Raw genomic sequence first — 57,315 nt, forward strand, 5'->3', positions numbered from 1 at the left:
GGCGCTGGAGCTGGCCGACGACGCGAGCGGCCGGGATCCGGTGGCGAAGGCGGCCGCGGGCGCGGCGCAGTGGAAGCAGCGGCACGCGGCGGCGCGGGAGTCGGACATGAGGGGCGACTACGAGCTCGCCCTGCCCCAGGTGATCGGGGGCAAGGGCCACGAGGACAGCAGCGGGGCCTCGTTCGACACGGTGGACGCCTCCCTGGAACAGGCCGTGGCCCATGAGCAGAAGCAGTTCACCCTGGCCGCGCGGGGCGGGCTCGGGGCGCTGGGCGGGCTGGCGACGGGAGCGGCGGCGCTCGCGGTCGTCGGCGCCGGCGCGGCCCTCCTCGGTATCGGTCGCAGGCTTTCGGAGTACAGGTGAGTGCGATGCGGATACGGCGGACACCGGCGGAGCGGGAGCGCCGGCTGCGGCGGGCGGCGGGACGGCTGCGCGGCTGGGGCGGGGTCAGTGCGATGGCCGCCGCCTGCGCGATGACGGCCGCGGCGGTGCTGCTGCCGCTGGCGCACTCCTCGCCGGGCACCGGGCACCACCCCGGGGTGGTGCGCGAGCCCGCGTCGGTGGCGGCGGCCCCGTTCACCCTCACCGACACCTGCCAGCACCCGGAGGCCAGTCTGCGGCCGTCCGCGCTGGACGGGCCGACGATCGAGCGGATCCGCAAGGCGGGCAAGCTGGTCGCGGGCGTGGACCAGAACAGCTTCAAGTGGGGCTACCGCAACCCCGACGGGCACCTCGACGGCTTCGACATAGACCTCGTCAAGGCCATAGCCAAGGACATCCTGGGCAACGAGGAGGCGGTCATCTACCGGGCCATCCCCACGAGCCAGCGCATCCCGGCGCTCCAGGAGGGCCGGGTCGACATCGTGGTGCGGACGATGACGATCAACTGCAAGCGGCTGGAGGACGTGGCGTTCTCGACCGCCTACTTCGAGGCGGGCCAGCAGGTCCTGGCGCCCAAGGGCTCCCCGATCACCGGCTACGACGCCTCGCTGAAGGGCCGCCGGATCTGCACGGCCGCGGGATCCACCGCGGAGGCGGCCCTGAAGTCCCAGGGCTACGGCTCGGTGCCGGTGTCGGTGCCGAACCAGCTGGACTGCCTGGTGCGGCTCCAGCTCGGCGAGGTCGACGGGATCATCACCGACAACGCGCTGGCCGCCGGGCAGGCGGCGCAGGATCCGTCGGTGCAGCTGGTCGGCGCGCCGTTCACCCGCGAGTTCTACGGTGTGGCGATGAACAAGGACGCCCCGGACCTGGTGCGCCGGGTCAACAAGGTGCTTGAGGACTACCGCGCGGGCGGTGACCAGAGCCGGTGGGCGACGTCCTACCGCAAGCACTTCGAGGACGTGCTGCCCAAGGCCGCGGTGCCGCCCGCGCCCGAATACCGGGAGGGCTGAGGCCGGTGGTGGGGGTACCGCATGTTCGCGGGGCAGGATCGGAGCCGTACGTGAGCCGGACGGGGCTGATGGACCGGGACGAGGTGGACCGGGCGCTGACCCGCCTGGGCGCCGAGCACGAGGCCGTGGAGACCTCGCTGCTCGCGCTGCAGGACCACGCGGGGCGCCGGCTGCTGGAGGGCGCGGCGCTGAGCGGGGTCACCAAGGAGCGCTGGGCCGCCGCCGACGCGGCCGTGACCCGGCTGTGGACGTACTTCGACGCCTACAGCGGGGCGCTGGCCGCCGCCCGGGAGATCCGCGAGCGGCGTCGCTGGCCGAGCCGTGAGGACCTGGCGGAGCTGACGGAGCGGCTGCGCGGGCCGGGTGTGACGATCGCGGGGGCCGGGGTGGAGGGTGCCGGGCTGGCGGAGCGGTTCTCGCTCGCCGAGCTGGTGGCCCGGATGAACGAGCTGTACGCCGCCTCGCTGGACGTGGTGGTCGCCGCCGACGCCGTGTGGTCGGCGCTGCCCGCGCGGATCGACCTGCTCGCCGCCGAGCTGCACCGGACGCGTTCACTGGCGCACTCGGTGGGGGTCCGGCCGGGCGAGCACCCGTCGGGGGACGACCTGGAGGAGATCACCGCCGAGCTGGCGCAGCTGCGGGAGGCGGTGATCGCCGATCCGCTGGCGTTCTGGGTGCCCGCCTCGGGGAGTTCCGCCCCGGGCGGCGGCCGGCCCGACACCGCCCGCTACGACCGGGCGGCCCGCGCGCTGGACGACGTACGCCGGGAGGTGGAGGCGGTCCTGACGGTGCGGCAGGACGCGGAGGCCCGGCTGATCGCCCTGCGGGACGTGCTCTCGCGGGCCGACCGGACCCTCTCCGAGGCGCGGACGGCGCGCGGGGAGGTGCTGGCGAAGATCGCGGCGTCGGAGGTGCCGGCCGTCAGCGGCCCGCCGACGGCCCTGCAGGAGCAGCTGGCCGCGGCGGCCGAGTACCGCAGGCGGTCGCAGTGGCACCGGCTGTCGCCGCTGCTGGACGCGTTGGAGGACCGGGCCGAGGAGGAACTCCGGCGGGCCCGCGAATCGTTGACTGCGGTGACGGCGCCGCTGGCGGTACGGGCCGAGCTGCGCGGGCGGCTGGACGCGTACCGGGCGAAGGTGGCCCGGCACGGCCTGGCGGAGGATCCGCTGCTGGTCGAGCGGTATGACACGGCCCGTCGGATGCTGTGGAGCGCACCGTGCGATCTGCGGGCGGCGGAAGGGGCGGTGCTGCGCTACCAGCGGGCGGCGGCCGAGGCGCTGGCCCCGCCGGAGGACCACCGGCCCGAGGGGCCCGGGGAGGAGGAAGCGTGAGCCTGATCGGATCGCCCTGCCTGCGCGCCGGCTGCCCGGGCGCGTACGAGGACATGGGCGGCGGCGAGGTGTACTGCGACACCTGTGGGCTGGCCCCGCTGGGTGCGGTCGCGGCGGGCGCGCAGGAGCTGGTGTCCCCGCCGACGGGGATGACGAGCGCCGCCCGGCACGGGGACTCCCGGGGGTCGGCGGGCTCGCGCGGCTCCGGGCGTTCCTCGGCGTCGGCGCGTTCGGCTTCCTCCCGGTCCTCGTCCTCGCGCCGCTCGGTGTCCGGGCGGCTGTCGCGTTCCCTGCCGGGTTCGGGGTCCAGCCGGTCGGTGTCGGTGCGCAGTTCGGGATCGGCGTCCGGGGCCTCGGGGCGCAGCCGGCTGGGCGCGGGGCTGGTCAGTGTGCCCGAGGTACCGCGGCCGGATCCCTCGGCGGCGGTGCTGGCGAACCCGGAGGTGCCGGAGCGCAAGCGGTTCTGCTCTCGTTCGGACTGCGGGGCTCCGGTGGGCCGGGCGCGCGGGGACCGGCCGGGGCGGACGGAGGGGTTCTGCACCAAGTGCGGGCACCCGTACTCCTTCGTGCCGAAGCTGCGCGCCGGGGACGTGGTGCACGGCCAGTACGAGGTGGCGGGCTGCCTGGCGCACGGCGGGCTGGGCTGGGTGTACCTCGCGGTGGACCGGGCGGTCTCGGACCGGTGGGTGGTGCTCAAGGGCCTGCTGGACACCGGGGACCAGGACGCCATGGAGGCGGCGATCTCCGAGCGGCGCTTCCTGGCGGAGATCGAGCACTCCAACATCGTGCGCATCTACAACTTCGTGGAGCACCTGGACCAGCGGACGGGTTCGCTGGACGGGTACATCGTCATGGAGTACGTGGGCGGCAAGTCGCTGAAGGAGATCGCCAACGAGCGGCGCCGGCCGGACGGGCGGCGTGATCCGCTGCCGGTGGAGCAGGCGTGCGCGTACGGCATCGAGGCGCTGGAGGCCCTGGGGCACCTGCACAGCCGCAACCTGCTGTACTGCGACTTCAAGGTGGACAACGCGATCCAGCAGCAGGACCAGCTGAAGCTGATCGACATGGGCGCGGTGCGGCGGATGGACGACGAGGAGTCGGCCATCTACGGCACGGTGGGCTACCAGGCTCCGGAGGTGGCGGAGCTGGGGCCGTCGGTGGCCTCCGACCTGTACACGGTGGCGCGGACGCTGGCGGTGCTGACGTTCGACTTCCAGGGCTACACGAACGTGTTCGTGGACTCGCTTCCGGACCCGGAGCACATCGAGGTGTTCCAGCGGTACGAGTCCTTCTACCGGCTGCTGGTGCGGGCCACCGATCCGGATCCGGGGCGGCGGTTCGCCTCCGCGCAGGAGATGGCGGACCAGCTGACGGGCGTGCTGCGGGAGGTCGTCGCGCTCCAGACGGGCCGGCCGCGGCCGCAGCTGTCGACCCTGTTCGGCCCGGAGCTGCGCGTTGCGGACACCCAGCTGTACGAGGACGCCCCGGACGCGGAGGTCTCCCGCCTGGGCACCCGCCCCCTCCCCCGGCGCGGCTTCGCCCTGGGGCGCCGCGGTACGGCTGCCGCCGGCGCGGGCGCGGAGTCCCCCGCGGGGGCGGCGGGCATCGCGGGGGCGGCGGGCCCGGGTACTGGCTCCCTTGCGCAGAGCCCCGGGGCGGCGGGGGCGGAAGCCTCTGCTCCGGGGAGCCCGTCCGGGCCCTCGGGCTCCGTACCGCGGCCCTTCGTGCCGGGGGCCCCATGGCAGCCGGGCGTGTCCGGGCCCGGCGTGGCGGGGGCGGGCTTCACCTCCGCCGCTGCGGGGTCGGAGGTGCCGGGGGCCGGGACGCCGGGATCCGGCGGCCGGAACTCCGGGCCGGGGAAGGCCGTTTCCGGATATGGCGGGCCGGGTCCCGGCGGGGCCGTCGGCGGTGGCACCGCGGGCGCGGCCGGGGTTTCCGTGCTCGGGACCAGCGCCACGCACGTGGGCCGCGCCGGGCTGCCCGGGCCCCGTCCCGCCCCGGTGGTCCCGGCGGCTCCGGCGACCGCCGCCGCCTCCCTCCCCCTCGCCGCCGCGGCCGCGGGGCTGGCTCCGCTCGACGTCCGTGACACCGCGCTGGCGCTGCCCGTGCCGCTGGTGGACCCGGCCGACCCGAACGCCGGGTTCCTGGCGGGCCTGCTCGCCTCCGCGCCCGCCGACCTGCTCGGGGCCCTGGGCGCGGCCGTCTCCGACTCCGCCGAACTGCGGCTGCGGGAGCTGCGGGCCCGACTGGAGCTGGGCGAACTGGCCGTGGCCGCGCGGGCCCTGGCCGAGCTGGAGGCCACGTACCCCGACGACTGGCGGGTGGTGTGGGCGCGCGGGATCGCCTCGCTGGCCACCGGGGACGACGAGATAGCGGCCCTGTCCTTCGACGCCGTCTACGACGCGTTCCCGGGCGAGCCCGCACCGAAGCTGGCACTCGCGCTGTGCGCGGAGATCCTGGGCCAGCTGGACAACGCCGCCGAGTACTACCGGCTCGTCTGGATCACCGATCCCGGTTTCGTGAGCGCGGCCTTCGGGCTGGCCCGGGTCCAACTGGCCTCCGGAGACCGGGCCGCGGCCGTCCGTACGCTGGAGTCCGTACCGGAGTCCTCGATCCACTACACGGCCGCACGGGTGGCGGCCGTACGGGCACGCCTGCGCGACCGGTCGCCGCAGGAGGAGCTCCTGGCGGACCTCGGGGCGGCGTCGGACCAGGTCGAGGCGTTGCGGCGGTTCGGACTCGACCCGGAACGCCAGGAGCGGCTGGCGACGGAGGTTCTGGGCGCGGCCCTGGACTGGGTACTGTCGGGTAGCCGGGGTGCCGACCCCGGCCGGAGCTCGTTGCTCGGCAGTCAACTGGACGAGCGGGGGCTGCGCTTCGGCCTGGAGCGCTCCTACCGCGTCCTCGCCCGGCTGGCACAGCGGGGCGAGGAGAGGATCGAACTGGTGGAGCGGGCCAACCGTTTCCGTCCCCGGACGTGGGTGTGAGTGATGTCGATGCATCGGCTGTCGGGCTGCCCCAGCTGCGCGGAGCCCCTGGAGGAGGGTGACCGTTTCTGCGGGGTGTGCGGATACGCCCTCTCCGCCCCGCCCGCTCCCCCGGACCGCACCCCGACCCTGCCGGACCCGGACCCGGGCGGCGGGTTCGTACCCGGCCCGGCGGCCGGAGAGTCCCCGGCGTGGGCGGGCGCGGCCGCCGCTTCGGGGCACCCAGGCCGCGGAGCGGATGCCGCGCGCCCGGCCGAAGCGGGCGCGTACGCCACGACCGCCGCCCCGGGCTTCGGGTCCGCCGTCGGGGTGCCGGCGCCCGGATGGGAGGGCACCCCTGTGCCCCCCGGTTCCGCGGTCGCCTCCGGTACCGCCCCCGCGTCCCCCGCCGACACCCCGTGGGGCGCGGTCCCGTACGGCAGCGCGGACGACGCCGACCACGGCCGGCCCCGGGGGGCGGCGCCCGAGGAGGCCCACGGCGCCGCGCCGCAGGAGAACCCGCACGATGCCCCGCTCGCCGCCGGCGCACCCGGGGCTGACGCCCCGTACGGCCGGGCCCCCTCGCCGGACCCGCAGGAGGACCCGCACGAGGACCCCCACGCCTGGGCCCCGCAGGGGAGCGGCGGCGGGCGGACCTGCGTCGCCTGCCGGTCCGGGTACGTGGACACCGACGGCTACTGCGAGCACTGCGGTCACGCCCAGCCGCGGGAGCGGGACCACGTGGAGGAGGAGCTGTGCAGCGTCGCCGCCGTCAGTGACCGGGGGCTGCGCCACCACCGCAACGAGGACTCCTTCGCGGTGGCGGCCACGGCCATGCCCGACGGCTCCGCCGCGACCGTCGCCATCGTCTGCGACGGCGTCTCCTCCGCCAGCCGCCCCGACGACGCTTCGGCCGCCGCCGCCGGCGCGGCCAGCGAGGCCCTGCTCGACGCCCTGCCCCGGGGCGCGCACCCGGCGGAGGCCATGCACGAGGCGATCCTCGCGGCGGGCGCCGCGGTGAGCGCCCTCGCCCCGCAGCCCCCCGGCGCCCAGAACGCCCCCGCCTGCACCCTGGTCGGGGCCGTCGTCAGCAGCGGCGTGCTGACCATCGGCTGGGTCGGCGACAGCCGGGCCTACTGGGTCCCCGACGACCGTGCGGCGGCGCCCCGCCGGCTCACCGAGGACGACTCCTGGGCCGCGCAGATGGTCGCGGCGGGTCTGATGGGCGAGGCCGAGGCCTACGCCGACGTCCGGGCACACGCCATCACCGGCTGGCTCGGGGCCGACGCGTACGACCTCGACCCGCACACCGCGAGCTTCAGACCCGACCACCCCGGCGTGGTCGTCGTCTGCACCGACGGCCTGTGGAACTACGCCGAGTCCGCCGTCGACATGGCCCGGATCCTGCCCCCCGACGCCGCCGAACGGCCCCTGCACTGCGCCCAGGTGCTGGTCGGCCACGCCCTCGACGGTGGCGGGCACGACAACATCACCGTCGCCGTGGTGCCGTTCACCGCCGCGCCGCCGGAACCCGGAGCGGAACCGGGGACGGCGGGCGTGGCGGAGGCCGGAGCGGAAGCGGGGACGGCGTCCCGGACCGAGCCGCCGCACCCCCTGGCCTGAACCGCCCCGGCCCGTCCGCCCAGCCCCGGCCCGTCCGCCCCGCCCGGGTCCGTCCGCTCCGCCCCGACAGCCCCCGAGGAGTCACCCCGATGGCGAACTTCGCCAAGCCGCGCGCCCCGCGCTTCAGCATGGAGGTGTACCAGAACGAGTTCCTGCCCGAGGGCGGTCGGGACGTCCACGCCATCGTGACGGTCACCTCCAGCGGCGGCGCCATCGCCACCGCCGGGCGGGCGCTCGGGCAGGACGCGGCCGTGGTGATCATGGTCGACTGCTCCGGCTCGATGGACCACCCGCCGCAGAAGATGCGCGGTGCCCGCGAGGCCACCGCCGCCGCGATCGACACCCTGCGCGACGGCACGGCCTTCGCCGTGATCGCCGGCACCCACGAGGCCCGCGAGGTCTATCCCGGCCAGGGCCTCCTCGCCACCGCCGACGCGACCACCCGGGCGCGGGCCAAGGAGGCCCTGCGCGGCCTGAGCGCGGGCGGCGGCACCGCCATCGGCACCTGGCTGCGGCTGGCGGACGGCTTGCTGCGCCGCTCCCCGGCCGCCATCCGGCACGGCATCCTGCTGACCGACGGCCGCAACGAGCACGAGGACCCGGCTGTGCTGCGCGCCACCCTCGAGGCCTGCGCCGGCCGCTTCACCTGCGACGCGCGCGGGGTGGGGACGGACTGGGAGGTCAAGGAGGTGACGGGGATCGCGAGCGCCCTGCTGGGCTCCGCCGACATCGTCGCCGATCCGGCCCGTCTCGCCGAGGACTTCACGCTCATGATGGAGAAGGTCATGGGCAAGGAGGTCGCGGACGTCGCGCTGCGCGTGTGGACCCCGGTCGGGGCGGAGATCCTTTACGTCAAGCAGGTCTCGCCGTCCGTCCAGGACCTCACCGGCCGCCGTACCGAGGCGGGGCCGCGGGCCGGGGACTATCCGACGGGCTCCTGGGGTGACGAGTCGCGCGACTACCACCTGTGCGTACGGGTGCCGGACGCCTCCGTCGGCCAGGAGATGCTGGCCGCCCGCGCCTCGCTCGTCCTGCCGGGGCCGGCCGGCGGGCCGGGCTCCCCGGTCGCCCAGGGGCTGGTCCGGGCGGTGTGGACGAACGACCTCGCCGCGTCGACCGCGATCAGCCCGCAGGTGGCGCACTACACGGGGCAGGCGGAGCTCGCGCAGGCTATCCAACAGGGCCTGCATGCCCGCAAAATGGGCGATGTCGACGGCGCCACGGCCAAACTCGGCCGTGCCGTGCAGTTGGCGAGCGCCTCCGGGAACGCGGACACCGCCAGACTGCTCTCCAAGGTGGTGGACGTCGTCGACGCGGCGGCGGGTACTGTGCGCCTGAAAGCCAAGGTCGCCGATGCCGACGAGATGACCCTTGAAACCCGTTCGACACAGACCGTCCGAGTGAAGAAGACCTGAGTAGACGCCTGCGGCGATGACGCAGGGAGAAGGGGGAAGCGCCGCGATGCCGACCTGTCCGAACGGGCACCAGTCCGCCTCCGACGACTGGTGCGAGGTCTGCGGCCACCGGATGGCTGCCCCGGCGGGCCCCCCTGCGGCCGCCTCCTACGCCTACCCTCCCACCACCGGTGAGCCCACCGCCCAGGCGGAGCTGTGCCCGCAGTGCAAGACCCCGCGCGAGGCCATGGCCCCGTTCTGCGAGGAGTGCCGGTACAACTTCCTGACGCGGACGGCGAACCCGTACGCCCCGCCGCCGTCCGCCCCCGACGCGGGTCCGGCCGGTACGGGTGCGCAGGCCCTGGCGGCCCCGGTGACCGGCGGGACCCCGCCGCCCCCGCCGCCGCCGCTCCCGCCCCAGCCGGTTTACTCCCAGGACCACTTCGAGTACCAGGGCTCCCGGCCCTCCCGGGTCAACCGCCCGGCCGAGCCGCTCCAGGACGACGACGACTGGCTGCTGCCGCCGCCCGCCGCCCCGGAGCCGCCCGCCCCGCCGGTCGCGGTGGCCCCGCCGCCGCCCCCGCCCGTGGCACCGGCGCCGGTCCAGCAGCCCGTCCAGCAGCCCGTCCAGCAGGAGCATCCGGTGGCGCCCGGCGCGGAATACCCCGCCGCGCCCGTTCCGGAGCAGTCCGGCGGCGGCTCCTGGACGGCGACGATCGCCCCGGACCGCTCGTACTTCATGGCGATGATGCAGCGCAGCGGGCCGGAGGCGGCCGGGCTCAACCTGCCCGCCTACTCCCCGGAGTTGCACCTTCCGCTCTCCGGAGGCCAGATCACCATCGGCCGCCGCCGCGCCTCGACGGGCGAGTCCCCGGACATCGACCTGTCGGTGCCGCCGGAGGACCCCGGCGTCTCGCACAGCCATGCGGTGCTCGTCCAGCAGCCCGACCTCAGCTGGGCGGTGGTGGACCAGAACTCCACCAACGGCACCACCGTCAACATGGGCGAGGAGCCGATCCAGCCCTACGTCCCGGTCCCCCTCGCCGACGGCGACCGGGTCCACCTGGGCGCCTGGACCACCATCACCATCCGGCGCGGCTGACCGGACACCCCTGGCCGGCGCCCTAGCCGACGCCCTAGCCGGCGCCCTCCCCCAGGGGCCACACGTAGGGCCCCTGGGGGTCGTCGAGCCAGGCCCACTGCCCCTCGGCGGTGACCGTGACCCCGAACCGCTCGCGGGCCGGGCGGCCCTCGCCGCGCCACAGGTCCAGCGCCTCCCGGGGGCGCAGCACGCCCGCGGTCAGGATCAGCAGGAACTGGAAGCGTTCGTTCTCCACCAGCTCGTACGGGACCCCGTGCAGCGGACCGCCCGCCCCGGGCAGCGGAGGCCCGGCCGTGGCCCCGCGCAGCGGGACGAAGTAGGCGGAGGTGTGCAGGAAGCGGCCCTCCGCGAAGTCGGCGTCGCGGACCGTGAGCGCGATCAGCCCGGTCGACAGCGGGGCCAGGATCCGCGCCCCGGGCCGGCACTGGCCGAGCCAGGCGTGCGGGATCAGCGGCAGGGTGCAGGTGACCAGGATCCGGTCGAAGGGGGCGCGGGAGGGGCAGCCGCGCGCCCCGTCCCCGGTGACGACGGTGGGCCGGTAGCCGAGCAGCGCCAGGTGCGCCCGTGCCGACTCGGTGATCTCCTCGTCCAGGTCCACCGTGGTGACGTGCTCCTCGCCGAGCCGGTGGCAGAGCAGGGCCGCGTTGTAGCCGGTGCCCGTGCCGATCTCCAGCACGTCGTCCCCGTCGCGCACCTGCAGCGCCTCCAGCATCTTCGCCATCAGGGAGGGCTGGCTGCTGGAGGAGACCAGCTCGCCGTCCCGCAGCCGGGTCGCGAGCGGGGCGTCGGTGTAGACCCCGCGCAGCCAGCGGGCCCGGTGCTCGGGGTCGGGGTCCTCGGCCCACAGCCGCTCGTGGCCGGCTCCACGGCCGGTCCAGAAGTACGGCACGAACAGGTGCCGGGGCACGGCCGCGAAGGCGGCCCGCCAGGCCGGGTCCTCCAGCACCCCGGCGGCGGTGAGCTCCCGCACCTGGGCGGCGTGCGCGATCTCCCGCAGATCGCGGACCGGCTCCTCCGGCCCCCGCGGGGTCCGTGCCGCGTGTGCTCCGCCCTTGCCGCCCGTGCCCATGTCTCCACTGTGCGGCGGGCGGCCGCCGCATGCGAGCCCTCCCGGATCCGGTGGCGGCGGGCGGTCCTAGGACCGGGGTCCTCCGTCCGGGTGTCTGAGACGATGGTCGGGTGAATGACGATCCGCAGAGCAACGTCCAGGAGACGACCTTCTTCGAGCAGGTGGGCGGCGAGGCGACCTTCCGCCGTCTGGTCCACCGCTTCTACCAGGGTGTCGCGGAAGACCCGCTGCTGCGTCCGATGTACCCGGAGGGGGACCTCGGGCCCGCCGAGGAGCGGTTCGCGCTGTTCCTGATGCAGTACTGGGGCGGCCCGGGCACCTACAGCGAGAACCGCGGGCACCCGCGCCTGCGCATGCGGCACGCCCCGTTCCAGGTGGACTCCGCCGCGCACGACGCGTGGCTGAAGCACATGCGGGAGGCCCTGGACGAGCTGGGCCTGGCGCCGGAGCACGAGGCGCAGCTGTGGCGGTACCTGACGTACGCGGCCGCCTCGATGATCAACACGGCCGGCTAGCCGGCATCCGCGTGTGCCCGCGGCCCGGGGCCGCGGGCACTAGAGGACGACAGGCCCTAGAGGACGACAGGCCCTAGAGCGGGCGTACCTGGAGGGCGCCGAGCCCGCCGCCCGGTCCGGGCCGGCGGGTCGCGACGGACCCGTACGGGGTGCTCAGCCGCAGCCAGCCGCCGGAGGCGAACAACGCCACCGGGGCGGGGGCCGCGGAGGCGCCGCCGGGCGCGGGGGCCGGGACGGTGGCGCGTACGGGCCGCAGGAAGCCCAGGGACTGGGCGGCGTGGGCGGCGCGCAGCGGGAGTTCGGTGTCGCCGAGCGTCCGCGACCAGATCTCGCGGCCGATGCGGTCGCGCTCGGAGCGGGTGCGGTGCTGCGGGGGCAGGGCCTCGTCCCGGGCCCGGAACTCGGCGACGGCCGCGGCCAGGGCCGCCCGTACCGCCTCGGGCCGGGGCAGTCCGGGTACGGGCCGCCAGCCGCCCTGGGGCGGCAGGACGCCCGTCCAGGGCGGGCCGGTGACGGCGCCCGGCACCCGGGCCCCGGCGCCTGCCTCGTCGACGGACTCCAGCAGCTCGCCCGCCGACACGGTCACGTCCAGCGGCGTCGCGAGGGGCGCGGCGAGCCGCACCGCGCGGACGGCGAGGACGTCGAAGGACGGCGGCCGTCCGAAGACGGCGAGCGCGCCGCCGCCCGCCCGCGCCTGCAGGCGGACCGCGGCGGCACGGTCGTAGTGCACCAGCCGGCCCAGGAAGGCGGCGAGGTCCGCCGCCTCCCCGGAGTCTGCGAAGTGCAGCTGCTCGGTCATGCCGCCAGGCGCCCTTCCGCACCCTTGGGGCGGCCGGCGACCCGGCTCGCGGGCTCCTCCAGGTACTCCTGGAGGAAGACCCGCTCCTCGTCCGTGATGCGGCGGGGCCGCCCCTCGGCGAGGTTGTAGGGCACGACGACCGTCTCGGCCCGGACGTAGACCGTCTCGGGTGCGTCCTCGGTCGCCTCGTCCTTGACCTCGTAGCGGATGGTCAGGGAGGCGGCCCCTATCCGGGTCACCCAGGATTCGATGAGCACCGGCTCGTGCCGGTGCACGAGCGGGAGCTTGTAGTCGATCTCGTGACGGGCCACGACGGAGCCGCCCGTGAAGGACTCGCTGCCCTCACCGGGCGCCAGGCGGAACATGAAGTCGATGCGCGCCTCCTCCAGGTAGCGGAGGAAGACCACGTTGTTGACGTGCCCGAAGGCATCCATGTCCGCCCAGCGCAGCGGGCACCGGTAGTGGTGTCTGGCCATGTGCGCGACCTAGCCCCGGGTGAGCTTCTTGTAGGTGGCACGGTGCGGACGCGTGGCGTCCGGGCCGAGCCGCTCGACCTTGTTCTTCTCGTAGGACTCGAAGTTGCCCTCGAACCAGAACCACTTCGAGTCGCCCTCGTACGCCAGGATGTGCGTGGCCACTCGGTCCAGGAACCAGCGGTCGTGGGAGACGACCACGGCCGCGCCGGGGAACTCGAGCAGCGCGTTCTCCAGGGAGCCCAGGGTCTCGACGTCGAGGTCGTTGGTGGGCTCGTCGAGGAGCAGCAGGTTGCCGCCCTGCTTGAGGGTGAGCGCGAGGTTCAGGCGGTTGCGCTCACCGCCGGAGAGCACACCGGCCGGCTTCTGCTGGTCCGGGCCCTTGAAGCCGAAGGCGCTGACGTACGCGCGGGACGGCATCTCGACGTTGCCGACGTTGATGTAGTCCAGCTCGTCCGACACGACCGCCCAGAGGGTCTTCTTGGGGTCGATGTTGGCGCGGCCCTGGTCGACGTAGGAGATCTTGACGGTGTCGCCGACCTTGATGTCGCCGGAGTCCGGGGTCTCCAGGCCCTGGATCATCTTGAACAGCGTGGTCTTGCCCGCGCCGTTCGGACCGATGACGCCGACGATGCCGTTGCGCGGCAGCGTGAAGGACAGGTCGTCGATGAGGACCTTGTCACCGAAGGCCTTGGAGAGGTTGTTGACCTCGACGACGATCGAGCCCAGGCGCGGGCCCGGCGGGATCTGGATCTCCTCGAAGTCCAGCTTCCGCATCTTGTCGGCCTCGGCCGCCATCTCCTCGTAGCGGGCGAGACGGGCCTTGGACTTGGCCTGGCGGCCCTTGGCGTTGGAGCGGACCCACTCCAGCTCTTCCTTGAGGCGCTTGGCGCGCTTCTCGTCCTTCTTGCCCTCGACCTTGAGGCGCTCGGACTTCTTCTCCAGGTAGGTGGAGTAGTTGCCCTCGTACGGGTGGGCGCGGCCGCGGTCGAGCTCGAGGATCCACTCGGCGACGTTGTCGAGGAAGTAGCGGTCGTGGGTGACGGCCACGACGGCGCCCTTGTACTGGGCCAGGTGCTGCTCCAGCCAGTTCACGGACTCGGCGTCGAGGTGGTTGGTGGGCTCGTCGAGGAGCAGCAGGTCGGGGGCCTCCAGCAGCAGCTTGCAGAGGGCCACGCGGCGCTTCTCACCACCGGAGAGGTTGGTGACCGGCCAGTCGCCGGGCGGGCAGCCCAGGGCGTCCATGGCCTGCTCCAGCTGGGCGTCGAGGTCCCACGCGTTGGCGTGGTCCAGGTCGTCCTGGAGCTTGCCCATCTCCTCCATCAGCTCGTCGGTGTAGTTCGTCGCCATTTCCTCGGCGATCGCGTTGAACCGGTTGAGCTTCTGCTTGATCTCGCCGACGCCGTCCTCGACGTTCTCCAGGACCGTCTTGGACTCGTCGAGCTTGGGCTCCTGCATGAGGATGCCGACGGAGTAGCCGGGCGACAGGAAGGCGTCGCCGTTGGACGGCTGCTCGATGCCCGCCATGATCTTCAGGACGGTCGACTTGCCGGCGCCGTTCGGGCCGACCACGCCGATCTTCGCCCCCGGCAGGAAGTTCAGGAACACGTCGTCGAGGATCACCTTGTCGCCGTGGGCCTTGCGCGTCTTGCGCATGGTGTAGATGAACTCAGCCAAGAGAAACCGTCCGGCAGATCGATGGGTGGGCAGATACACCCCATACTGCCGTACGTCCATCCCTCGGGGGAAACGCATATGGTCAGGGCCCTGATCTGCGGCTCACCGCCGGGGCGGCCCGTTCCGGTCCCGTCCGCACCCTCGGAGGCGGCAGCAGCACGGGAGAGCCGGTCCGACGAGATACGGCCCGGGCCGCGCCGGGCGGCGCGGGCCGGGGCCGGCCCGGGCGGTCAGCGGGGGCGGTAGACGGCGAGGGCGTCGGGGAGGGCGTCGAGGACGAGGGCGGGCGGGGCCTGGGCGTATTCGCCGTCGTAGGCGAAGGGGGTGCCCGGCGGGATGTCCTCGATGTGCAGGCGGCGTACGCGGATGGCCACGTGCGCCGGGGAACGGGTCAGCGGCCCGGCGAGGGCGGCGGCCAGCAGGCGGGGGCCGGGGCGGCCGCCGCCGTGGACCAGTCGCAGGTCGAGCAGGCCCTCGCCGAGACCGTCGCGGCGGCGGGGCGTGGGTCCGGAGCCCTGGTAGGTGCCGTTGCCGGCGAAGAGCAGCCAGGCGCTGCGGGGCCGCCCGGCCAGCGTCAGCCGTACGGGCCGCTCGGCGCGCAGCACCCGCCAGGCGGCCGCGACCGCGGCCGGCCCGCCGCCGATCCTGGGCGCCCAGCGCAGCCGGTGGCGCAGCAGCTCGGGGTAGACCCCGAAGCTGAAGGTGTTCAGGAAGTACCCGCCTTCCCCGCCCCCGGAGACCGCCGCCCCCGACGAGCCGGCCCCCGACGCCGGGACCCCACCGGAACCCCGGCCGGAGACCGGGGCCACGGCCGGGCCCGACACCGCGGCCGGGATGGCACCGGACCCCGAACCCGACGCCGCCCCGGCTTCCGACGCCGCCCCGGCACCGGAGGCCGGGGCCACGGCCGGACCCGACACCGAGGCCGGGATGGCACCGGACCCTGAACCCGACGCCGGCCCGGCACCGGGGGCCGGGGCCACGGCCGGGCCCGAGGCCGGGGGCGGGGTGGTGTCGGGGGTGGTCGCCCCGGGGCCGGTGGGGCGGGGCCGGGTGGGCGGCGGCGTACCGGTGGGGGTGAAGCGGCCCACGGCCACGCGGACGGCCTGGCCCCCGGCCACCGCCCGGCAGGTGTCCTCCGGGCCGGTGAGGCCGAGGTCGAGGGCGAAGTGGTTCAGGGTGCCCCCAGGGAACACCGCCAGCGGCACCCCGGCCCGCAGCGCGGCGGTCGCGGCGGCGTTGACCGTGCCGTCGCCCCCGCAGACCCCGAGCACGGCCGACCGGGCCGCGGCGGCCGACAGCTCCGCCGCGAGCTCCTCGCCCCCGCACTCCACGATCTCCGCCTTCGGCAGCCGGTCCCGCAGGGCGTCGAGCGCTGCGGCTCCGGCCGTGCCCGCGCCGGTGTTCACCACCACCGTGAGCCCGGCCCCGTCCGGCAGCGCGGGCACACCGGCCGCCGGCCGTTCGTCGCCCGGGACGGCCCGCGCCTGCTGCACGCCCCGCGCGAGCTCGCGCACGGCGAACCCCGCCGCCACCCCGAGCAGGGCCCCCGCCGCCACGTCCGACGGGTAGTGCACCCCGGTGTAGACCCGGGAGAACGCCACCGACGCGGCCAGGGGCGCCACCGCGGCCCCCCACACCGGGGACTCCAGCGCCAGCCCCGCCGTGAAGGCGAAGGCCGAGGCCGAGTGCCCGGACGGGAAGGAGGTGGTCCACGGCGCCACGGCCGGCCGCCGCACCAGCGGCACCCCCTCCATCAGCGGCCGCGGCCTGCGGACGGACCACTTGCCGACGGAGTTGACGGTCGCGGAGGCCAGCGCGAGCGAGGCGGCCGCCCGCAGCGCGGCCCGGCGGGTGCGCGGCGCCCCGAGGGCGGTGAGCGCCGCCGCGATCCCGCCCCACAGCACCCCGTGGTTGGCGGCCCGCCCCAGCGCGGGCAGGGCCCGCTCGGCCGCGGGCCAGTGCCGGCGCGCCACGGCGTCGAACAGCCGCCGGTCCCATTGCGCGGCGGTGCCCCGCCAGGTCAGTCGCTGATCATGGTCTGCCATTTCCCGCGCTTACCCGGGGTCCGCCGTCGTGAAGCACCCCGCCCCTCGTTCAGCCCTCCATTTCCCCTTCCTCTCCTTCCAGCGGCCGCTTGCGCAGCAGCAGGACGACCATGCCGCCCAGCACCACCAGGCCCACCGCCAGCGAGGCGATCACCGGGGTGGCCGCGGAGCTGCCGCTGACGGCCAGCCGCTCCTCGTCCGGCGACTGCGCCTGCGGACCGGCGGTGCCGGTCGGGATCACCTCGGCGCTGCCGGCCAGGGTGCCCACCTTCCCGGCCGGGCCGGCCGGCGGCTGCGGCCAGACCGCCGTGGCGGTGGCGGTCGCCGCGGACTCGCTGGAGCCGGCCACGACCTGCGCCTCGTCCGGGATCCCGCTGGTGAAGACCCGCCCGACGGGCACCTTGGTCGAGCCCTGCACGGTGACCGAGGCCGTCCCGTCGGGGGTGCCGGAGGGCACCTCGAAGTAGAGGCGGGCGCCGTCGGCCGCGGAGGTCACCGGCTGCCCGTCGGCGTCGACCACCCGGACCCCCATGGCCACGGCCGCCGCGTCCGGGGTGACGGACACGCTCTGCGCCCCGGTGCGGACCGTGACGGGGCCGAGCCGGCTGCCGGTGGGCCCCGCCACCGGACCGGAGACGCGGCCGGGATCGAGCCCCAGCGAGGCCGGTGGCTCCGGCAGCCGGCCCGCCTCCCGCTGGAGGTAGTCGGCCAGCATCTCGGCCGCCTGGTCGGTGGCCTCGACCTGGGCTCCGTCCGCCAGCCGCCAGATCGCCACCTGGGTCCCGGCGGCCGCGCTCTCCGCCGTCAGCGCTCCGGCCCCGGCCGCCTTCGCCAGCCCGGCCAGGTCGTTGAGTTGCGGGTAGGAGTGCTCCAGCACCCAGCGGATCCGGCCGCCCGCCTCGGCGTTGGCGGCGAGGGGGCTGCCGCCCCAGCCGCTCTCGGTGTAGTGGGCCTGCGGCTGCGCGTTGCCCGCGACGCCGACCCCGTACGTCTGGAGCATTCCGCCGCCGTCGACCCGCATCTCGTACAGACCGGCCCGGATCTGCCGGACCGAGCCGTCCCGTGCGTGCAGGACCGCCTGGCCGTACGTCTTCAGCCCGTCGAGCACGGCGCTCGCACCGCCGGCCGCCGCACTGGCCGCCGCCTGCTCGGAGTCGGCCGAGGCACGGGCGCCCGGGGCGGCGGTGAGGGCGGCGGCCAGCAGGGCCACCGCCAGCGGGCGTCGCGCGGCACCCCGCACCGCGCTCCCCACGGCGGCGGAAGCAGCCCCGCCGCCGGCAGCAGGCGGCCCGTCACCCACGCCCGTACCCGCGAGGGGTTCGGGAACCGGACGGCGGCCGGAAAGCGGACGGGGAACGGGAACAGGGCCCGCGGAAGCGGCGGAAGCAGCGGACACGCCCGTAAGCGGAACCACCGGCGAGGCGCCCGCGGCGGAGGCCGGTCCGTCCGTGGACGTGGCGCGGGACTCGGAGGACCCGCAGGACGCGGGAACAGCAATCGACACAGTCTTCCCCTTCGGCCCAAAGACCCAGGCACCCGTGAGTACCGGGGAATCCTAGCCTCATCGAACACTTAGACCACCCCCGCCTCCTGAGGGTCCATCAGGGGAGTATCCGTCTTGACCACCCTGCGGAAGGCCGCAGTTCCGCGGTTCAGGTCGTGTCCGACGGCGATCGCGTCGATGTCCGCCGAAAACCAGCGGGTCCCTTCGCCGTCCGGCGGCCCTTCCCGGACCCTCAACCGCCCGTGCACCACGAGGGGTTCCCCCACCGAGACGGAACTCGCCAGGTTCACCGCCAGCACCCGTCGCGCCCACACGGTGTAGAAGCTGGTGGTCCCGTCCGTCCAGGCCTCGGTCCGCCGGTCGAAGTACCGCGGGGTCACCGCGAAACGGAACCTCGCCGACGGTCCGGTCACCGTCTCCTTGAAGTCGATCTGCGTCGCCACGTGCCCCACCAGCGTCACCAGGGTGTCGTTCATCCCGGCCGCCCTCCCCGCATTCCGTACGGCTCGCGCGGACCGTCCGCACGAGGTACGACCATGCTGGCCCGGCCCCCCGGCCGGCTGCTGCGGCCTGTGGACTAGTGGCGGGTTGTGGACAACCTCGTCCCCCCTGCGGAGACGGCCGCGTACTGCTCCCGGACCTCCCGGTAGCGCAGCAGCTCGGCCGCCACCGGCTCCAGCACCCGGGCCCGTCCGCAGCCGGCCGCCGCCTGACGCAGCCTCCGCTCGGCGTCCTGCCCGTACCTGCGCGCAGGTCCGCGGGCCGCCATCGAACAGGCCCACTCCACCAGCGGCCCACCGACGATGCCCGCCACCATGAACAGCACGGGCGGCAGCAGCTTCGGCTCCAGGACCCCGGCGATCTGCCCGACCAGCCACAGCCCGCCGAAGATCTGCACCAGCGTCATCGCGGCCTGCGCCAGTACCGCAGCCGGCCACCAGGCGGGCCGCGGCGGCTTCGCCCCGGGCGCCGGAACGGCCGCGCCGAGGGTCACGGCCAGCTCGTCCAGGGCCTCCGGCAGCAGGGCGGCCCCGCGCACCGCGGTCTCCCGTACGGCCTGCGCCCAGGGCTCGGGCAGCCCGACGGCCGCCTCGTCCGCGACGGTCCGCACGGCCTGCTCCACCCGCTGCCGGGCGGTCACCTCCTCCTCGGCGGGCATGGCCGCGGCGGGCGTCGTGGAGCGGCCGATCACCGCCAGGGCGGACAGGCCGGCCAGCGAACGGGGGGCGCGCCGGCTCTCGTACCAGCGCCACAGCCGCAGCCAGGGCGTGCCGCAGGCCTTACCGGCGTTGCGCCGCCAGGCCCGTTCGGCGGCGAGGCCGGCCGCGTACGCCCCGACGGCCTCGGCCAGCCGGTCCTCGAACTCGGCGCGCGCCGCCTCGCCGATCTCGGGCCCGGAGGGTCCGTTGTGCCTGTCGGCCACGTACAGCGGGCGCAGGCGAGTGGCGGCCCGGTCGACGTCGGCGGCGATCCGCCGGGTCGCGGCGCCCTTCTCCTGGGTGAACTGTCCCAGCAGCTCGCGCAGTTCCCCGACCCCTTCACCCGTCAGGGCGGACAGCCCGAGGACGGTGGCGCCGGGCTCGCCGTGCTCGCCGAGCGCGATGCCGTCCTCGTCGAGAAGCCTGCGCAGGTCGTCCAGGACCAGGTCGGCCGCCTCTCCGGGGAGCCGGTCCACCTGGTTCAGGACGACGAACGTCACCTCCGCGTGCCCGGCCAGCGGTCTCAGGTACCGCTCGTGCAGGACGGCGTCCGCGTACTTCTCCGGGTCGACCACCCAGATCACGGCGTCGACCAGGGCCAGCACCCGGTCGACGTGTTCGCGGTGCACGCCGAGCGCCGAGTCCAGGTCGGGCAGGTCGACGAGGACCATCCCGCGCAGCGCCTCGGCTTCGGGGGTCTCGCGGGGGCGGCGGCGCAGCCGTCCGGGGATCTCCAGCCGGTCCAGCAGTCCCGCGGCTCCGTCCGACCAGCTGCAGGCGATCGGCGCGGCGGTGGTCGGACGGCGCAGCCCGGTCTCGGAGATCTGCACTCCTGCGAGTGCGTTGAAGAGCGTGGACTTGCCGCTTCCGGTGGCTCCGGCGACGGCGACGACGGTGTGCTGGGCGGACAGGCCCCGGCGTGCGGCCGCCTCGTCGAGGACCCGGCCGGCTTCGGCGAGGGTCTTTCCGTCGAGGCGGGTGCGGGAGAGTCCGACCAGCTGGCGCAGCGCGTCGAGGCGGCTGCGCAGGGCCTGGGCCTCGGGGCTGAGCGGGGGCGCGGGGGCCTTGCCGCCGTCGCTCCCGGCGCCGGAGACGGCGCGGACGAGGGCTTCTTCGCCCGCGTCCGCCTCCTCGTCCAGCCCCTCGGCGGCGAGTTCGTCCTCGGCTCCGCCTGAACGGGCCCTTCCGAAACCCCCCTTGCGGGTGGTCCGGGAGCGCGAGCGGGCGATGAACCCGTCGTCCCAGCGGTCGGCCGCCCGTTCGGCGGCGCGGTCGCCGGTACGGCCGTCCGTGCGCTCGGGGTCGGCGCCGGTGCCGGCGGAGCGGTCGCGGGCACCCGCCCGGTCGCGGTCACCGGCCCGGTCGCGCAGGCGCACCCCGTCCCCGGCCTGGTCGCGGACGTGGTCACGGTCTCCGGCCCGATCGCGGTCACGGTCGGTCAAGGCGGTCACCCCCTCACCTCTCCTTCTGCAGTACGGACAGCGCCGCGATCAGCTCGGCCTGTGGTTCCGGGGTCACTTCGAGCGCCTGGAGCGGGGCGAGGCGGCGGTCCCGTTCGGCGCGCAGGACCTGGTCGAGGTGGTCGCTGACCAGTTCCCCGCCCCGGTCGCGCAGGCGTACGGCGGCCTGGACACCGATCCGTTCGGCCAGCTTCTCCCCTGCCGGGCGGGCCCGTTTGCCGCCGAGGAGGGCGGCGACGAGCAGGGCGGCGATGCCGTCGGGGTCGGGTTCGGGCTGCTTGTCGAGCTTGGCGACCTCCTCCTCGGCGAGTTCCTCCAGTACGCGCCGCCAGCGCCGTACGGCCATGCCGATACGTTCCGCCGCCTCCCGGTCGGGTCCGGGCAGCGGGAGCGCCCCGGCGGCCGGTTCGCGGCGCCACACCTCGGCGATGCGCTCGTCGGCGGCGGCGACGGCGCACTGGAGCAGCGCGGCGAGGGATTCGGCGAGGGAGTCGAGGAGTTCGTCGGCGCTGGTGTCGAGGGGGTAACCGCGCCAGCGGGTGAGGGCGTCCCCGGCGAGGACCGCGCCGCTGTCGAGGCGGCCCTGCACCCGCTTGCCCTCCCTCTTGTACGCCTCCTCGACGGCCGAGGTCAGCCGGACGGCGGCGGCGTGCTGGGCGGCGACGGCGGAGGCCAGCTCGGGCATGCGGCGCCGGAGGGAGTCGAGCGCGCCGAGTGCGGTGCGGCCGACGGCGTACTGCCGGGCGGCCGGGTCCTGGACGTGGTGGCCGAGCCAGGCGAGCAGCGGGGCGACGGCGCTGGCGGGCAGCAGTCCGCCGCCGCCGGCCGACTCGGGCAGCTCCGGCACCGTGAACCGTGGTACGTCGCCCAGCCCGGCCCGGGTGAGCAGCGCCCCGTACTGGCGTGAGACGTCGGCGAGCACCTGGTGCGGGACGCGGTCCAGGACGATGATCAGGGTGGCGTTGTACTGCTTGGCGGTGCGCAGCAGGTGCCAGGGGATGGCGTCGGCGTACCGCGATGCGGTGGTGACCATGACCCAGACGTCGGCGGCGCAGATCAGCTGGGCGGCGAGGGTCCGGTTCTCGACGACGAGGGAGTCGATGTCCGGGGCGTCGAGGAGGGCGAGGCCGCGCGGGAGGGTGGAGACGGTCTCGATCCGCAGTTCGCGGGTCGGGGCGCCGCGGCGCGTTCCGGGCGGGCGGCCCTTGCGGGTGGGGAGCGGGTCCTCCTCGTCCTGGGGTGCCCATACGCGCATGAGGTCGGGCAGGACCCGCATTCCGGCGAACCAGTGGTGGTCGTCCGGGTGGCAGACGAGCACCGGGGTGCGGGTGGTGGGGCGCAGCACTCCGGCTTCGCTGACCTTGCGGCCGACGAGGGAGTTGACGAGGGTGGACTTACCGGCTCCGGTGGATCCGCCGATGACGGCGAGCATCGGCGCCTCGGGCGCCTTGAGCCGGGGTACGAGGTAGTCGTCGAGCTGCGCGAGCAGCTCGGCTCTGGTCTGGCGGGCGCGCGGGGCGCCGGGCAGGGGCAGCGGCAGACGCACGGACGCGACCCGGTCGCGCAGGGCGGACAGGGCATCGAGCAGCTGAGGCCGAACATCCAAGGTCACCACATGCGAAGAATGCCCAATTTAGGACCATTTTTGAAGCTTATACGCCCTCTGCGCGCCGACCGCGACTCCTGTGGGACATCATGGACACGGAGGACGAGTGGGACGCAGGCATAACGAGTGCACAACACCGAGGCCGCCGCGGCGCAAAAGCGGTGCGAGAATCGCACCTGCCTGCGATTATCGGGACCGCTTCACCGAACCTCCACAACGTGGCACGCGAGGGAAGCAACCGGGACAAGGCAACCGGAGCCCTATCCTTGACCCGGCACGACCGCAGTCCCACCCCCACCAAGGGGCTCCAGGCCACCACGGTCACCACCGGCCCCCGTAGCTCAGTGGATAGAGCAGGCGCCTTCTAAGCGCTTGGCCGCAGGTTCGAGTCCTGCCGGGGGCACTCTTCTTCGCTCTTCGCCGAGGAGCCCTGCCCGGCGTCCCGGCGGGACGCCGTCCACGGCTGGCGAAAAATCACCCGACCGGATCCTTGCAGGCGCAAAACGGCCGTCGCCCGGATGGGCGGCTCAGGGCGCCGTCGACTGCGCCGGGCCGGTTTCCCCGGTGGCTCCGAAGGCCCTGACCGCCTGGTAGTAGGTCCAGGCCGTGCCGTCGCAGGAGGCCTTTCTCGCACCCGAGTACCGCGCGCAGACCCGTTCGAGGTCCGCGTGGAAGGCGGCGTCCAGCCGGGACTTGTTGGCCTGGAACGCTCCCGCCACGCGGTAGTTGCGGTAGCCGAAGTCGTGGCGGGCGCACGCGGCGCGGAAGGGGAAGCCGAAGGGGTTGTCCGGGGAGGTCGTGCAGTAGTCCGTCGACCAGTCGAACCCGTACGCGGCCCAGTCGGCCGGGTGCGCGCGCGCCCCGAGCCAGGCGTCCTGGCTGGCCGCGGCGGTCTGCGTCCAGCGGCTCAGTACCTGCGGCTTGTCCGCCGGGACCGCCGGGACCGCGGAAGCGGGGGAGGCGAGGAGGAGCAGGGCGGCCGTGACAGCCGGTGCGACAGCGGGGAAGGGGCGCGCGGGGAGGGGAAGGGGGCGGCGGCGCATGGGCGTTCCTGCGGGGGCGCGGCGGCGGGCGACGGCCGCTTCGGTGGTGAGGGCCTTCGCCGCACCGGGAGTTGACCGGGGCTGCCCCTATAACGCGGCCCGGCCCCGGGCGTTCCTGCCCGCGGCGGGTTGACCGCGCCCGGGACCACTCTCAGGTATGAGTCCGTGTGCGACTTCCGGCAGAGCCGAAGTTGATACCGGGGAGGGACGCGCGCACTGCCTCCGCCGCGAACACTTGTCGGTATGAACCGCCGTCCGCTCGTCATCGCCGCAGCCATCGTGGGAGCCCTCGCCACCGCGGCCTTCGCGCTGCCCAACCTCCCGCCCAACCCGCTCACCAACGCCCTCAACGACCGGTTCTTCAAGGAGAAGGGCCGGCACTTCGCGACCGCCGGCGCCGCCGAGGCGCACACCCGGGGGGACCGGACCCTGGCGCTGCCCAGCTGGATGCCGAGGGACGCCACCGACATACGGATCCAGGCCCGCGCCGACGGCAAGGCCCGGCTCATCCGGTTCACCCTCGGAAAGACGCCCCTCGACGGACCGCAGTGCCCGGCGGAGCCCCCGAAGCAGGCGGGCGGCCCCCGGCTGGGCGCCCGCTGGTGGCCGCGCGACATCCGGTCCGAGGAGCGGCCCGAGTGCCGCGACCGCTACCAGTACCAGGTGTCGGTGCGCGGCAAGAAGGTCTACGCCTGGACCGACGGAACGCCCTCTCCGGGGTCCCGAATACCGGAGGGCACACCGGCCGGCCCCGGCTCCGGGGCCGTCCCGGCCGTGCGCCGCTGACGGATCAGTCCCGTACGAGCGCCTCGGCCGCGGCCCGCGCGAAGCCCTCGGGATTGTCCAGCATGATGTTGTGCCCGCAGTCGGGGACGGGGACGACGGCGACCCCGGCGGCCTCCAGGGCCTCGGCCCCGGCGGGGGCACCGTCCGCCTCCGGGTGGAGGAAGCTGCGCGGGACCTTCAGCTCCAGCAGCAGCTCGCGCATGGTCGGCGTCGTACCGGCGGCGAGGTGCACGGCGCTGCGGTACAGCCCGGTGCGGGCCGCCATCCGCATGGTCGACCACCAGTGGGCGCCGACCCGGTCGCGGACCTCGGCCCAGCCGCCGGCCAGGAACTCCTCCTCCGTGTAGGAGGCGATCCCGCTGCTGCCGGCCGTGCCCGGAGTGGGCGGGAGGGGGTCGAGGTTGGCGTCGGCCAGGACGAGGCGGGAGACCAGCCCCGGGTGCCGGGCGGCCAGCACGATGGCCACCGCGCCGCCCATGCTGTGGGCGATCACCTCGGCCGCGCCGACGCCGGCGGCGGTGAGCGCCTGCGCCACGGTGTCGGCGTGCGCTTCGAGGGTGTACGGGAAGGCCTCGGGCCGGTCGCTGTGCCCGTGCCCGAGGAAGTCGAGCAGCAGCGAGCGCCGCCCGGCCAGTCTCGGGTGGACGGCACTCGCCGCGAAGTAGGCGGGGGCGGTGGCGCCGAGGCCGTGCAGGTAGACGCGGGCCGGCTCCTCTCCCGGGAGTTCGACCCAGCGGATCCGGTCGCCTTCCGGCGTCACGACGGCACTGCGCACGGTGTGTTTCCCCCCAGTTGTCCACGGTGATATCGAGCACGAGGTTAACCGGGACACCGACCACCCCCACTACTCTCGTGAGGTGATCGAGGAACTGAACCAACTCGGCGGTACGGCACCGCGGACCGGGGGCCTCCCGACGGGTTCCCGGGTGGCGGTGTGGTCGCTGGACACCACGCGCGGGGTGATCGGCGGCCACGAGGCCGAAGAGGCCGAGGCGTTGCTGGACGCCGACGAGCGGAAGCGGGCGGGCCGTCTGGTGCGGTCCGGCGACCGGCGCACCTACCTGGCCTCGCACCTGGGGCTGCGGGTGCTGCTCGGCGCGTACCTGGGGAGGGCCCCCGAGGAGGTCCGCTTCGTCCGTGAGGACTGCCTGAACTGCGGCGGCCCGCACGGCCGGCCCGCGGTGGCCGGGGGCGGGGTCCACTTCTCCCTGTCCCACAGCCACGGCCTGGCGTACTTCGCCTTCGCAGCGGTGCCGGTGGGCGTGGACGTGGAGGGGCTGCCCAACGCGGGGGCGGTGGCCGACGTCCTGAGCAGCCTGCACCCGGCGGAGGCGGCCGAGATCACCGCCCTGCCGGAGGAAGAGCGGCGGGCGGCGCTGGCCCGGGTGTGGTCCCGCAAGGAGGCCTGCCTCAAGGCCACCGGGGCGGGCCTCGCCAACGGCCTGGTCGAGCCGTACGTCGGCGCGGCTCCCACCCCCGCCCGAGTGCCGGGCTGGACCCTGAGGGACCTCACGGCACCCCCCGCCTACGCCGCCGCACTGGCCCTGCGCACGCCCTGACGGACGCAGGGCCTGACCGGCGGCCTGGCAGACGCACGGCCTGACGGGTAGTAGGCCCGCCGCCGGCGTCCGCCCAGCCGGACGGACGACCGGACGGGCGGGTACAGGCGCAGCCTCCGGCATGCGGATCCCGGGGGCGGAATCCCGCCCGGCCTGGCTCCGCCCGGCGGGCGGCCCCACGATGGCGGGGCCCGGGGCGGGGGGCGCGGGGGTGGCGGCGCGCCCGGGTTGGGGGTGTGTCGTGCGGCCAGTCGGCGCACCCTCCGCGCGGCTGCGGCGGGGCGGGCCGAGCATCGGGCGCATGACCGTGATGACCGCGCTCCTCCCGGCCGCAGCCCTGCTGGCGGCGGCCACCGTGCTGCCCCCGCAGCCCGCCGCACACGCCGCCGGCGCCGATACGCCCACCGCGCCCTACGTCGTCGTCCTCAAGGACGCCGCCACCCGCGCCCCGGCCCGTGCCCTGGCCGCCGAGGCGACGGAGGCCGGTGACCGGGTGGACGCGGTCTACGACACCGCGCTCAGCGGGTTCGCCGTGACCACCACCGCGGCCCGGGCCGCCGCGCTGGCCGCCGACCCCCGGGTGGCCTCCGTCGAGCCGGACACGGTGTACCGGATCTCCGACTCCGCCGCCGGCACCCCCGGGAGCCAGCCGCAGGCGCCCTGGCACCTCGACCGGCTCGACCAGCGCGCGCTGCCCCTCGACGGCTCGTACGCCTACCCCACCACCGGCGCGGGCATCACGGTCTACGTGGTCGACACCGGGATCAACACCCTCCACCAGGAGTTCGGCGGCCGCGCCCGCACCGGCTACAACGCGCTGTGGATGGAGGGCTCCGCCGACTGCAACGGCCACGGCACGCACGTCGCGGCCACCGTCGGCGGGGCCACCTACGGGGTCGCGAAGGGGGTCTCCCTGGTCGGGGTGAAGGTGGCCGACTGCCGGGGCGACGCGCGGCTGTCGCACATCCTGCGCGGCCTCGACTGGATGGTGAAGGACGTCGTCCGCGGCGGCTTCCCGCTGCGTCCCGCCGTCGCCAACATGAGCCTGGGCGGCTCCCGTAGCCACTCCATGGACGCCGCCGTCATCCGCGCCGCCGCCTACGGGATCACCGTCACCGTGGCCGCCGGCAACGAGGGCCGCGACGCCTGCAACGGCTCCCCCTCCGGCGTGCCGCAGGCCCTCACCGTCGCCGCCACCGACGCGGCCGACCACCACCCGTCCTTCTCCAACCACGGCCCCTGCGTGGACCTCTCGGCGCCGGGCGTGGCCGTCGTCTCCGCCTGGAAGGGGTCCACGACGGCCCTCGCCCGGGCCACCGGCACCTCCATGGCCGCCCCGCACGTCGCGGGCGCCGCCGCCCTGCTCCTGGCCGGCGGCACGGTGCACTCCCCCGAGCAGGTCCGTGCGGCCCTGGTCCGCGACGCCGCCCCGGGCCTGATCACGGACCTGCCCGCCGGCACCCCGAACCTGCTCCTCCAGGTACCGAAGGGGCCCTGAGCCCGGGCCGCCGGTCACCGACCGGTCGGTATCCGATGTCCCGTCCGACCGGGTCTGATGGGACATCAATGTCTGTGTGCTTCGCACCCGGGCAATCCATTGACTTCTCTGCACCGCGACGCGTCAATGACGGCCATCCGCACCGGCTCGGCCTCCCCCACACAGCGGGTGGGGGGAGGGTTCGTCATGACGAAGGAGTCGCGACCCAGTGAGTTCGAGAACGCTCAAACGAAGAGTGCTGGCCGGGGCGGGCGCCCTGTCCCTGGCCCTGACGGGCAGCGTCGTGGCCCTGACCGGGCCGGCGCAGGCCGCGACCAAGACCACTCCCGTCCCCGTGAAGTGCGTCGCCCCCGCCCCGCAGCCGGGCGCGAACGGCAGCCAGGACTACACGATCACGGTGCCGGACACCGCCAAGGCGGGCGAGACCGTACCGATCACCATCGACCCGGGCGAGACCCCCGTCATCCCGATGTTCACCATCGACACGGTGAACACCATCAAGGCGAAGCTGCTCGTCGGCGGGGTCGCCCAGACGGTCACCAGCCCGGCCGTCCCCAGCCACCAGGAAGCGAACAAGAAGTCCGACCCGCCCGCCTTCTCCGGCACGGTCAAGATCCCGGACGGCAGCGAGGGCACCACCGTCCAGATCACCATCGACCAGGTGGTCACCGACGCCGACCTCGGCGGCACGGTCTACACCACCACCTGCACCCCCGACCCGCGCCCCAGCGGCTCCGTCGGCTCGATCGCCGTCGAAGCCCTCCCCAAGGACCCGGTCACCACCAGGCTGACGCCCAACAGCGGCAAGGCGGGTACGGCCGTCGTCGCCACCGGCGCCAACTTCCCGGCCGGCCCGGTCACCTGCTCCGCCCTCCTCGCGGGCGCCGCCACCGGTGACACCGGCACCGGCACCGCCGACGCCTCCGGCGCCGCCACCTGCAACATCACCGTCACGAAGAAGGCCGACGCCATCAAGATCGACGGCTCGGTCCCGCCGGCCAAGCCCTTCGTGTTCGTCGAGGAGCAGGCCGGCGTCAAGAACCCGGTGGACGTCGAGGTGCTGCCCGGGCCGCTGGCCCTCGGCCCGAAGGACGGCCAGCCCGCCGTCAGCTTCGGCTCGGTGACCATCAACGGCAAGGCCCAGTCGGTGTTCGGCGCGTTCAACGCCGCGACCGTCCAGGACTTCCGCGGCGGCACCCTCGGCTGGGACGTGACGGCGACCCGTACACCGTTCCTGAACGAGACGACGGGCCATGCCATGGCCAAGGCGCAGCTCGGCATCCAGCCGTCCTGCACGGTGACCAACCCCGACAGCCCCAGCACCTGCTCCGCGGGCGCGCCGGGCGCGATCACGGAGACCCCGATGAAGGTCGCCTCGCAGGCGGCCGGCGGTGACGAGCTGACCGGCGGCGAGTTCGCCGTGGGCGGCGCGGCGATGCTCCAGCTGCCGCCGTTCATGTTCGCCGACACCTACCGGTCGGTCGTGACCTTCTCGATCGCCTGACCGTCCCGCCCGGCCCGACCCCGGTGGTGCGGCGCCCCGGCGCCGCACCACCCTCCCGCTTTCCCGCCGCGACCCTGGAGAAGACCGCCCATGCGCCTGCGCCCGACCGTCCTGCGCACCCTCCTGTCCGGCCTGTGCGCGCTGCTGCTGCTCCCCGCCGTCCCCGCCGCGGCCGCGGACAACGGCACCTGGGGCGTGTTCCCGACGCCCCCGGCCGGGGCGGCGATGACCGACCGGGCGTACTTCTTCCACCAGGGCGCCGCCGGGGCCTCGGTCAGCGACAGCGTGACGCTCCTGAACTCCTCCGACAAGGAGCTCACCTTCCGGGTCTTCGCCACCGACGCCGTGAACACCCCCTCGGGCGGGGCCTTCGCCCTGCTCCCCGCCGAGACCCGGCCCAAGGACGTCGGGACGTGGATCGCGCTGCCGCCCGAGACGGCGGGCACCGTCACCGTCCCGCCCAAGGGCCGCAAGGACATCCCCTTCACCGTCAAGGTCCCCCAGGACGCCTCCCCGGGCGACCACGTGGGCGGGATCGTCGCGCTGAACACGGCCGTCGAGGGGATCACGAAGGAGGGCAAGGTCCAGGTCGGGGTGCGTCGCCAGGTGGGCGCCCGGCTCTACCTGAGGGTGCCCGGCCCGCTGACCCCGGCCCTGAGCGTGGAGGACGTCAGGGTCCGCCGCGGGGCCCCGCTGCTGCCCTGGACGAAGGACGCCCGCGCCACCATCACCTACACCCTGGTCAACCGGGGCAACGTGGTGGTCGAGCCGAAGGTGGCGGTGTCCGCGCGCGGCCTGTTCGGGCGCCGGCTGCTGGACCGGGCCGCCCGCGGACCCCAGCCGGCCCTGCTGCCCGGCCAGCGGATCACCTTGACGGAACCCTGGCCGGACTCCCCCCAGTTGGACCGGGTGGCCGTCAAGGTCACGGCGAGCGCCGCCGCCTACCCGGACGTGCGCTCCGAGGCCGGTACGGACTTCCTGGCCGTGCCCTGGCCCGCGGCGGGCGCGCTCCTCCTGTCGGCCGGGACCGGCATCGCCCTCCTGGTGCTGCGCCGGCGCCGCCGGACCGCCCTCCCCGGCCCGGCCCCCGCCCCGGACCTGGCGGCGGCACGCTGACCGCGGACGGCCGGAACCCCCGGCCGGTGAGGGTTGGCCGGGGGGCCTGTCTCGGTGTCTCGACCCAGGACCGCCTGTCGCGCAACGACGATCTAGGCGTGATAGATGGTGGGCTGATCGACCACCTGCTCCGGTGTGAGGCCTTCCACGGTCATGTTCCCGGTCCAGAGGTAATCGCGGTTGGCGTATGTCGCGTCGAAGCTGACGCGCTTCCCACCCGGTTCCAGCTTCCACCCCTGCCGGTCGAACTGGGCGATGCGGTCACTGCCACAGACGAACGCTCGGGTGGCCTGTGTCAGGATCCACTCCGCAAGCTCGGCGTCCTTGGCGGTCGGTTTGCCGCAGGTTCGGGCCATCTGCCACAGGCGCGGCCACTCGACCCCGGGCGTCAGCGGCCCGACGACGGCCACGTCTCCGATCTGCCGCGCGTCAAGGTGGTGGGTGGCGTACCCGAAGACCACCCCGAACATGGTGAACACGGTGACCCTGCCGGTTGCGGTGAGGCCCTCGTCATTGCTGCTCATTGATGGAACCCTTGGGTCTGTGACGGTCCGGGCGCCTTAGCCACGCCCGGACCGCTCCGTTCACGGGTGGGTCAGCAGCCGTCACCGTCACCGCAGCAGGCCGGCGGGTTGCACTCCTTCGCGGCACCCCACAGCCGGTCGTCCACGAAGAACCCGGCGGCCCGGACGCGTTCCACGACGGAGCCGATCAGGGGACGGGTGCGGACGGTGGCCTTGGGCTCGTGGCCGAGGAAGAACCCGAACTGTTCGTCACACCAGGCGGCGTACGCCTGCGTGTGAAGGACGAACGAGTGCCAGCCGGGGTCCACCACGTCCGACGGGGTCATGTCGAACTGGCGGGTGTCGCCCATGACCTTGAGGAAGGCAAGGGCCTGGTCCACGATCCGACGGGCCATGGACACCTCGTGTCCGTACTCCTCGGCGCAGAACTCGGAGACCTTCTCGAACAGCTCGGGACTGACGAGGTCCCGGCCGCGCCGTAAGGCGACGGGGGATTCGAGCAGGGTCGTCATTGGTGCCTCCAATCAGGTTGGTTCAGGCTGCGGGCGGAGGCGGGAACTGGCCTCCGCCTTCTCCGGGCTTGTCGCCGGGGTCGGTCATTGCTTCACCTCCCCTCGCTTGCGCGGTTGGGGGCCCGCCCCCGCAGGGGCGGGAGTCAGTGGGAAGCGACGGGGTGCCGGAGCGCTTCGGCGATCTGCTCGACCACGTCGGCGGGGAGCCTGCCGAGGTCCACGTAGGCCCTGCCGGTGTGCGTCACAGAGGGCCGCACGCTGCACCACACGGACTCGGAGAGGCCGAGTGCGGCCAAGGCTGCCCGTATGGACTCGGTGGCGTCTGTGGCCCGGTCGCGGGCCTCTCGCCAGGTCTGCATCTCCATCAGCCGTGCCCGGTGTCGTGCATCCGCAGGAGGATGTTGCAGTCGGCCACGGTGGTGGCGTCCTGCTCCATCCCCGCGGCCCTGCGGAGCCTATCCAGACGCGCGCACTCGGGACACCCGGCTACCGGGCTCGGGCGGGGCTCCATCCGCAACGGGAGCGTGACCGGGTCTTCCTGCCACCTCTTGCGTTCCGCCATCGTCACGCTGTGCCCCTCCCAGTTGCTTCCGAGGTCGATGAATTGACCGTAGGGAGCGGGCTGGTTACCGGGCCACGTTGTTGCACGCTGTTGCACGGCTTCACCCGAGTGCGGTTACCGCTTCCCTGATGAGGGCTCGGGCTGGGGCGCCGTGGACCGCTGTCTTGGCCAGGTCGGAGAAGGCCCGTAGGTAGGTCTTGATCTCGCCGGGCGTGGTCAGGTTGATCTCTGCCGTCAGCGTCTCGACGGCCACCTGTTGATCATCGAAGGCGTAGAAGGCTTCCAAGGGCCACACGGTCCGACGCGCCGTCTTGGGGATGATCCCGAGGGACACGTTCGGCCGGCTCATCACGGCCAGAAGCGCTTCCAGCTGCTCCGCCATCGCTTCGGGCCCACACACCAGGTAGTAGAGAACTGTCTCTTCGAGGAGCAGCGCGAAGCGGTGGTCCCCTTCTCTGATCACCCGGGAGCGGTTGAGTCGGGCTTGTACGGCGTCGGCCACGTCGTCGGGGGTGCCCTGGAATCGCGTGATGCCCTTCAAGAGCCCTGTGGCGTATCCGGCGGTCTGGAGCATCCCCGGCACGACGTTCGACGCGTAGACGCGAAAGGAGCGGGTCCGCTGGTAGAGCGGCACGGTCCTCTCGTGGACGCGGCGCATCCCGTCGCGGTGGATCTGCTTCCACTCGACGTACATCGACTCGGCGTTCCGGGACGCGGCGATTATGTCCGCAGCCTGATCTTCGGCTCCGCAGGCCGCGCACCATGCGCGGATGTCCGCGTCCGAGGGCGGCGTGATGCCCCTCGCGATGCGGGACGACTTCGCGCGGTGCCAACCGCACCGGACGGCCAACTCATGCCCCGAAAGCCCAGCATCTTTCATCAGCCCCTGGAGGCGGACGGCGACGGCCTTGCGCGCGGCCTGGGCACTGGAGAACGGAGACGTGGGCATGAGCTGACCGGACCAGGGATCACACGGTGTACTTCTCGTGCGGGATGGCGCGCTCCCACACTGCTTCGAACGCTGCCGTGCACTGTGCCGCAATGGCAGGGTCCTCGGTCTGATCCGTGTGGACCCACCGGCCGAGGCCGTCGAAGACGTTGAACTGGACTAGCCGCCCGTCGAAAAGCCAGTAGTCGTTGCCGGGCAACAGCAGGTCGGATGCCTGGCGACGCGGGAGCCAACGGATCTGCTCCCCGGCGGCGATGTTGGTGAACGTGAACGAGTGCTCGTACGCGATGTAGTCACTGACCGGCTCAGAGATGATCCGGGCCCTACGGATCAGCACACCCTTGGCCGTGACCTCCTGCACGAGGTCGAGCCACGGCCGCCACCAGGAAGCGCGGTAGTCCGGGTTGAGCCGGTGGCCCCGCTTCCACGCTGCGAAGCCTTCGATCTCGTTGTCTACGCCGTACCCATCGCGCATCTCCAGATGAACGGCCGACTCCTGTACCGACCTGATGAGGTCGGAGAAGTCAGTCAGACTCTGCGACACGGATGGCCTCCTTGAGGAGCGGGATCATCCTGGGTTCAAGGATGATCAAGGCTTCGCCGTCAGCCTGGGGCGAGTCAGCCGAGGTCTGGCTGAGCATGGCTGTGTCCGCCCGTGCCCCCTGGACGAGGATGCGTCGGTCGTCGTCCACCCACACGGCCGGACATCCGTGATCGCCGGACTCTGGATCTTTACCAACGAACCGTAAGGCCATGGTGTCCCTCCTTGTCGAGCGCGTTGCGCCTGGTTGCACAGCTCACTCTGGGGGATGGGCCCGGTCAAGGGGGCCGGAACGGCAGGAACCCCCGGCCGGTGAGGGTGGGCCGGGGGTCGCTGCGGTACGGGGGCGGTGGGGCGGGTGGGTCAGTGGTTGCGGGGGAAGCCCAGGTCGACGCCCGAGGGGTCCTCGGCCGGGTCGGGCCAGCGGGTGGTGACGACCTTGCCGCGCGTGTAGAAGTGGACGCCGTCGTTGCCGTAGATGTGGTGGTCGCCGAAGAGCGAGTCCTTCCAGCCGCCGAAGGAGTGGTAGCCCACCGGCACCGGGATCGGCACGTTGACGCCGACCATGCCCGCCTGGATCTCCAGCTGGAAGCGGCGTGCCGCGCCGCCGTCCCGGGTGAAGATCGCGGTGCCGTTGCCGAACGGCGAGGCGTTGATGAGGGCCACGCCCTCCTCGTAGGTCTCGGCGCGCAGCACGCACAGCACCGGGCCGAAGATCTCGTCGCGGTAGGCGTCGGAGTCGGTCTTGACGCGGTCGAGGAGCGACAGGCCGATCCAGTGGCCGTTCTCGTGGCCCTCGACCGTGTAGCCGGTGCCGTCGAGGACGACCTCCGCGCCCTGGTCGGCGGCGCCCTTGACGTAGGAGGCGACCTTGTCGCGGTGGGCGGCGGTGATCAGCGGGCCCATCTCCGACGCCGGGTCGGTGCCGGGGCCGATCTTGATCTTCTCGGCGCGCTCGCGGATCTTCTCCACGAGGGTGTCGCCGATGGCGCCGACGGCGACGACCGCCGAGATGGCCATGCAGCGCTCGCCGGCGGAGCCGTAGGCGGCGGAGACGGCCGCGTCGGCGGCGGCGTCGAGGTCGGCGTCCGGCAGCACCAGCATGTGGTTCTTGGCGCCGCCCAGGGCCTGGACGCGCTTGCCGTTGGCGGAGGCGGTGGTGTGGATGTGGCGGGCGATGGGCGTGGAGCCGACGAAGGAGACGGCGGCGATGTCCGGGTGCGAGAGCAGGGCGTCGACGGCGACCTTGTCACCGTGGACGACGTTCAGCACGCCCGCCGGGAGACCGGCCTCGGTGGCCAGCTCGGCCAGCTTGTTGGCGGCCGACGGGTCCTTCTCGCTCGGCTTGAGGATGAAGGTGTTGCCGCAGGCGACGGCCAGCGGGAACATCCACATCGGCACCATGGCCGGGAAGTTGAACGGGGTGATGCCCGCGACCACGCCCAGCGGCTGGCGGATGGCGGCCACGTCCACGCGGTTGGAGACGGACGTGGACAGCTCGCCCTTGAGCTGCGTGGTGATCCCGCAGGCCAGCTCCACGATCTCCAGGCCGCGCGCGACCTCGCCCAGCGCGTCGGAGTGCACCTTGCCGTGCTCGGCGACGATCAGCTCGGCGATCGCGTCGCGGTTGGCGTCCAGCAGGGCGCGGTAGGCGAACAGCACCTTGGTGCGGGCGGCCAGCGAGGACTGGCCCCAGGACAGGAAGGCCTCCTTGGCGACCTGTACCGCCGCGTCGACCTCGGCGGCCGAGGCGAGGGCGACCTGCGTGGTGACCTCGCCGGTGGCCGGGTCGGTGACCGGGCCGTAGTTGCCCGACGCGCCCTCGACGGTCTTGCCACCGATCCAGTGGTTGACGGTCTTCATGCTTGCTCCTTCACAGATGGCGACGTCGCTGCGCGGCTTGCCGGTCGTACTCTTCGCGGGCCTGGGCCGCCGACGCACGGGTCGCGGTCTCGGCCACGGGAACATCCCACCACGCCTGTGCCGGGGGTGGGCCCGACACAGTGTCGGGTGTTCGGGTCTGTGCGTAGACACATGTGGGACGGTCCGACCCGCGCGCCTCGGCCAGGGCTTTTCGCAGGTCACCGATGGTGTGGGTGCGGATCACGGCCATCCCGAGGGAGGCGGCGTTGGCCGCGAGGTCCACCGGAAGGGGGTCTCCGGTGTATCCGCCGTCCGGCCCCCGGAAGCGGTAGGCCGTGCCGAAGCCCTCGCCGCCGACCGCGCCCGAGAGCCCGCCGATCGAGGCGTAGCCGTGGTTGTCGAGGACGACCACCTTGAGCGGGACGCCCTCCTGGACGGCGGTGACGAGCTCGGTCGGGTTCATCAGGTACGAGCCGTCCCCGACGAGCGCCCACACCGGCCGGTCCGGGGCCGCCAGGGCCACCCCGAGGGCGCCCGGGATCTCGTAGCCCATGCAGGAGTATCCGTACTCCACGTGGTACTGGTACGCGGAACGGGCCCGCCAGAGCCGGTGCAGGTCGCCGGGGAGCGAGCCGGCCGCGTTGACGATCACGTCGGTGTCGTCCACGACGGCGTCCAGGGCGCCGAGCACCTGCGCCTGGGTGGGGACGGCGTCCTCGTCGGGGGCGTGGAAGGCCTGGTCGACCAGGGCCTCCCAGTAACCCTTCGCCTGCCGGTACGTCCTCTCGTACGCCGGGTCCACGCGGTGTCCGGTCAGCTCCGCCCGCAGGGCGTCCAGGCCCTCGCGGGCGTCCGCGACCAGCGGGAGGGCGGCCAGCTTGTGGGCGTCGTACGGGTCGGGGTTGAGGCCGAGGAAACGGACGCCCGGGTCCTGGAAGAGGGTGGAGGAGGCGGTGGTGAAGTCCGTCAGCCGGGTCCCGGCCGCGATGACCAGGTCGGCGGCGCGCGCCAGGTCGTCGGCGGTGGCGGTGCCGGTGTGGCCGACGGCGCCCACCTCGGCCGGGTGGTCGTGGCGCAGGGCCCCCTTGCCGGCCTGGGTGGCGGCGACGGGGATGCCGGTGGCCTCGGCGAAGGCCCGCAGCGCCTCCTCGGCCCCGCTGTGCCGGATGCCGCCGCCGGCGATCAGCAGGGGCCGCCGGGCCGCCCGTACCGCCTCGGCGGCGGCCCGCAGCTCGCCGGTGTCGGGCCGGGGGCGGCGCACGTGCCACACCCGCTCGGCGAAGAACTCCTCGGGCCAGTCGTACGCCTCCGCCTGGACGTCCTGCGGCAGCGCGAGGGTGACGGCTCCGGTCTGCACGGGGTCGGTGAGTACCCGCATCGCCTGGAGGGCGGCGGGGACCAGGGCCTCGGGGCGGGTGATCCGGTCGAAGTACCGGGAGACCGGCCGCAGGGTGTCGTTGACGGAGAGGTCGCCCGCGTAGGGGACCTCCAGCTGCTGGAGCACCGGGTCGGCGGGCCGGGTGGCGAAGGTGTCCCCGGGCAGCAGGAGCACGGGGATCCGGTTGACGGTGGCGAGGGCGGCTCCGGTGACGAGGTTGGTGGCGCCGGGTCCGATGGAGGTGGTCACGGCGTGCGCCGACAGCCGGCCGCACTGGCGGGCGTAGCCGACGGCGGCGTGCACCATGGCCTGTTCGTTGCGCCCCTGGAGGAAGGGCATCGCCGCCGGCCCGCTCTCCAGCAGGGCCTGGCCGACACCGGCGACGTTGCCGTGCCCGAAGATCCCCCAGGTGGCGGCGATCAGCCGCCGGCGGCGGCCGTCGCGCTCGGTGTACTGGCGGCTCAGGAAGCGCACGAGCGCCTGGGCGGTGGTCAGCCGGACGCTGCGCGGCGCGGTCACGGGGTCTCCTCGGGGCGGGGTGCGGGCCGGTTCAGCGGAAGCCGGGGATCGACCTCCTGCCCCGTCCACGCCCCGCGAATCCACGCGTGGTCGGGATGGTCGCGGATCAGCCACTCCCGCGTCGTGTCCGGGCCGGCCATCACGTTCAGGTAGTACATGTCGTGGCCGGGCGCCGCGATGGACGGGCCGTGCCAGCCGTCGGGGACGAGGACCACGTCACCCGAGCGGACCTCGGCGAGCACGTCGGTCTTCCCGGCGGGCGAGGGCGTCACGCGCTGGTAGCCGACGCCGGGGGTGCCGTCGTGCGGGGCGATCTCGTAGAAGTAGATCTCCTCCAGGCGGGATTCCTCGCCCGGGTGGTGCTCGTCGTGCTTGTGGGGCGGGTACGAGGACCAGTTGCCGCCGGGGGTGAGCACCTCGACGGCGATGAGCCGGTCGCAGTCGAAGGCGCCGGCGGCGGCGAAGTTGTGCACCTGGCGGGAGCACTGGCCGGCGCCCCGGAGCTCGACGGGTACGGCATCGGCGGGGCCGTACCGGGGGCTCAGCCGCCGCTCGCACCGCGCACCGACGAGCGCGAACCGGCCGCCTCCGGCGGTGGCGATGTCGGCGTGCCCGTCCCGGGGCAGGTAGACGAAGTCGGTCGGCCCGTCGAACACCGAGGCGCGCCCGCGCAGCCGGAAGCTCCCTGCGGGGCCTTCCCCCACCCCGCCCCTTCCCGAGACCGCAGGCTCCGCCCCCGGCCCGGCCGGGCAGCGGACCTCGCAGGCGCCGCTCAGCGGGAGGACGATCCACTCGGCGTCGCCGCAGGCGTGCGCGTACACCTCCCCCGGCACCAGCTCCAGCACCACCAGCCGCGTGAACTCCATCCCCGTCTCAGACAGCACCGGCACGGTCCAGCACCTCCTCCACCTCGTGCGGAAACGGCATCGCCGTCGAACACGCCAGCCGCGAGGCCACGATCGCCCCCGCCGCGTTCGCGTACCGCAGCACCCGCTCCAGCTCCCAGCCCGCCAGCAGCCCGTGGCACAGGGCCCCGCCGAACGCGTCGCCGGCGCCCAGCCCGTTGACCACCGTCACCGGCACCGGCGCCACCTCCACCGCCGTCCCGTCGCGGTGGACGGCCAGCACCCCCTCCGGGCCCCGTTTGACCACCGCCAGCTCCACCCCCGCCGCGAGCAGCGCCCGCGCGGCCGCGTACGGCTCGCTCTCGCCGGTGGCGACCTCGCACTCCTCCGCGTTCCCGACGGCCACCGTCGCCAGCGCGAGCGCCCGCTCGTACCAGGGCCGCGGCGGGCCGTCGTGCCACAGCATCGGCCTCCAGTCGAGGTCGAAGACGGTCGTCCCGGACTTCGAGCGGGCCTCCAGCGCGGCAAGGGTCGCGGCGCGGCTCGGCTCGGCGCTCAGTCCCGTGCCGGTCATCCAGAACACCCGTGCGTCGCGCACCGCTTCCAGGTCGATCTCGTCCGGCTCGATCTCCAGGTCGGGCGCCTTCGGGAGCCGGTAGAAGTACAGCGGGAAGCGGTCCGGCGGGAAGACCTCGCAGAAGGTGATCGGCGTCGGGTAGTGCGCCACCTCGCCCACCCACCGGTCGTCGACCCCGAACTGCCGCAGTTCGCCGCGCAGGTACGCCCCGAAGGGGTCCGCGCCGGTCCGGCTGATCATGGCCGTGCGCCGCCCGAGGCGGGCGGCGGCGACGGCGACGTTCGCCGGGGAGCCGCCGAGGAACTTGCCGAAGGTGTCGGCCTCGGCGAGCGGTACGCCGGTCTTCAGGGGGTAGAGATCCACCCCGATCCGCCCCATCGTGATGAGGTCGTACGCGGGCCCGTCCCCGGTCCCGCCCCCTGCGTCCCCCGTGGTCACGTCGGGTACTCCTCCCACTCGCACTCGTCCTCCCTTTCGCCTCGGACCTCGCACCCTAAGGTGGCCGTCATGACCTCCTCCCCGCCCGCGTTGACCCGTATCCGTGTCGGTTCGGCTCCGGACTCCTGGGGTGTCTGGTTCCCGGAGGACCCCCTCCAGGTTCCCTGGGACCGGTTCCTCGACGAGGTGTCCGACGCCGGGTACGAGTGGATCGAGCTGGGCCCCTACGGCTACCTGCCCACCGATCCGGCCCGGCTCGCCGAGGAGACCGCCAGGCGGGGCCTGCGGGTGTCCGCCGGCACGGTCTTCACCGGACTCCATCACGGCCGCGCCGTCTGGGAGGAGACCTGGGCGCACGTGTCGCGGATCGCCGCGCTCACCCGGGACATGGGCGCGCAGCACCTCGTGGTGATCCCCTCGTTCTGGCGCGACGACAAGACCGGCGGGATGCTGGAGGATCCGGTGCTGACGCCTGCTCAATGGCGTGAACTGACCTCCCAGACCGAGCGCCTGGGCCGGGAGGTGCGGGAGCGGTACGGGCTGCGGATCGTGGTCCACCCGCATGCGGACACCCATGTGGACACCCCGGAGAACGTGGCGCGGTTCCTGGACGCGACCGATCCGGAGCTGGTGTCCCTGTGCCTGGACACCGGGCACTACGCGTACTGCGGCGGGGACAGCGTCCAGGCGATCGAGGCCTTCGGCGAGCGGATCGGCTACCTCCACCTCAAGCAGGTGGACCCCCGCATCCTGGCCGAAGTGGTGGCGGACGGGGTCCCGTTCGGGCCGGCGGTGGAGCGCGGGGTGATGTGCGAGCCGCCGTCGGGGGTGCCCGCGCTGGAGCCCGTGCTGGCGGCGGCGCAGCGGCTCGGGGTGGAGCTCTTCGCGATCGTGGAGCAGGACATGTACCCGTGCCCGCCGGACCGCCCGCTGCCGATCGCCCGGCGCACCCGCGCCTACCTGCGCTCCTGCGGCGCCCGCTGACCCTGGAGGAAGAGGAACGATGGACACGCTCGGCATCGCCGTCATTGGCACCGGGAGGATGGGCTCCGACCACGTCCGGCGGATCGGCGACACGGTCGGCGGGGCGCGGGTGGTGGCCGTCGCCGATCCGGACGGGGAACGGGTCAAGGCGGTCGCGGCACGGGCGGGGGGCGCGGCGGCGTTCACGGATCCGGCGGCGGCGATCGCGGCCCCCGGGGTGGACGCCGTGCTGATCGCCTCGCCCGGACCCGCCCACGAGGAAGCGATTCTGCACGCCCTGGAGCGGGAGTTGCCGGTGCTCTGCGAGAAGCCGCTGACCCCGGATCCGCAGGGGGCGCTGCGGGTGCTGGAGGCGGAGCGGCGCCTGGGCCGGCGGCTGGTGCAGGTGGGGTTCATGCGGCGGTTCGACGCCGAGTACGAGCGGCTCAAGGAGCTTCTGGACGCGGGCGGGATCGGGCGGCCGATCTTCCTGCACTGCCGGCACCGCAACGCCTCCTCCCCGTCTTCCTTCACCAGCGACATGCTGATCAGCGACTCCGTGGTGCACGAGGTGGACGCGGCCCGCTGGCTGCTGGGCCAGGAGGTCACGGCCGTGACCGTGCTGTCGCCGGGGCCGTCCTCGGCCGCGCCCGAGGGGCTGCGCGACCCGCGCCTGGTGCTGCTGGAGACCTCGGGCGGGGCGATCGTGGACGTGGAGATCTTCGTCAACTGCGGGTTCGGCTACCAGGTGCGGTGCGAGGCGGTCGGGGAGTCCGGCAGCGCGTCCATCGGCGACGGCCACGCGATGGTGGTCCAGTCGGGCGGCCGGTGGGGCGGGGAGATCGCCCAGGACTACACCGTCCGGTTCGCCGACGCCTACGACCGCCAGGTGCGGCGGTGGGTGGCCGCGGCGGCGCGGGGGCGGGTGGACGGCCCGGACGCCTGGGACGGGTACGCGGCCGCGGCCGTCTCGGAGGCGGGGCTGGCTGCCGCGCGCAGCGGCGTACGGACCGAGGTGCGGCTGGTGGAGCGGCCGGAGCTCTACCGCTGAGCCACGGCCGGCGCCCCGGATTCACCGGGTGACTCCTGTGCCGCGTCGGTCACAGGAGTCGCGCCCGTGTCACACATATCCGGATTACGCGGGTTTTCCGTCACAGCCGGCCCACAGCCCCTCCCCCGCCCTCACCGGGCGTCGTTCTCCGGGCACAAAGCGAGTGATCGTCAGTGTCCGCGCGCCGGCTCCCCCGACGGCCTCCCGGCCGGCCCCGGGGCGTGGACGAGGAGGTGTCGTCGATGAGCGACCGGCAGCTGTGGTCCTACAAGGAGATCGCCGCCCATATCCGGGTGCAGCCCGACACCGTGCGCTCCTACCGGAAGCACGGCCTGCTCCCCACCCCCGACCACGTGGAGGGCGGCAAGCCGTACTGGTACGCCGACACGATCCGGGCCTGGGTGGCCCGCCGCCCCGGCAGCCGGGGACGGCGCGAGGAGTGATGCCACCGGCGGCATCCGTCCGCCGTCACAACGCCACCCGTCCGGCACACACTGGAGAGGTGCCGGATGATGAGTCAATACCCCCTAGGGGTATACTCTCTGATAGAGAGAGACACCCCCTGATAGGAGAACGACATGACCGCCGTGACGGAAACCGTGTACAAGGTCGCCGGGATGACCTGCGGGCACTGCGAGGGCGCCGTGACCGCCGAGCTGACCGCCCTGCCGGGCGTCACCTCCGTCAAGGCCGTCGCCGCCACCGGTGAGGTCACCGTGGTGTCCGCCGCCCCGCTCGCCGAGGCCGACGTGCGCGCCGCCGTGGACGAGGCCGGTTACGAGCTCGCCGGCCAGGTCTGAGGCCCCGCCCTCAGCCCCCTTCCTTCCGCAGTACCCCGCCGGGCCGCACCCGCCGGCGTCCGACCGGACCGTGCGGCCCCGGCCCTTCCCCCGGAGCGGGACATGAGCAGCAGCACAGTGCACGAGGGGCCCATAGCCGAGGTCGAACTGACCATCGGCGGAATGACCTGCGCCTCCTGCGCGGCCCGCATCGAGAAGAAGCTGAACCGGATGGACGGCGTCAGCGCCACGGTGAACTACGCCACCGAGAAGGCGCGCGTCTCCTACGGCGGGGGCGTGCGGGTGGCCGACCTGATCCAGACGGTGGTCAGGACCGGGTACACGGCCGAGGAACCCCCGCCGCCGGAGCCCGCCCGCGAGGAGTCGGGGCCGCAGGGACACGGGCCCGGGCCGGAGGCGGGCTCCGATCCCGTGCTCGACGCGCTGCGGCAGCGGCTGCTCGTGTCCGCCGCCCTGGCCCTGCCCGTCGTCCTGCTCTCGATGGTGCCCGCCCTGCAGTTCGACAACTGGCAGTGGCTCTGCCTGACGCTGGCCTCCCCCGTCGCGGTCTGGGGCGCCCTGCCCTTCCACCGGGCCGCCTGGGCCAACGCCCGCCACGGCGCCGCGACCATGGACACCCTGGTGTCGGTCGGCACGCTGGCCGCCTACGCCTGGTCCCTGTGGGCCCTGTTCTTCGGGCACGCCGGCATGACCGGCATGCGGCACGGCTTCGACCTGACCGCCGGCCGCGCCGACGGCTCCTCGGCGCTCTACCTGGAGGTCGCGGCGGGCGTCGTCACCTTCATCCTGCTCGGCCGCTACCTGGAGGCCCGTTCCAAGCGGAAGGCGGGCGCGGCCCTGCGGGCCATGCTGGAGCTGGGCGCCAAGGACGTGACCGTGCTGCGGGGCGGCCGGGAGGTCCGGATCCCGGTGGACTCCCTCGTCACCGGCGACCGGTTCGTCGTGCGGCCCGGGGAGAAGATCGCCACGGACGGCAGGGTGGTCGAGGGATCCTCCGCCGTGGACGCCTCGATGCTGACCGGCGAGTCCCTGCCGGTGGACGTCACCGCCGGGGATCCCGTCACCGGCGCCACCGTCAACGCCTCCGGCCGGCTCGTCGTGGAGGCCACCCGGGTCGGGGCCGACACCCAGCTCGCCCGGATGGCCGCCATGGTGGAGGAGGCGCAGAACGGCAAGGCCGAGGTGCAGCGGCTCGCCGACCGGATCTCCGGGGTCTTCGTGCCCGTCGTGCTGCTCCTCGCGCTCGGCACCTGGGTGGCCTGGCTGCTGATCACCGACGACGCCACCGCCGCCTTCACCGCCGCCGTGGCCGTCCTGATCATCGCCTGCCCCTGCGCCCTGGGCCTGGCCACCCCGACCGCCCTGATGGTCGGCACCGGCCGGGGCGCCCAGCTCGGCATCCTGATCAAGGGCCCGGAGGTGCTGGAGTCCACCCGCAGGGTCGACACCGTCGTCCTCGACAAGACCGGCACGGTGACCACGGGGCGGATGGCCCTCTGCGGGGTGCACCCCGCGGACGGGGTGGACGAGAAGGAGCTGTTGCGGCTCGCCGGAGCCCTGGAACACGCCTCCGAGCACCCCATCGCCCGGGCCGTCGCCGCCGCGGCCGCCGAGGCGGCCGGCGCGGCGGGCGCTCTGCCGGTCCCCGAGTCCTTCGAGAACCTGGCCGGGCTGGGCGTCCGGGGCGTGGTCGAGGGCCGCTCCGTCCTGGTGGGGCGCGAACGGCTGCTGGCCGAACGGGGCATCGCCCTGCCCGCCGGCCTCGCCGGGGCGGCGGCGGCCGCCGAGGCCCGCGGCAGCACCGCGGTGCTGGTCGCCTGGGACGGCGGGGCCCGCGGGCTGCTGACCGTCGCCGACGCCGTGAAGCCGACCAGCGCCGAGGCCGTGGCCCGGCTGCGGGCGCTCGGCCTGACCCCGGTCCTGCTGACCGGGGACAACCGGGCGGTGGCCGAGACGGTGGCCCGCGAGGTGGGCATCGACGAGGTGATCGCCGAGGTCATGCCGCAGGACAAGGTGGACGTGGTGCGCCGGCTCCAGGCCGAGGGCCGCACCGTCGCCATGGTCGGCGACGGCGTCAACGACGCCGCCGCCCTCGCCCGGGCCGACCTGGGCCTGGCCATGGGCACCGGCACCGACGCCGCCATCGAGGCCGGCGACCTGACCCTGGTACGGGGCGACCTGCGGGTGGCGGCCGACGCCATCCGGCTCTCGCGCCGGACGCTGGCCACCATCAAGGGCAACCTGTTCTGGGCCTTCGGCTACAACGTGGCGGCGCTGCCGCTGGCGGCGGCGGGCCTGCTCAACCCGATGATCGCGGGGGCCGCGATGGCCTTCTCCTCGGTCTTCGTGGTGACCAACAGCCTGCGGCTGCGCTCGTTCCGCTAGGAGCCCGCGGAAAGACCTCTGGGAGGACCTCCGGAAGGATCTCCTCCCCTCGGCCTCCACACATCCTTCACTGGAGACGCAGATCACAGTGATGGCAACGTAACCATCCGGGGTCGTCCCGGGTCTAATGGGGCGATGCCAGAAACATCTTGGGGGATGTTTCACGGAGGTCTTGGGGGACGTCCGCGGCATTCGCCGGCCGGGACGCGTGCCCTCGGGAAGCTTTGAGCGGCCCTCCCGACCCGAACGGGTCCCGGCAACACACCGACGCCCCGGCGCGGGTCCCGTGGGGGGAATCCGCTGCCGGGGAAAGGGAAGCGCCCCGTCCGTCGACCCGTGGGGGGATCGACGGCGGGGCGCTTTTCGCGTACTCGGGCCCTGGGGGCTCAGGTTCAGCGGGCCTCGACCGGGACGAAGTCGCGCAGGACCTCGCCGGTGTAGATCTGGCGCGGGCGGCCGATGCGGGAGCCGGGCTCCTTGATCATCTCGTGCCACTGGGCGATCCAGCCGGGCAGGCGGCCGAGGGCGAACAGCACGGTGAACATCTCGGTCGGGAAGCCCATGGCCCGGTAGATCAGACCGGTGTAGAAGTCCACGTTCGGGTAGAGGTTGCGCGAGACGAAGTACTCGTCGGCGAGCGCGTGCTCCTCCAGCTTGAGCGCGATGTCCAGCAGCTCGTCGCTCTTGCCGAGCGCCGAGAGGACGTCGTGCGCCGCGGCCTTGATGATCTTCGCCCGGGGGTCGAAGCTCTTGTAGACGCGGTGCCCGAAGCCCATCAGGCGGACGCCGTCCTCCTTGTTCTTCACCTTGCGGATGAAGGCGTCGACGTCGCCGCCGTCCTTCTTGATGCCTTCCAGCATCTCCAGGACGGACTGGTTGGCGCCGCCGTGCAGCGGACCCCACAGGGCCGAGATGCCGGCGGAGATCGAGGCGAACATGTTCGCCTGCGAGGAGCCGACCAGGCGCACGGTGGAGGTCGAGCAGTTCTGCTCGTGGTCCGCGTGCAGGATCAGGAGCTTGTCGAGCGCGGAGACCACGACCGGGTCGAGCTCGTACTCCTGGGCCGGCACGGAGAAGGTCATGCGCAGGAAGTTCTCGACGTAACCGAGGTCGTTACGCGGGTAGACCACCGGGTGGCCGACCGACTTCTTGTACGCGTAGGCCGCGATCGTCGGGAGCTTGGCCAGCAGGCGGATCGTCGAGAGGTGGCGCTGCTTCTCGTCGAAGGGGTTGTGGCTGTCCTGGTAGAAGGTGGACAGCGCGCTGACGACCGAGGACAGCATGGCCATCGGGTGGGCGTCGCGCGGGAAGCCGTCGTAGAACCGCTTGACGTCCTCGTGCAGCAGGGTGTGCTGGGTGATCTCGTTGCGGAACGACGCGAGCTGGTCGACGGTCGGCAGCTCACCGTTGATCAGAAGGTAGGCGACCTCGATGAAGGTCGAGCGCTCCGCCAGCTGCTCGATCGGGTAACCGCGGTAGCGCAGGATGCCCTGCTCACCGTCGAGATAGGTAATCGCGGACTTGTAGGCGGCGGTGTTGCCGTAGCCGCTGTCCAGAGTGACGAGCCCGGTCTGGGCCCTCAGCTTCGCGATGTCGAAGCCCTGGTCACCGACGGTGCTCTCGATCACCGGGTAGGTGTATTCGCCGTCCGCGTACCGGAGTACTACAGAGTTGTCGCTCACGTCATCCCTCACCGACGTAGTGCCTCTTCTTCGAGGTGCCCTGACTGCCTCTACCTTCCCCCATTTGGCGCAGGAGAGTGCACTCGGGGTCGGCCTTTGGTCTTTTTGACGGCACTGAGTGCCGTCAACCTGCTCATCCTGCCCTGCCCGCGGGGCCTGTGGGAACCCAAATGATCGATCATCTAGGTGATGTTTCCCACCGGTATACGTCCGGCGAGCCTGGCGGCGACCGCCGTGAACCTCCTGCCTGCGGAAACCGTACGGACCGCCTGCCCGAGGGCCTTGCGGGACCCGACGAGGACGACGAGTTTCTTCGCCCTGGTCACGGCCGTGTAGAGCAGGTTCCGCTGGAGCATCATCCAAGCCCCGGTCGTGACCGGGATCACGACCGCCGGATATTCACTCCCCTGGGAGCGGTGGATGGTGACGGCGTAGGCGTGCGCCAGCTCGTCCAGCTCGGCGAACTCGTAGCCCACCTCCTCGTCCTCCTCCGTACGGACCGTCAAGCGCTGCTCGTCCAGGTCGATAGCGGTGACCACACCGACGGTGCCGTTGAAGACGCCATTGGCACCCTTCTCATAGTTGTTCCTGATTTGGGTGACTTTGTCACCAACCCGGAAAACCCGGCCGCCGAACCGCTTCTCGGGCAGGTTCGGCCGGGCCGGGGTGATGGCCTGCTGGAGCAGCCCGTTGAGGTGGCCCGCACCGGCCGGGCCGCGGTGCATGGGCGCCAGCACCTGGACGTCGCGGCGCGGGTCGAGCCCGAACCGGGCGGGGATCCGGCGGGCCGCGACGTCCACCGCGAGGACCCCGGCCGCCTCGGTGTCCTCCTCCGGGAAGAGGAAGAAGTCCGGCAGGCCGTCGGTGATGGGCGCCGCCCCCGTGTTGATGCGGTGGGCGTTGGTGACCACGCCCGACTGCTGGGCCTGCCGGAAGATCCGGGTGAGCCGGACGGCGGGCACCGGCCCGCCCTCGGCGAGGAGGTCCCGCAGCACCTCTCCCGCACCGACCGAGGGCAGCTGGTCCACGTCGCCGACCAGCAGCAGGTGCGCCCCCGGGGCCACCGCCTTGACCAGCTTGTTGGCGAGCAGCAGGTCCAGCATCGAGGCCTCGTCGACCACGACCAGGTCCGCGTCCAGCGGCCGGTCCCGATCGTACGCGGCGTCCCCGCCGGGTTTGAGTTCGAGCAGCCGGTGCACGGTGGAGGCCTCGGTCCCCGTGAGCTCGGACAGCCGCTTCGCCGCCCGGCCCGTGGGGGCGGCGAGGACCACCTTGGCCTTCTTGGCCCGGGCCAGCTCCACGATGGAGCGCACGGTGAAGGACTTCCCGCAGCCCGGCCCGCCGGTGAGGACGGCGACCCGGCGGGTCAGCGCCAGCCGCACCGCGTCCCGCTGCTCGGGGGCGAGGGCGGCTCCGGTCCGCCCGGCGAGCCAGCCCAGGGCCTTCTCCCAGTCCACGTCCTGGAAGCCGGGCATCCGGTCCTCCTCGGCGCTCAGCAGCCGGCGGACCTGGCCCGCCAGCGAGAGTTCGGCCCGGTGGAAGGGGACGAGGTACACGGCGGTGAGGGGGTCGGGGCCGCCCTGGGGATCGGGCACGGCCTCCCGGACCACCCCTTCCGGATCGGCGGCGAGCTCGGCCAGGCACTCGATGACCAGCCCCGTGTCCACCTGGAGCAGCTTCACCCCGTCGGAGATGAGCCGTTCCTGGGGGAGGAAGCAGTGGCCCTGGTCGGCGGACTGGGACAGCGCGTACTGGAGGCCGGCCTTGACCCGCTCGGGGCTGTCGTGCGGGATGCCGACGGCCTGGGCGATGCGGTCGGCGGTCAGGAAGCCGATGCCCCAGACGTCGGCGGCGAGCCGGTAGGGGTGGTTCTTCACCACCGAGATGGAGGCGTCCCCGTACTTCTTGTAGATGCGCACGGCGATGGAGGTGGAGACCCCGACGCCCTGGAGGAAGACCATGACCTCCTTGATGGCCTTCTGCTCCTCCCAGGCGGCTCCGATCAGCTTCGTCCGCTTGGGGCCCAGGCCCGGCACCTCGATCAGCCGCTTCGGCTCCGCCTCGATGACGTCGAGGGTGTCCAGCCCGAAGTGCTCCACGATCCGGTCGGCGATCCGCGGCCCGATGCCTTTGATCAGGCCGGAGCCCAGGTAGCGCCGGATGCCCTGGATGGTGGCGGGCAGGATCGTCGAGTAGTTCTCGACGCTGAACTGTCTGCCGTACTGCGGGTGCGAGCCCCAGCGGCCCTCCATCCGCAGGGACTCGCCGGGCTGCGCGCCCAGCAGCGAGCCGACGACGGTCAGCAGGTCGCCCGCGCCCCGGCCCGTGTCCACCCGGGCGACCGTGTAGCCGCTCTCCTCGTTGGCGTAGGTGATGCGCTCCAGCACCCCCTCGACCACCGCCAGTTGCACCACCCCGTTGTTCTGCATGGCACGAAGCTACCGTCCCGCGCCGACAGCCGGCCCGGCCTGTGGACGAACGAAAGGGGGTCCGGCCTCACGGCCGGACCCCCTCACGGTTACCCCTCCCTCGTCGGACTTCCCGCTCCCCCCGGATCCCCTCCCGGAAGTCCCGACGCACCATACGACCCGCGCCCGGCCCGAAGGGTTGCATGCGGAATCACAGCTTTACCTTTCCGTTGCAGACGGTGCCTTCCGGGTCGCTCTGAGATGCCGATAAATCCCCTCACACGTAGCGTTCCAGGCATGAGCGAATCTTCCATCCAGGACGACGTGATCCACGAACTCGGCGACGACGGACTCCAGGAGATCGCCGGTCTGCTCGGCACCGACACCACCGGCGCCCGCGAGACCGTCGCGCACACCGTCGGAGCGATGACCGGCGGCCTCCAGGAGAAGGCCGAAGGCGGGGACGACGAGGTCCGCCAGGCGTTCGCCGAGGTGGTCCAGCCGCCCCTCCAGGGCGTGGCCACCCTCGGCGGCGGCCTCGGCGGCCTGCTGGGCGGCGGGATGATGGCCGGGGTGCTGAGCAAGGTGAGCAGGCCGGTCGCCGAGGCGGTGTCGAAGAAGACGGGTGTCCCCGCCACGACCGTCTCCCGGGTCATCGAGCTGCTCATCCCCGTCCTGCTGGCCGTCTTCGCCAAGCGCGCCGCCGCGAACAAGGGCGCCGGCGCGCCGACCGCCGGAGCGCCCGCCCCGGGCGCCGCCCCCGCGGAGGGCGGCGGCCTCGGCGACCTGCTGGGCCAGATCCTCGGCGGCGGCAAGAAGTAGCGACCGGCGGCGGCCCGTGGCGCACTAGCGGGCCGCCCCCACCGCAGGGGCGGAAGCACCCTCGGCCGCCGCCGCGCGCCGCTTCCCGCGCGCCGGGGCCAGCGAGGTCAGCCCCACGCCGCCGACCAGCAGCACCGCCGCCAGCCAGCGCGGCCCCGAGACCGGCTCCCCCAGCACCAGCGCGGCCGAGGACATCCCGAACACCGGTACCAGCAGCGAGAACGGCGCCACGGCGGAGGCCGGGTAGCGGCGCAGCAGGTAGCCCCAGGCGCCGAAGCCGAACACCGTGGACACCCAGGCGACGTAACCGATCACGGCCACCCCGGACCAGTCCAGGGAGCGCAGCGCGGCCAGGTCCCGGCCGGGCCCCTCCAGCAGCAGCGACAGCCCCAGCAACGGCAGCACGGGGACGGTACACACCCACACCATGAAGTTCAGCGCGTCGGGCGGGGCGGCCTTGCGGGTGAGCACGTTGGACACGCCCCAGCAGGCGGCGGCCGCCACGACCAGCGTGAACCCGGTCGCCGGGCCGGACAGGCCGGTGTCCACGGCGGCGACGGCGATCCCGGCCAGCGCCACGGCCATGCCCAGCAGCCGCACCCGCCCGGGCCGCTCGCGCAGCACGGCGGCGGCGAGGACGGCGGTGAACACGGCCTGGATCTGGAGCACCAGCGAGGACAGCCCGGCCGGCATCCCGGCGGCCATGCCCGTGAACAGCAGCCCGAACTTGGCGATGCCCAGGGCCACGCCCACCCCCACGACCCACTTCCAGGCGACCTTGGGCCGCCCCACGAAGAACACGGCGGGCAGCGCGGCGACGAGGAAGCGCAGCGCGGACAGCAGCAGCGGAGGGAAGTGGCCGAGACCGATCTGGATGACGACGAAGTTGAACCCCCAGACGGCGGCGACGAGTACGGCGAGAGCGGTGTGTACGGGACGCATGACCCGAGCATCCGCCCGCCCCACCATGTAGCACCAGCGCGCATTCCTTCCGGGATGGATGAAGGATTCCTTACGATTGCCCGCCCACACCCCCTACGATGGCCGGATGCTCGACCTGCCCCGGCTGCGCGCCCTGCACGCCGTCTCCGTCCACGGCTCCGTGGCTGCCGCGGCCGCCGCCCTGGGCTACACCCCCTCCGCCGTCTCCCAGCAGATCGGCAAACTCGAACGGGAGACCCGCACCACCCTCCTGGAGCGGCGCGGACGCGGGGTCGCCCTCACCGAGGAGGCCCGCCACCTGGCCGAGACCGCCCAGGAGTTGCTGGCGATCGTCGAGCGGGCCGAGACCACCCTGGAGGAACGGCGCGGCCGCCCCAGCGGGCTGCTGACGGTGGCCGCCTTCGCCTCCGCGGCGCGCGGACTGCTCCCGGGCGTCCTGGCGGACCTGGCCGGCCGCCATCCGGCGCTGGACGTACGCCTGACGGAGGTGGACCCCCACCTCTCGGTGGACCTGGTGGCCCGGGGCGTCACCGATCTGGCGGTGGCCCACGACTGGGACATCGCCCCGCTGCCCGCCCCCGAGGGCGTGGAGCAGGCACTGATCGGCGACGACCGCTGCGACCTGGTGGTGCCGGCCGGGCACCCCTTCACCGCCCGGCGGCTGGTCCGGCGGGCGGACCTCGGCGGGCAGCGGTGGGTGTGCCAGCCGCCCGGCCGGGTCTGCCACGACTGGCTGGTGCGGACCCTGCGCACGGCCGGGTTCGAGCCGGACGTCGCGCACATGGCCGAGGAGAACCACACCATCGTCGCCCTGGTCGCCGCCGGGCTCGGGATCGCCGTGGTGCCCCGGCTGGGCACCGGGCCGCTGCCGCCGGGCGCGGTGGCCGTCCCCCTGGAGCCGGTCCCGGTGCGCCGGCTGTACGCCCTGTGGCGGACGGGCGCGTCCCGCCGGCCGGCGATCACCGAGACCGTCCGCACCCTCCAGGAGCACTGGCCGGCCGTGTCCGGCCTGCTTCCGGGGGACGCCGAGGGTGTCCCGGGGACGCGGGGCGCGGACCGGGAGTAGGGTCCCGGGGGTGCCGTACCACGCCTCCCGCCGGGCCCTGCTCGCCGCCGCGGCCATGGCCGCCGCCACGGCCACCGGCGCCGCCTCCTCCACCGTGGGCCCCCGCCGCACGCCTGACGACCCACGTCCCCCCGGGGCTCCGCCGGGCCGCCGCCCGGACCGGGAGCGGCTGCGCGCCCTGACGGCCTCCATGGAGCTGCCCGAGCTGGTGGGCCAGCTGTTCGTGTCCCGTGCGTACGGGCACTCGGCGACCGACCCCGACCCGGCCGACGCGGACCTGAACCGGGCCCAGTTCGGGGTGCGCACCGCCGCCGAACTGGTGGCCCGCTACCACCTCGGCGGGATCGTCTACTTCGCCTGGGCGCACAACACCCGCTCCCCGCAGCAGATCGCCGCCCTCTCCAACGGCCTCCAGCGGGCCGCGGCCGGCTCCGGCGCCGGGATCCCGCTGCTGCTCTCCGTCGACCAGGAGCACGGGGCCGTCGCCCGGATCGGCCGGCCGGCGACCCTGCTGCCGGGCGCGATGGCGCTCGGCGCGGGCGGCTCCCCCGCCGACGCCCGCCGGGCGGCCCGGCTGGCGGGGACGGAGCTGGCCGCGCTGGGCATCCGGCAGGACTACGCCCCGGTGGCCGACGTGAACGTGAACCCGGCCAACCCGGTGATCGGCGTCCGCTCCTTCGGCTCCGACCCGGAAGCGGTGGCGGAGCTGACGGCCGCCCAGGTGCGCGGGTACCAGGCGGCGGGGGTGGCCGCGACGGCGAAGCACTTCCCGGGCCACGGGGACACCGAGACCGACAGCCACGTCGGGCTGCCGGTGATGCGGCACAGCCGCGCCCAGTGGGAGGAGCTGGACGAACCCCCCTTCCGGGCGGCGGTGGAGGCGGGCGCGGACGTGGTGATGACGGCGCACATCGTCTTCCCCGCGCTCGATCCCTCGGGGGACCCGGCGACCCTCTCGCGGCCGATCGTGACCGGCATCCTGCGCGAACGCCTGGGGTTCCGCGGGGTGGTGGTGACCGACGCGCTCGACATGGCCGGGGTCCGCCAGAAGTACGGGGACGACCGGGTGCCGGTGCTGGCCCTCAAGGCGGGCTGCGACCAGCTGCTGAACGCGCCCGACCTGGGGCTGGCGTACCGCAGCGTGCTGGCGGCGGTCGGGTCGGGCGAGCTGACGCGGGCGCGGATCGAGGAGTCGGTGCTGCGGATCCTGGAGGTCAAGGCGCGCCGGGGGCTGTTCGAGGACCCGTACGCCGACGAGGGCCGGGTGGACGCGGTGGTGGGCACCGGGGAGCACCTGGAGGCGGCCGACGCGATCGCCGCCGGTACGACCACCCTGCTGGCCAATCCGCGCGGGCTGCTCCCCCTGGACGCGGCGTCCGGACCCCGGCTGCTGGTGACGGGCGCCGACCCGGCCTCCCCCACGGGTACGACGGGACCCCCCACCGAGGTCCTGGCGCGGGAGCTGACGGCCCTGGGCTGCCGGGCGCAGTCCCTGCCCGCGGAGCGGGCGGTGGCGGCCGCGCCGGGCCACGCGGCGGTGGTGGTGTGCACGTACAACGTCCCGGAGGGGGAGAGTCCGCAACGGACGCTGGTGGCGGACCTGGTCGCGACGGGCGTCCCGGTGGTGCTGGTGGCGGTCCGCAATCCGTACGACCCGGCCCGGCTGCCCGCGTGCGCGGCCGAGGTGGCCACCTACACGTGGACGGACGTGGAGGTGCGGGCGGCGGCCCGGGTGCTGACGGGGGCGCGGCGGCCGGCCGGCCGCCTGCCCGTCCCGGTTCCGGGCCGCTATCCGCTGGGCCACGGGCTGGGGTACTGAGGCACCCCGGCCCGCGGCCCGGTGGGACCGCCGCGCTACGGCCGCAGCGAGTCGTGGCGCAGGTCGGTCCGGTCGAGCTCCGGGTCCGGGGCGGCCAGGGGGGCCGCCTGCGCGGCGGCCTTGGCCGTGGCCGTGCCGGAGGCGCCCGCGGCGGGGGCCACTCCGGCCCACTGCTGGATCCGTGCGGTGGCCAGGGCCCTCTCGCCGTCCTGGAGCTTGGCGACGTTGGCCCCGTGGTTGGCGCCCGGTGCGATCATCACGTAGCTGTCGGTGGCCCCGTAGCCGATGTGGAAGGGCTCGGCGCCCCACGGGTCGTTCTGCCCGTACACGAACAGCATCTGGTGGGCGTTGTTCTTCACCCAGTTGTCCACGTCCGCCATGGCCCCCGGCCGGAAGGTCATGGGGATGTCGCGCGGGACGAAGTCGCGCGGCGGCTGGTAGCCGTAGCGGCTCAGGTTCCCCAGCCAGGGCTGCTTGATGTCGGGCGAGCCGAGCTGGGTGCCGGCCTGGTAGTAGTACGGGGTGAACGTCTCCAGGCCCTGGTCGGTGTAGGCCGAGAAGCCCGAGATGGTGTCGACGCTGTCCCAGATCTGCTGGTCCGTCGCGGTCTTGGCGTCGGGGACGGTCCCGCAGTCGGAGAGCAGGCTGTACTGCCAGAAGGCCCAGGTGTAGTCGAGGACGACGGCCTCGAAGGCCTTGTCCAGGCTGCCGACGGTGTTGAAGGTCCAGCCGCTCGCCGCGGCGGCCTCCTTGTACTTGGCCTCCAGCGGCTCCCGGCGGACCAGGGCCTCGCGCTGGACGGCGGCCAGCTTGTCGCGGCACTCCTTGGTGCCGACCTTGGTGAAGAACCGGTCGTAGGCCGAGTCCTCCTTGTTGACGACGTCGTTCGGCGCGACGTAGGCGACCACGCCGTCCATGTCGCGCGGGTAGAACCGCTCGAAGTACGTCGCCGTCATCCCGCCCTTGCTGGCGCCGGTGGCGAGCCAGTTCTTGGAGTAGATCTTCTTCAGGGCGGTGTAGATGCGGTGCTGGTCGCTGGCGGCCTGCCAGATGTCGAGCTTCGACCAGTCCGCCGGGTCGGGGCGGGACGGGTTGAAGAATCGATACTCCATGGACACCTGGTTGCCGTCGACTATGGTCGTCGGCTCGGCCCGGCGCGGGTTGGTGTTGACGTTGTAGCCGGAGGTGTAGAACACGGTCGGCCGTGACTCGTCCTTGTGCAGCAGGGTGATCCGCTGCTTGAAGGTGCCCTTCCACGGCTGCCGGTGGTCGATCGGCTGCTCGTAGTTCAGCACGAAGAACCGGTAGCCGGGGTACGGCTTCTCCTCGATCAGGCTCATGCCCGGGATGGCGAGGATCCGGTCCTTGATGTCCGCGGTGGCGCCCTGCCCTGCGGTGGTCGGCGCGGCGGCGGCCGGCTCGGCGGCGGTGGCCGCCTGAGCCGTCAGGCCGGCCGAGCCGAAGGTGCCGATGAGCACCGCGAGCGGCAGCAGCCGGCCAAGCGTCTTGCGCATGCACTCTCCCCATTCGGTCCACTGGTGGTCGCCGTGAACCTAGCGGGGTCAACACGCCCGTGAACAGTACCGGTTGGGCCGCTGCTTCAGCACAGGATCCAGCCGGACTCCACGGATCCGGCCGCGACACCGCCCTTTACGTACACACACCGGTTGATCGCGGCGACGGTGACGGGGCCCGCGTAGCGGGTGAATTGCCCCGCATCGCCCACGGGAACCCCACCGCGCGGCTGAACGCTGACCGCGAGGTGGCGGCGTGCCCCGGGGTGCAGGGCGACGTTGACCGCGCAGACCTGCGTCCGGCTCTTGTACACGCGCACCTCGGCGTCCGGCAGCGGCAGCGTCCGGACCAGTTCGCCCGGGCAGCCGCCGGTGGCGGCCGCCGCCTGCGGCGCGGCGGCGAACACCCCGCCCGCGGCCAGCCACAGTGCGGCCCCGACCACCCCGAGGGAGACCCCCCGCCGCCGCGCCTTCCGCGCTGTCCACCCCTGAGACACCCTGACCCCCCGATCGGTCGTACGTAACACGTACTGACGTACGTACGACGCGCCGGACCACCGGAAGGTTGCACTACCCTGGGCGATCGACCGCATGCTCACCGTAGTCACGAAAGGCGTCCTCCCATGACGACCACCGACCTGCTCGACCGGAAGCTGGAGCGTGCGTTCGCGCACCTGGACGCGGACGACAACGGCGTGATCGACGAGAAGGACATGATCGCCCTCGGCTCCCGGCTGCTGACGGCGCTGGCCGAGCCCGCCGACTCACCCAAGGCGGCCGAGGTGTTCCGCGGGCTCACCGACTTCTGGGTGGACCTCTTCAACGAGCTGGGCGTGGGCCAGGACCAGAAGCTGACGCCGCAGCAGTACCGGGACGGGATGACCCGCCTCTACAAGGACGGCGGCCCGGCCTACGAGAAGTCCTTCCGGCCGATGATGAAGGCGATGCTCACGGTCGTCGACACCAACGGGGACGGGCACATCAGCCCGGAGGAGTTCCACAAGGCGCAGCTGGCCTTCGACACCAGGCTGGAGCCCGCCGCCGCGGACGCCCTCTTCGAGCGGATCGACAAGAACCACGACGGCTACCTGTCGGTGGACGAACTCCTCGACGCGGTACGCGAGTACTACACCGGTGAGGACGAGGACGCCCCGGGCAACCTGCTCTTCGGCGAGCTCTGACACCCGGGGCGGCCTCCTGACGGGTCCGCTACGCGGCGGCGGCCGGCTCGTCCTCCCCGGCGAAGGTCCGCCACAGCAGGGCGTAGCGGCCGCCCCGGGCCAGCAGTTCGGCGTGGCTGCCGTCCTCGACGACCCGGCCGCGCTCCATGACCACCACCCGGTCGGCCCGGGCCGCGGTGGTCAGCCGGTGGGCCACCACCAGGGTGGTGCGCTTGCCCGCCAGCCGGTCGGTGGCCTGGTTGACCTGGGCCTCGGTGGCCAGGTCCAGGGCCGCCGTGGCCTCGTCGAGCAGCAGCACGTCCGGGTCGACCAGTTCGGCACGGGCCAGGGCGATCAGCTGGCGCTGGCCCGCGGAGAGATTGCGGCCGCGCTCGCTGACGATGTGCAGGTAGCCGCCGTCGAGGGTGGCGATCATGTCGTGGGCGCCGACCGCGCGGGCGGCCGCCTCCACCTCGGCGTCGGACGCCTCCGGCCGCCCGTAGGCGATGGCGTCGCGGACCGTCCCCGGGAAGAGGTACGACTCCTGGGGGACGACCCCCAGCCTCTGGCGGTACCCCGTCAGGTCCAGCTCCCGCAGGTCGGTGCCGTCGGCGGTGACCCGGCCGGAGGTCGGGTCGTAGAACCGGGCCACCATCTTGACCAGCGTGGACTTCCCGGCGCCGGTCTCGCCGACGAAGGCGACGGTCTGCCCGGCGGGTATCCGCAGGGTGATGCCGCCCAGCGCCTCGCCCTGCTCGCCGCGCTCCTCGGCGGTGGCGTACGCGAAGCGCACGTCCTCGAAGGCGATCTCGCCGCTCAGGGAGGCGACCTCGCGGGGCGCGGCCGGGGGCGGGGTGGTGGTGGGCTCGCGCAGCAGGTCCTGGATGCGGCCGAGGGAGACGGTGGCCTGCTGGTAGCCGTCGAAGACCTGGGAGAGCTGCTGGACCGGGGCGAAGAACAGGTCGATGTACAGCAGGTACGCCACCAGCGCGCCGGTGGTGAGGGTGGCCGCCTCCACCCGCCCCGCGCCGACGATCAGCACGGCCGCCGCCGCGCCCGAGGACAGCAGCTGGACGAAGGGGAAGTAGACGGATATCAGCCACTGGCCGCGCACCCGCGCCTGGCGGTAGGAGTCGCTGCGCTCGGCGAAGCGGGTGGCGCCGGAGTGCTGGCGGCGGAAGGCCTGGACCAGGCGCAGCCCGGCGACGGACTCCTGGAGGTCGGCGTTGACCAGGCTGACCCGGTCGCGGGCGAGCTCGTACGCGGCGACCGACTTGCGGCGGAAGACGACCGTGGCGAGGACCAGTACGGGCAGGGTCGCGAAGACGATCAGCGCGAGTTCGAGGTCGAGGACGAGCAGGGCGATCAGGATGCCGAAGAAGGTCAGGACGGAGACGACGGCGGTGACCAGGCCGGTCTGCAGGAAGCTGGAGAGGGAGTCCACGTCGGTGGTCATCCGGGTCATGATCTTGCCGGTGAGCTCACGCTCGTAGTAGTCCAGGCCGAGGCGCTGGAGCTGGGCGAAGATCTTGACGCGCAGGGCGTAGAGCACGCGCTCGCCGGTGCGCCCGGTCATCCGGGTCTCGGCGAACTGCGCGGCCCACTGGGCGATCACGACGGCCAGGGCGAGGCCCGCGGCCGCCCAGACCGCTCCGAGGGCGGCCTTCTCCACGCCCTGGTCGATGCCGTGCCGGATCAGCACCGGCAGCAGGAGTCCGGCCCCGGCGTCGAGGGCGACCAGGCCGAGGCTGATGGCGAGGGGGGCCCAGAAGCCGTGCAGCAGCCGGCGCAGGCCGTAGCTGTCCTCGGCGGCCGCGGCCCGTTCCTCGTCCACCTCGGGCCGGTCGTCGGCCGGCGGGAGGGCTGCGACCTGCGCGAGCAGTTCGGGGGTGGCGCCCGGCGCGAGCTCTTCGGCCTTGTCCTGGCGCCGCCACAGCTCGGGGGTGACCCCGTCGGCCACGCGCCGCTTGGCGTTGACCGGCTCGGAGTCGATCTCGGCCTCCAGCTCGATGTCCCGCTCCAGGTCGCGCTCGAACTCGGTCATGGAGAGCGCGTCGGGGGTGCGCGGGGAGCCGGCGCCCAGGGCCTCGGGGTCGGTCAGCAGGCGGCGGTAGAGGGCGCAGCGGCGTTCCAGTTCCTCGTGCGTGCCGATGTCGGCGAGCCGGCCGGCGTCCAGGACGGCGATCCGGTCGGCGAGGGCGAGGGTGGAGCGGCGGTGGGCGATCAGGAGGGTGGTGCGGCCGGCCATGACGGCGCGCAGGGCCTCGTGGATCTCGTGCTCGACGCGGGCGTCGACGGCGGAGGTGGCGTCGTCGAGGAGGAGGAGCC

General features: G+C 73.8%; 48 protein-coding genes and 1 tRNA gene (2 of these 49 cut by a window edge). 23 read left to right on the forward strand and 26 right to left on the reverse strand.

Annotated elements, in window-relative coordinates; translation table 11 throughout:
• From BX286_RS13690 to BX286_RS13720, 7 genes are all read left to right on the forward strand, one after another.
• A protein-coding gene (locus BX286_RS13690) for a hypothetical protein (protein WP_100863638.1) crosses the window boundary here: on the forward strand, positions 1 to 364 show its 3' end. The gene continues 1,022 nt to the left of window position 1, outside the view; only the last 364 of its 1,386 coding nucleotides appear in the window; its start codon lies beyond the left edge, outside the window; the stop codon is at positions 362 to 364.
• A gap of 5 nt (positions 365 to 369) precedes the next feature.
• Positions 370 to 1,395 (forward strand): glutamate ABC transporter substrate-binding protein, encoded by a 1,026-nt coding sequence (locus tag BX286_RS13695; RefSeq protein WP_079427010.1) that lies wholly within the window; start codon positions 370 to 372, stop codon positions 1,393 to 1,395.
• Positions 1,396 to 1,463: 68 nt separating this feature from the next.
• Complete coding sequence (locus BX286_RS13700) at positions 1,464 to 2,726, forward strand: hypothetical protein (RefSeq protein WP_079427012.1); 1,263 nt, start codon at positions 1,464 to 1,466, stop codon at positions 2,724 to 2,726.
• Positions 2,727 to 2,731: 5 nt separating this feature from the next.
• Complete coding sequence (locus BX286_RS13705; RefSeq protein WP_398898888.1) at positions 2,732 to 5,713, forward strand: tetratricopeptide repeat protein; 2,982 nt, start codon at positions 2,732 to 2,734, stop codon at positions 5,711 to 5,713.
• A 3-nt stretch (positions 5,714 to 5,716) separates the two neighbouring features.
• Positions 5,717 to 7,315, forward strand: coding sequence for a protein phosphatase 2C domain-containing protein (locus BX286_RS13710; RefSeq protein WP_187344136.1), 1,599 nt, complete (start codon positions 5,717 to 5,719; stop codon positions 7,313 to 7,315).
• 89 nt (positions 7,316 to 7,404) lie between these two features.
• Positions 7,405 to 8,730 carry a VWA domain-containing protein gene (locus tag BX286_RS13715; RefSeq protein WP_079427014.1) on the forward strand — a complete coding sequence of 442 codons (1,326 nt, stop codon included), beginning with the start codon at positions 7,405 to 7,407 and terminating at the stop codon, positions 8,728 to 8,730.
• Positions 8,731 to 8,776: 46 nt separating this feature from the next.
• Entirely contained in the window at positions 8,777 to 9,811 is a 1,035-nt protein-coding gene (locus BX286_RS13720; protein WP_121015045.1) for an FHA domain-containing protein, read from the forward strand.
• Between the two features lie 34 nt (positions 9,812 to 9,845).
• On the opposite strand, the gene BX286_RS13725 is transcribed toward BX286_RS13720, so the two are convergent.
• Complete coding sequence (locus BX286_RS13725; protein ID WP_261993412.1) at positions 9,846 to 10,880, reverse strand: methyltransferase domain-containing protein; 1,035 nt, start codon at positions 10,878 to 10,880, stop codon at positions 9,846 to 9,848.
• Positions 10,881 to 10,990: 110 nt separating this feature from the next.
• Here BX286_RS13725 and BX286_RS13730 point away from each other — a divergent pair, with 110 nt between their 5' ends.
• Positions 10,991 to 11,395: a globin gene (locus tag BX286_RS13730; protein WP_042818584.1), complete on the forward strand. Its 405-nt coding sequence runs from the start codon at positions 10,991 to 10,993 to the stop codon at positions 11,393 to 11,395.
• Between the two features lie 73 nt (positions 11,396 to 11,468).
• Here the strand turns inward: BX286_RS13730 and BX286_RS13735 are convergent, their stop codons facing one another.
• The 8 genes from BX286_RS13735 to BX286_RS13770 form a co-directional block, all read right to left on the reverse strand.
• Positions 11,469 to 12,194 carry a hypothetical protein gene (locus tag BX286_RS13735; protein WP_079427018.1) on the reverse strand — a complete coding sequence of 242 codons (726 nt, stop codon included), beginning with the start codon at positions 12,192 to 12,194 and terminating at the stop codon, positions 11,469 to 11,471.
• Entirely contained in the window at positions 12,191 to 12,670 is a 480-nt protein-coding gene (locus tag BX286_RS13740; RefSeq protein ID WP_079427020.1) for a thioesterase family protein, read from the reverse strand. Before BX286_RS13740 ends, BX286_RS13735 begins: the two co-directional genes overlap by 4 nt.
• 9 nt (positions 12,671 to 12,679) lie before the next feature.
• A complete protein-coding gene (gene ettA / locus BX286_RS13745) occupies positions 12,680 to 14,344 on the reverse strand; it encodes an energy-dependent translational throttle protein EttA (RefSeq protein WP_079427022.1) in 1,665 nt (554 codons plus the stop codon).
• A gap of 230 nt (positions 14,345 to 14,574) precedes the next feature.
• Positions 14,575 to 16,392 carry a bifunctional phosphatase PAP2/diacylglycerol kinase family protein gene (locus tag BX286_RS13750; protein WP_121015046.1) on the reverse strand — a complete coding sequence of 606 codons (1,818 nt, stop codon included), beginning with the start codon at positions 16,390 to 16,392 and terminating at the stop codon, positions 14,575 to 14,577.
• A 49-nt stretch (positions 16,393 to 16,441) separates the two neighbouring features.
• A complete protein-coding gene (locus BX286_RS13755) occupies positions 16,442 to 17,632 on the reverse strand; it encodes a thioester domain-containing protein (protein ID WP_261993413.1) in 1,191 nt (396 codons plus the stop codon).
• Between the two features lie 332 nt (positions 17,633 to 17,964).
• The gene (locus tag BX286_RS13760; RefSeq protein WP_100863635.1) at positions 17,965 to 18,372 is read right to left on the reverse strand and encodes a single-stranded DNA-binding protein; all 408 of its coding nucleotides are present in this window, start codon (positions 18,370 to 18,372) and stop codon (positions 17,965 to 17,967) included.
• A gap of 101 nt (positions 18,373 to 18,473) precedes the next feature.
• On the reverse strand, positions 18,474 to 20,546 hold the full coding sequence (locus BX286_RS13765) for a GTPase (protein ID WP_100863634.1): 2,073 nt from the start codon (positions 20,544 to 20,546) through the stop codon (positions 18,474 to 18,476).
• Positions 20,547 to 20,550: 4 nt separating this feature from the next.
• Complete coding sequence (locus BX286_RS13770) at positions 20,551 to 22,161, reverse strand: dynamin family protein (RefSeq protein ID WP_398898489.1); 1,611 nt, start codon at positions 22,159 to 22,161, stop codon at positions 20,551 to 20,553.
• A gap of 330 nt (positions 22,162 to 22,491) precedes the next feature.
• Between BX286_RS13770 and BX286_RS13775 the strand changes: the two genes are divergently transcribed.
• A tRNA-Arg gene (locus BX286_RS13775) sits at positions 22,492 to 22,564 on the forward strand.
• A gap of 124 nt (positions 22,565 to 22,688) precedes the next feature.
• On the opposite strand, the gene BX286_RS13780 is transcribed toward BX286_RS13775, so the two are convergent.
• Entirely contained in the window at positions 22,689 to 23,204 is a 516-nt protein-coding gene (locus BX286_RS13780) for a phospholipase (RefSeq protein WP_100863633.1), read from the reverse strand.
• A gap of 243 nt (positions 23,205 to 23,447) precedes the next feature.
• Here BX286_RS13780 and BX286_RS13785 point away from each other — a divergent pair, with 243 nt between their 5' ends.
• Entirely contained in the window at positions 23,448 to 23,990 is a 543-nt protein-coding gene (locus tag BX286_RS13785; RefSeq protein WP_100863632.1) for a hypothetical protein, read from the forward strand.
• Positions 23,991 to 23,994: 4 nt separating this feature from the next.
• On the opposite strand, the gene BX286_RS13790 is transcribed toward BX286_RS13785, so the two are convergent.
• Positions 23,995 to 24,765, reverse strand: a complete 771-nt coding sequence (locus tag BX286_RS13790) for an alpha/beta fold hydrolase (RefSeq protein ID WP_121015047.1) — start codon at positions 24,763 to 24,765, stop codon at positions 23,995 to 23,997.
• A gap of 82 nt (positions 24,766 to 24,847) precedes the next feature.
• On the opposite strand from BX286_RS13790, the gene BX286_RS13795 reads away from it, so the two are divergent.
• The 4 genes from BX286_RS13795 to BX286_RS13810 all read left to right on the forward strand — a co-directional run bounded on the left by BX286_RS13795 (position 24,848) and on the right by BX286_RS13810 (position 29,667).
• Positions 24,848 to 25,549 (forward strand): 4'-phosphopantetheinyl transferase superfamily protein, encoded by a 702-nt coding sequence (locus BX286_RS13795; protein WP_100863631.1) that lies wholly within the window; start codon positions 24,848 to 24,850, stop codon positions 25,547 to 25,549.
• Positions 25,550 to 25,850: 301 nt separating this feature from the next.
• Complete coding sequence (locus tag BX286_RS13800) at positions 25,851 to 27,047, forward strand: S8 family peptidase (RefSeq protein ID WP_261993414.1); 1,197 nt, start codon at positions 25,851 to 25,853, stop codon at positions 27,045 to 27,047.
• Between the two features lie 208 nt (positions 27,048 to 27,255).
• Positions 27,256 to 28,551 (forward strand): hypothetical protein, encoded by a 1,296-nt coding sequence (locus BX286_RS13805; protein WP_261993415.1) that lies wholly within the window; start codon positions 27,256 to 27,258, stop codon positions 28,549 to 28,551.
• Positions 28,552 to 28,641: 90 nt separating this feature from the next.
• Positions 28,642 to 29,667 (forward strand): WxL protein peptidoglycan domain-containing protein, encoded by a 1,026-nt coding sequence (locus BX286_RS13810; RefSeq protein ID WP_121015049.1) that lies wholly within the window; start codon positions 28,642 to 28,644, stop codon positions 29,665 to 29,667.
• Positions 29,668 to 29,759: 92 nt separating this feature from the next.
• Here BX286_RS13810 and BX286_RS13815 read toward each other — a convergent pair whose 3' ends face one another.
• From BX286_RS13815 to iolC, 9 genes are all read right to left on the reverse strand, one after another.
• Entirely contained in the window at positions 29,760 to 30,191 is a 432-nt protein-coding gene (locus tag BX286_RS13815; protein ID WP_079427045.1) for a hypothetical protein, read from the reverse strand.
• Positions 30,192 to 30,262: 71 nt separating this feature from the next.
• On the reverse strand, positions 30,263 to 30,703 hold the full coding sequence (locus BX286_RS13820) for a hypothetical protein (protein WP_261993416.1): 441 nt from the start codon (positions 30,701 to 30,703) through the stop codon (positions 30,263 to 30,265).
• A gap of 143 nt (positions 30,704 to 30,846) precedes the next feature.
• Positions 30,847 to 31,062 (reverse strand): hypothetical protein, encoded by a 216-nt coding sequence (locus BX286_RS13825; protein WP_260338064.1) that lies wholly within the window; start codon positions 31,060 to 31,062, stop codon positions 30,847 to 30,849.
• 303 nt (positions 31,063 to 31,365) lie between these two features.
• On the reverse strand, positions 31,366 to 32,214 hold the full coding sequence (locus BX286_RS13835; protein WP_079427051.1) for a helix-turn-helix transcriptional regulator: 849 nt from the start codon (positions 32,212 to 32,214) through the stop codon (positions 31,366 to 31,368).
• Positions 32,215 to 32,233: 19 nt separating this feature from the next.
• The gene (locus tag BX286_RS13840; RefSeq protein ID WP_079427053.1) at positions 32,234 to 32,758 is read right to left on the reverse strand and encodes a DUF6879 family protein; all 525 of its coding nucleotides are present in this window, start codon (positions 32,756 to 32,758) and stop codon (positions 32,234 to 32,236) included.
• A 360-nt stretch (positions 32,759 to 33,118) separates the two neighbouring features.
• Positions 33,119 to 34,618, reverse strand: coding sequence for a CoA-acylating methylmalonate-semialdehyde dehydrogenase (locus BX286_RS13850; protein ID WP_079427055.1), 1,500 nt, complete (start codon positions 34,616 to 34,618; stop codon positions 33,119 to 33,121).
• A 10-nt stretch (positions 34,619 to 34,628) separates the two neighbouring features.
• Positions 34,629 to 36,515: a 3D-(3,5/4)-trihydroxycyclohexane-1,2-dione acylhydrolase (decyclizing) gene (gene iolD, locus BX286_RS13855; protein ID WP_121015051.1), complete on the reverse strand. Its 1,887-nt coding sequence runs from the start codon at positions 36,513 to 36,515 to the stop codon at positions 34,629 to 34,631.
• On the reverse strand, positions 36,512 to 37,405 hold the full coding sequence (iolB, locus tag BX286_RS13860) for a 5-deoxy-glucuronate isomerase (RefSeq protein ID WP_398898495.1): 894 nt from the start codon (positions 37,403 to 37,405) through the stop codon (positions 36,512 to 36,514). Before iolB ends, iolD begins: the two co-directional genes overlap by 4 nt.
• Entirely contained in the window at positions 37,389 to 38,375 is a 987-nt protein-coding gene (gene iolC / locus BX286_RS13865; RefSeq protein ID WP_261340943.1) for a 5-dehydro-2-deoxygluconokinase, read from the reverse strand. Before iolC ends, iolB begins: the two co-directional genes overlap by 17 nt.
• 69 nt (positions 38,376 to 38,444) lie before the next feature.
• Here iolC and BX286_RS13870 point away from each other — a divergent pair, with 69 nt between their 5' ends.
• The 5 genes from BX286_RS13870 (at position 38,445) to BX286_RS13890 (ending at position 43,574) form a co-directional block, all read left to right on the forward strand.
• Positions 38,445 to 39,359, forward strand: coding sequence for a sugar phosphate isomerase/epimerase (locus BX286_RS13870; protein ID WP_079427061.1), 915 nt, complete (start codon positions 38,445 to 38,447; stop codon positions 39,357 to 39,359).
• Between the two features lie 19 nt (positions 39,360 to 39,378).
• Positions 39,379 to 40,389 carry a Gfo/Idh/MocA family protein gene (locus tag BX286_RS13875; protein WP_079427063.1) on the forward strand — a complete coding sequence of 337 codons (1,011 nt, stop codon included), beginning with the start codon at positions 39,379 to 39,381 and terminating at the stop codon, positions 40,387 to 40,389.
• Positions 40,390 to 40,631: 242 nt separating this feature from the next.
• Complete coding sequence (locus BX286_RS13880) at positions 40,632 to 40,832, forward strand: AlpA family transcriptional regulator (RefSeq protein ID WP_079427065.1); 201 nt, start codon at positions 40,632 to 40,634, stop codon at positions 40,830 to 40,832.
• 135 nt (positions 40,833 to 40,967) lie between these two features.
• Positions 40,968 to 41,189, forward strand: a complete 222-nt coding sequence (locus BX286_RS13885) for a heavy-metal-associated domain-containing protein (RefSeq protein ID WP_079427067.1) — start codon at positions 40,968 to 40,970, stop codon at positions 41,187 to 41,189.
• A 102-nt stretch (positions 41,190 to 41,291) separates the two neighbouring features.
• On the forward strand, positions 41,292 to 43,574 hold the full coding sequence (locus BX286_RS13890; protein WP_121015052.1) for a cation-translocating P-type ATPase: 2,283 nt from the start codon (positions 41,292 to 41,294) through the stop codon (positions 43,572 to 43,574).
• A 392-nt stretch (positions 43,575 to 43,966) separates the two neighbouring features.
• Here BX286_RS13890 and BX286_RS13895 read toward each other — a convergent pair whose 3' ends face one another.
• Entirely contained in the window at positions 43,967 to 45,256 is a 1,290-nt protein-coding gene (locus BX286_RS13895; RefSeq protein WP_079427070.1) for a citrate synthase, read from the reverse strand.
• Between the two features lie 182 nt (positions 45,257 to 45,438).
• Positions 45,439 to 47,685: an ATP-dependent RecD-like DNA helicase gene (locus BX286_RS13900; protein ID WP_398898499.1), complete on the reverse strand. Its 2,247-nt coding sequence runs from the start codon at positions 47,683 to 47,685 to the stop codon at positions 45,439 to 45,441.
• Positions 47,686 to 47,961: 276 nt separating this feature from the next.
• Between BX286_RS13900 and BX286_RS13905 the strand changes: the two genes are divergently transcribed.
• On the forward strand, positions 47,962 to 48,486 hold the full coding sequence (locus BX286_RS13905; RefSeq protein ID WP_079427074.1) for a DUF937 domain-containing protein: 525 nt from the start codon (positions 47,962 to 47,964) through the stop codon (positions 48,484 to 48,486).
• 24 nt (positions 48,487 to 48,510) lie between these two features.
• Here the strand turns inward: BX286_RS13905 and BX286_RS13910 are convergent, their stop codons facing one another.
• A complete protein-coding gene (locus tag BX286_RS13910) occupies positions 48,511 to 49,428 on the reverse strand; it encodes an EamA family transporter (RefSeq protein WP_121015053.1) in 918 nt (305 codons plus the stop codon).
• Between the two features lie 106 nt (positions 49,429 to 49,534).
• Here BX286_RS13910 and BX286_RS13915 point away from each other — a divergent pair, with 106 nt between their 5' ends.
• The gene (locus tag BX286_RS13915) at positions 49,535 to 50,494 is read left to right on the forward strand and encodes a LysR family transcriptional regulator (RefSeq protein ID WP_079431727.1); all 960 of its coding nucleotides are present in this window, start codon (positions 49,535 to 49,537) and stop codon (positions 50,492 to 50,494) included.
• Between the two features lie 55 nt (positions 50,495 to 50,549).
• Positions 50,550 to 52,313 carry a glycoside hydrolase family 3 protein gene (locus BX286_RS13920; RefSeq protein WP_121017638.1) on the forward strand — a complete coding sequence of 588 codons (1,764 nt, stop codon included), beginning with the start codon at positions 50,550 to 50,552 and terminating at the stop codon, positions 52,311 to 52,313.
• A 35-nt stretch (positions 52,314 to 52,348) separates the two neighbouring features.
• Here BX286_RS13920 and BX286_RS13925 read toward each other — a convergent pair whose 3' ends face one another.
• Both BX286_RS13925 and BX286_RS13930 read right to left on the reverse strand, forming a co-directional pair.
• A complete protein-coding gene (locus tag BX286_RS13925) occupies positions 52,349 to 53,827 on the reverse strand; it encodes a S28 family serine protease (protein WP_079427078.1) in 1,479 nt (492 codons plus the stop codon).
• A gap of 86 nt (positions 53,828 to 53,913) precedes the next feature.
• Complete coding sequence (locus BX286_RS13930; RefSeq protein ID WP_237292834.1) at positions 53,914 to 54,270, reverse strand: hypothetical protein; 357 nt, start codon at positions 54,268 to 54,270, stop codon at positions 53,914 to 53,916.
• A gap of 180 nt (positions 54,271 to 54,450) precedes the next feature.
• Between BX286_RS13930 and BX286_RS13935 the strand changes: the two genes are divergently transcribed.
• Positions 54,451 to 55,008, forward strand: a complete 558-nt coding sequence (locus BX286_RS13935) for an EF-hand domain-containing protein (protein ID WP_079427084.1) — start codon at positions 54,451 to 54,453, stop codon at positions 55,006 to 55,008.
• A 28-nt stretch (positions 55,009 to 55,036) separates the two neighbouring features.
• Here the strand turns inward: BX286_RS13935 and BX286_RS13940 are convergent, their stop codons facing one another.
• Positions 55,037 to 57,315 carry the 3' portion of an ABC transporter ATP-binding protein gene (locus BX286_RS13940; RefSeq protein WP_121015054.1) on the reverse strand. It continues 1,486 nt past the right edge of the window, so the window shows 2,279 of its 3,765 coding nt (coding positions 1,487-3,765); the start codon falls outside the window, past its right edge; its stop codon occupies positions 55,037 to 55,039.

The organism is Streptomyces sp. 3211.6, from assembly GCF_003634815.1.
In the GTDB taxonomy this organism is placed as follows: Bacteria; Actinomycetota; Actinomycetes; order Streptomycetales; family Streptomycetaceae; genus Streptomyces; species Streptomyces katrae_A.

What these genes read in the sequence shown, in the direction of transcription:
- BX286_RS13695 (WP_079427010.1), top strand. Translation starts at nt 370, where the DNA reads ATGCGGATACGGCGGACACCGGCGGAGCGGGAGCGCCGGCTGCGGCGG.
- BX286_RS13700 (WP_079427012.1), top strand. Translation starts at nt 1,464, where the DNA reads ATGGACCGGGACGAGGTGGACCGGGCGCTGACCCGCCTGGGCGCCGAG.
- BX286_RS13710 (WP_187344136.1), top strand. Translation starts at nt 5,717, where the DNA reads ATGTCGATGCATCGGCTGTCGGGCTGCCCCAGCTGCGCGGAGCCCCTG.
- BX286_RS13715 (WP_079427014.1), top strand. Translation starts at nt 7,405, where the DNA reads ATGGCGAACTTCGCCAAGCCGCGCGCCCCGCGCTTCAGCATGGAGGTG.
- BX286_RS13720 (WP_121015045.1), top strand. Translation starts at nt 8,777, where the DNA reads ATGCCGACCTGTCCGAACGGGCACCAGTCCGCCTCCGACGACTGGTGC.
- BX286_RS13725 (WP_261993412.1), bottom strand. Translation starts at nt 10,880, where the DNA reads ATGGGCACGGGCGGCAAGGGCGGAGCACACGCGGCACGGACCCCGCGG.
- BX286_RS13735 (WP_079427018.1), bottom strand. Translation starts at nt 12,194, where the DNA reads ATGACCGAGCAGCTGCACTTCGCAGACTCCGGGGAGGCGGCGGACCTC.
- BX286_RS13740 (WP_079427020.1), bottom strand. Translation starts at nt 12,670, where the DNA reads ATGGCCAGACACCACTACCGGTGCCCGCTGCGCTGGGCGGACATGGAT.
- BX286_RS13750 (WP_121015046.1), bottom strand. Translation starts at nt 16,392, where the DNA reads ATGGCAGACCATGATCAGCGACTGACCTGGCGGGGCACCGCCGCGCAA.
- BX286_RS13760 (WP_100863635.1), bottom strand. Translation starts at nt 18,372, where the DNA reads ATGAACGACACCCTGGTGACGCTGGTGGGGCACGTGGCGACGCAGATC.
- BX286_RS13780 (WP_100863633.1), bottom strand. Translation starts at nt 23,204, where the DNA reads ATGCGCCGCCGCCCCCTTCCCCTCCCCGCGCGCCCCTTCCCCGCTGTC.
- BX286_RS13785 (WP_100863632.1), top strand. Translation starts at nt 23,448, where the DNA reads ATGAACCGCCGTCCGCTCGTCATCGCCGCAGCCATCGTGGGAGCCCTC.
- BX286_RS13800 (WP_261993414.1), top strand. Translation starts at nt 25,851, where the DNA reads ATGACCGTGATGACCGCGCTCCTCCCGGCCGCAGCCCTGCTGGCGGCG.
- BX286_RS13810 (WP_121015049.1), top strand. Translation starts at nt 28,642, where the DNA reads ATGCGCCTGCGCCCGACCGTCCTGCGCACCCTCCTGTCCGGCCTGTGC.
- BX286_RS13815 (WP_079427045.1), bottom strand. Translation starts at nt 30,191, where the DNA reads ATGAGCAGCAATGACGAGGGCCTCACCGCAACCGGCAGGGTCACCGTG.
- BX286_RS13820 (WP_261993416.1), bottom strand. Translation starts at nt 30,703, where the DNA reads ATGACGACCCTGCTCGAATCCCCCGTCGCCTTACGGCGCGGCCGGGAC.
- BX286_RS13825 (WP_260338064.1), bottom strand. Translation starts at nt 31,062, where the DNA reads ATGCAGACCTGGCGAGAGGCCCGCGACCGGGCCACAGACGCCACCGAG.
- BX286_RS13835 (WP_079427051.1), bottom strand. Translation starts at nt 32,214, where the DNA reads ATGCCCACGTCTCCGTTCTCCAGTGCCCAGGCCGCGCGCAAGGCCGTC.
- BX286_RS13850 (WP_079427055.1), bottom strand. Translation starts at nt 34,618, where the DNA reads ATGAAGACCGTCAACCACTGGATCGGTGGCAAGACCGTCGAGGGCGCG.
- BX286_RS13870 (WP_079427061.1), top strand. Translation starts at nt 38,445, where the DNA reads ATGACCTCCTCCCCGCCCGCGTTGACCCGTATCCGTGTCGGTTCGGCT.
- BX286_RS13875 (WP_079427063.1), top strand. Translation starts at nt 39,379, where the DNA reads ATGGACACGCTCGGCATCGCCGTCATTGGCACCGGGAGGATGGGCTCC.
- BX286_RS13880 (WP_079427065.1), top strand. Translation starts at nt 40,632, where the DNA reads ATGAGCGACCGGCAGCTGTGGTCCTACAAGGAGATCGCCGCCCATATC.
- BX286_RS13885 (WP_079427067.1), top strand. Translation starts at nt 40,968, where the DNA reads ATGACCGCCGTGACGGAAACCGTGTACAAGGTCGCCGGGATGACCTGC.
- BX286_RS13890 (WP_121015052.1), top strand. Translation starts at nt 41,292, where the DNA reads ATGAGCAGCAGCACAGTGCACGAGGGGCCCATAGCCGAGGTCGAACTG.
- BX286_RS13900 (WP_398898499.1), bottom strand. Translation starts at nt 47,685, where the DNA reads ATGCAGAACAACGGGGTGGTGCAACTGGCGGTGGTCGAGGGGGTGCTG.
- BX286_RS13905 (WP_079427074.1), top strand. Translation starts at nt 47,962, where the DNA reads ATGAGCGAATCTTCCATCCAGGACGACGTGATCCACGAACTCGGCGAC.
- BX286_RS13910 (WP_121015053.1), bottom strand. Translation starts at nt 49,428, where the DNA reads ATGCGTCCCGTACACACCGCTCTCGCCGTACTCGTCGCCGCCGTCTGG.
- BX286_RS13915 (WP_079431727.1), top strand. Translation starts at nt 49,535, where the DNA reads ATGCTCGACCTGCCCCGGCTGCGCGCCCTGCACGCCGTCTCCGTCCAC.
- BX286_RS13920 (WP_121017638.1), top strand. Translation starts at nt 50,550, where the DNA reads ATGGCCGCCGCCACGGCCACCGGCGCCGCCTCCTCCACCGTGGGCCCC.
- BX286_RS13925 (WP_079427078.1), bottom strand. Translation starts at nt 53,827, where the DNA reads ATGCGCAAGACGCTTGGCCGGCTGCTGCCGCTCGCGGTGCTCATCGGC.
- BX286_RS13935 (WP_079427084.1), top strand. Translation starts at nt 54,451, where the DNA reads ATGACGACCACCGACCTGCTCGACCGGAAGCTGGAGCGTGCGTTCGCG.